Here is a 56845-nt window from a genome sequence, read left to right on the forward strand (position 1 = left end):
GAGGGCGGCCGGGCACAGTACGATGCCGCGTGAAAGATCCCCCGAGGAGGTCCGCCATGGCCGTTCGCCGTTCCGTCCCCCTCGCCGCCGCGTGCGCGCTCGCCCTGGCCGCCCTGCCCCTGCACACAGCGCAGGCCCAGTCGCAGGCTCAGGCGCAGAGCGCCCGGACGCAGGCCGTATCGGCGAGGACGGGCGCCACGACGACCGCGAAGAAGCCCGCCAAGGACGACGAGCCGTTCTGCGCCACGCACCAGTGCATCGCGCTCACCTTCGACGACGGCCCCGCCGACTACACGGGCACGCTGCTCAAGACGCTCAAGAAGTACAAGGCCAAGGCCACATTCTTCATGATCGGCGAGCGCGTGAAGAAGCACCCGAAGCTCACGGCCGAGGTGGCCAAGGACGGCCACGAGATCGGCAACCACACCTGGGATCACAAGTACCTGACCGACCTGACGTACGCCGAGATCAACAAGGAGATCGGCGACACGCAGCGGATCATCAAGAAGACCACGGGCAAGGACCCGGTGGTGTTCCGCGCTCCCGGTGGGCTCCGCAACGGCGGCGTGGAGGAGCTGACGGCCAAGTTCGGCCTGATCCAGATCCCCGGCACCACCGAGACCAAGGACTACATCAAGGACTACCGGCACGTCGACTTCCTCACCCAGAAGGCGCTCGACGTCGCGGGCGAGGGCGAGGTCGTCCTGATGCACGAGACGGTCAAGGAGACGATCCAGTCGATGCCGGCGGTGCTGGAGGAGCTCACCCGGCAGGGCTACAGCTTCGTGACGGTCTCGACCCTGCTGGAGGGTCAGGAGCTCATCCCGGGACAGGTATATCCCGAGGCTGTGCCGACGGCCGACGCCGAGTGATCCGGCGGCCGAGCCGCTGGCCGGGCGCCTCCACGTACCGGTGGGTCAGCCAGCTCAGCGTCAGCAGCACGGCCAGGTAGCCCAGTGTGACCGACGCCTGCGCGGCCGCCGGCAGCGTGCCCAGGTCGCCGGCGAGCACGTTGAGGTAACGCAGCAGCGGGTGGTGCAGCAGGTAGACCGAGTAGCTGATCAGGCCGAGCCAGGTCAGCACGCCCGGGACGCGCCGCCCGCGCAGGGCCATGCCGGCCGCGAAGGTGGCGCCGGCGAGGGCGATCGTGGTGATCCACACGTCGGGCTGCACCCACCACCAGCCGGCCTGGATCGACCAGACGGGGGCGACCGCCACCAGCAGCGCCGCGGCCACGACCGGCGTCAGGCCGCCGGTGCCGCGCTCCCACCGCTGGATGGCCGTCCCGGTGAACATCACCGCGAGGATCGCCGCGCCGAACCACGGCACGAAGCTGCCGAAGACCAGCAGCACCAGCGCCATGGCCCCCAGCGTGTACGCCGCCAGGGTGCGGAGGCGGCCGGTGATGAGGCAGCCGATCCCGGCGACGAAGACGGCGCACGCCGCGATGGCCGGCCAGTGGCCCGGCAGGAGCGGCGCCGACAGCACCAGCCCGGCGCAGACCGCGACGATCCCGAAGGCGATCGCGAGCATCCCGCTGCGCCGGTGCACGCCGCCGACGAACAGCGCGGTCACCAGCAGGTAGAAGACCATCTCGTACGAGAGCGTCCACATGGGGTCGGCCACGCCGCCGACGTGGACGACGTCGAGCAGCATGGACAGGTGGGCGGCCACGGCCGACGCGTGGCGGGGCACAGCCGGGCGCACCGGCACCCAGACGGCCAGCACCAGCACGACGGCGATGACGAGCAGGTAGAGCGGGTACAGCCGGAAGAGCCGGCTGATCCAGAAGGCCCGAACGTCGCCCCTGCCCTCCAGCGACATGGGGATGATGTAGCCGCTGACGAGGAAGAACACGAGCACGCCGTACATGCCGAGGTTGAACCAGTACGGCCGGAGCGACGGCATGAGCCAGGGGAGCATGTGCTCGGCGACCACCGCCATCGCCCCGATGCCGCGCAGCGCGTCCAGCCACGCGAGTCTTGTGGCGGGGGCGGTCGGCGGCGCTGTGACGGGCTGAGTGGCAATCACCGCGCTACCCTATCCAGAGGCGCGAAGATCACACCGTTTGATCCCCGATCATTCCCATTCGATCGTGCCGGGCGGCTTGCTCGTCACGTCGACGACGACCCGGTTGACCTCCCGCACCTCGTTGGTGATCCGGGTGGAGATGCGCGACAGCACGTCGTACGGCACCCGGGCCCAGTCGGCGGTCATGGCGTCCTCGGAGGTGACGGGCCGCAGGACGACGGGGTGGCCGTACGTGCGGCCGTCGCCCTGGACGCCCACCGAGCGGACGTCGGCCAGCAGCACGACCGGACACTGCCAGATGTCGCGGTCGAGGCCGGCACGCGTCAGCTCCTCGCGGGCGATGGCGTCGGCCTCCCGCAGCAGGTCGAGGCGCTCGCGGGTGACCTCGCCGATGATCCGGATGCCGAGCCCGGGGCCGGGGAACGGCTGGCGCCACACCATGGCCGGGGGCAGGCCCAGCTCCTCGCCGGCCCGGCGCACCTCGTCCTTGAACAGCGTGCGCAGCGGCTCGACGAGCTGGAACTGCAGGTCTTCCGGCAGGCCGCCGACGTTGTGGTGCGACTTGATGTTGGCGGTGCCGGTGCCGCCGCCCGACTCGACCACGTCGGGGTAGAGCGTGCCCTGGACGAGGAAGTCCACCGGCCCGTCGGCGAGGATGGCCCGCTGCTCGTCCTCGAAGACCCGGATGAACTCCCGGCCGATGATCTTGCGCTTCTCCTCGGGGTCGGTCACGCCCGCCAGCGCCTTGAGGAAGCGCTCGGAGGCGTCGACGACGCGCAGCTTCACGCCCGTAGCGTCGACGAAGTCGCGCTCGACCTGCTCGGCCTCGCCCTTGCGCAGCAGGCCGTGGTCGACGAAGACGCAGGTGAGCCGGTCGCCGATGGCCCGCTGGACGACGGCGGCGGCCACCGCCGAGTCGACGCCGCCGGACAGGGCGCAGATGGCCCGGCCCTCGCCGATCTGGTCGCGGACGGCCGCGACGGCGTCCTCGACGATGTTGAGCATGGTCCACGACGGGCGGCAGCCGGCCGCGTCGAGGAAGTGCTTGAGCACCGCCTGCCCGTGCTCGGAGTGGAGCACCTCGGGGTGGAACTGCACGCCGTAGAGGCCGCGGGCGGGGTCCTCCATCGCCGCGACCGGCGTGGTGCCGGTGGAGGCGGTGACCGCGAACCCGTCGGGCGCGCCCACCACGGAGTCGCCGTGGGACATCCAGACCGTCTGCAGGGACGGCAGGCCGGCGAACAGCGCGCCCTCGCGGAGAACGGTGAGGGGCGTGCCGCCGAACTCGGCGGCGTCGGTCCTGGCCACGTGGCCGCCGAGCGCCTGGGCCATGGCCTGGAAGCCGTAGCAGATGCCGAAGGTCGGCACGCCGGTCTCGAACAGGCCGTGGGGCACGGCCGGGGCGCCCTCGGCGTACACGGACGACGGGCCGCCGGACAGGATGATCGCCTTGGGCTTCCTGGCCAGCATCTCCGGCACCGGCATCGTCGAGGGCACGATCTCGGAGTAGACGTGGCATTCACGCACCCGGCGGGCGATCAGCTGCGCGTACTGCGCGCCGAAGTCGACCACCAGGACCGTGTCGAACTCAGACACCGGAAGATACCCCCAAAGGCAGCGAGCGGTACGGCCAGTCTATCGGCGCGGTCACACCCGCCCGCCCACCTGCGCCTCAGGCCGAGGGCGGCGGTTTGATCTCCACGATCGGCAGGCGGAGCGCCCCGGGGGCCGCCGCGGGCACGACCGGCCGGGCCGGCGGGACCGGCGCGAGCCGCGCGTACGGCGAGCCGAGCGGCGGACGGGGGTCGGGGTCGCCCTTGTTGGGCCAGAACGCCATGGCCCGCTCGGCCTGGGCCGTGATCGTGAGGGAGGGGTTCACGCCGAGGTTGGCCGAGACCGCCGACCCGTCCACGATGTGCAGCCCCTCGTGGCCGTACACCCGGTGATAGGGGTCGATGACGCCGGTGTCCGGGGAGTCGCCGATGGCGCAGCCGCCGAGGAAGTGGGCGGTCGCCGGGACGTCGAAAAGGTCGAGCCACGACCCTCCCGGCATGCCGCCGATCTCCTCGGCGGCCAGCCGGACGGCCTGGTGGCCGGCGGGGATCCAGGTGGGATTGGGCTCGCCGTGGCCCGGCCCCGCCCGCAGCCCGCGGCCCCGGAGCGACACGGTGACCGAGTTGTCCTTCGCCTGCATGACGAGGGCGATGATCGAGCGCTCGGACCACCGCCGGTGGTTGAACAGTCGCGGCACGAGGTGGGGCCGGCGCAGGGCCGCCCCGAGGAACCTCAGCCAGCGCGGGGCCCGGCCGCCGCCGTCGACCAGCAGCGTGCGGAGCATGCCCATCGCATTAGATCCGTCGCCGTACCTCACCGGCTCGATGTGCGTCTCCGCGTCCGGGTGGATGGACGAGGTGATCGCCACACCGCGGTTGAGTTTGGTCCCCTTCGCGGCCAGGCGCTCGAACCCGAGCAGGGCCTCGGAGTTGGTCCGCGTGAGGACGCCCAGGCGGGGCGACAGCCGCGGGAGCGTGGTCGCCCTCATCCGGTGGAGCAGGGCCTGCGTGCCGTACGTGCCGGCCGCGACGACCACCTCCCGGGCGCGGAACGTGCGGGCCCGTCCGAACGGGCCGGTCCGCTTCGCGGCGACCTCGTAGCCGCCCTCGATCGGCCGCACCCCGGTGACCGTCGTCTCCGGGTGCACGGTCGCCCCCGCCTTCTCGGCGAGGTAGAGGTAGTTCTTGATCAGCATGTTCTTGGCGCCGTGGCGGCACCCCGTCATGCACTCGCCGCACTCGACGCAGCCGCGGCGGCGCGGTCCGGCCCCGCCGAAGTACGGATCGTCGACCTCGACGCCGGGCTCGCCGAAGAACACCCCGACCGGGGCGAGGTGGAAGGTGTCGCCCACGCCCATCCGCTCGGCCACCTTCCGTATCACCTCGTCGGCGGCCGTCACCGTGGGGTTGAGCGTCACGCCGAGCATGCGCTTCGCCTGGTCGTAGTACGGCGCGAGCTCGGCCTTCCAGTCGGTGATGTGACCCCACTGGGGGTCGGCGAAGAACGGGTCGAGGGGCTCGTAGAGCGTGTTGGCGTAGACCAGCGAGCCGCCGCCCACACCGGCCCCGGCGAGCACCATGACGCCGTTCCGGCCGCGCAGCACGTGGATGCGCTGGATGCCCTTGAGACCGAGGGCGGGCGCCCACAGGAAGTCGCGGGCCCGCCAGGAGGTCTTCGGCAGCGTGCGCTCGTCGAAGCGGCGGCCCGCCTCCAGGACGCCCACCGCGTAGCCCTTCTCCGTGAGCCGCAGCGCCGCCACGCTGCCGCCGAAGCCCGACCCGATCACCAGCACGTCGTAGTCCATGGGCGCGCCGCTCACTTGAGGTGCAGCCGCTTCATCGTCTTGAGAAGGCCGGCGAGGGTGTCGGCGTACCGGTCGTAGCTCATCCCGAGGATCGGCTCGAAGCCCATCCAGGGCGCCTGGCTGGCCACGGTCTGGACCTCCGTGTACTTGAGCAGGCCCTCCACCCCGTGGCGGCGGCCGAGCCCGGACGACTTCATGCCGCCCATCGGGGCGTCGTACGAGCCGTAGGCCGAGCCGTACCCCTCGTTGACGTTGACCGTGCCCGCCTTGATCCGGGCGGCCACCCGGCTGCCGCGCGCCGCGTCGCGCGTCCAGATCGAGGCGTTCAGGCCGTAGATCGTGTCGTTGGCCTGCTCGACCGCCTCGTCCTCGGTGCCGAAGCGATAGATCGAGACCAGCGGGCCGAACGTCTCGTCCCGGCACACGTCCATGTCGCCGGTCACGCCCTCAAGGACGGTCGGCTCGTAGAACAGCGGCCCGAGGTCGGGCCTCGCCCGGCCTCCGGTCAGGACGGTGGCGCCCTTGGCCACGGCGTCGGCCACGTGCGCGGCCACCCCGTCCACCTGCCGCTGGAAGGTCAGCGAGCCCATCTGGACGTCCCAGCCGAGGCCGGGGCCGACCGTCATGTTCTCGACGGCGCGGACGAACTTGTCACGGAACGCGTCGGCCACCGACTCCTGCACGTAGAGCCGCTCGATCGAGATGCACAGCTGGCCGGCGTTGGTGAAGCAGGCCCTGATCGCCCCCTGCGCGGCCAGGTCGAGGTCGGCGTCGTCGAGCACGATCATCGGGTTCTTGCCGCCGAGCTCCAGGGAGCAGCCGATGAGCCGCTTGGCCGCCTCCTCGGCGATCTTCCTGCCGCCCCGGGTCGAGCCGGTGAACGCCACGTAGTCGGCCCCGTCGATCAGCGCGTCACCGATGTCGGCCGGGTCGCCGATCACGACCTGCCAGATGTCCCGCGGCATGCCCAGCTCGGCGAGGAGGTCGATCGTCCACAGCGTGGACAGCGGGGTCTGGGTGTCGGGCTTGTGGACGACCGCGTTGCCCGCGATCAGCGCGGGGACGACGTCGGTCACGCCCAGCGCGAGCGGGTAGTTCCACGGGGTGATCACCGCCACCGCGCCCTTGGGGTGGCGCAGCTCGGTCACCCGCGTCGCGACCGGGAAGATGCCCTGCCGCCGCTTCGGCTCCAGCAGCCGGGCGGCCCGCCGGGCGAAGTAGAGCGTGCAGCCCACCACGTCGAGGAGCTCCTCGTTCGCGTGGCGCCGGGCCTTGCCGGTCTCCCACTGGACGATGTCGAGCAGCTCGCTGCGACGGTCGATCATCGCGTCGTGCAGGCGGAGGAACGGCGCGACCCGCTCGCGGACCGGCAGCGCGGCCCAGGCCTCCTGCGCCGCGCGGGCCGCGGCGTAGGCCCGGCGGACGTCCTCGGCGGTGGAGACCGGGACCTCCGCCAGGACCTCGCCCGTGAAGGGCGCGCGGATCTCCTGGGTCTTGCCCTCCGAGGAGACGTGCGTGACGAGCCGGTCCACAACGCCCGCGTCGAGCGTCCGATACATGGCACTCATGGCGGAAGAATATTCCGGAGCGTGGCCGATGGCTACCGGCTGGTAATGCAACCATCAGGACACGACGCTTCCGGGCTCCCGGAGGACACGCCAGAATCCAGATATGCCAGAAATGGATCGCCGGTTCGCGCGCCCTCATGCCGCCTGCTGAGGTCGCCCCCCTGCGCGCGGGAGAGCCGGGCCGGCTGGGCGCCTACCGCCTCGCGGGGCGGCTGGGCGAGGGCGGCCAGGGCGTCGTCTACCTGGGCGAGGGGCCGTCGGGCGAGCAGGTCGCGATCAAGTGGCTGCGGCCTGACCTGGCGGCCGACCCGGACATGGTGGAGCGGTTCCTGCGCGAGGTCGCGGCGGCCAAGCGGGTCGCCCCCTTCTGCACGGCCCAGGTCGTCGAGACCGGCGTGGAGGCCGAGCGGCCGTACATCGTGAGCGAGTACATCGAGGGCCCCTCGCTGCAGAAGCGCGTGCTCACCGGCGGTCCGCTCGCCGGTCCGGCGCTGCACCGCCTCGCCGTCGGGACGGCCACCGCGCTCGCGGCCATCCACCGCGCCGGCATCGTGCACCGCGACCTCAAACCGGCCAACGTCATCATGGGACCGGACGGCCCGCGCGTCATCGACTTCGGCATCGCCCGCGCCCTCGACGCGTCCTCGACGCTGACCTCGCGGCCCGTCGGCACCCCGTCGTACATGTCGCCCGAGCAGATCATGGGCCACGCGGCCGGGCCTGCCGCCGACCTGTTCGCGTGGGGCTGCACGATCGTCCACGCCGCGACCGGGGAGAGCCCGTTCGGCATCGACTCGCTGCCCGCCGTCATCAACCGGATCCTGAACGGCGAGCCGAAGCTGGGGAATCTCCAGCCGCCGCTGCGGGACACGGTCGTCGCCTGCCTGTCCAAGGACCCGAACGCCCGTCCCACGGCGGAGCAGGTGCTGCTCGGGCTGCTCCAGCACACCGCGCCCACCCCGGCGATCCTGGAGGAGGCCGCGGCCGCCGCCGCGGCTCCCCCGGTGCCCGGCCCGGGTTCGGGTGCGGGCTTCGGAGCCGGCCCGGGCGCGGGATCGGGCTTCGGGGCCGGCGCGGGTGCGGGATCGGGCTTCGGGGCCAGCGCGGGTGCGGGCATGGGTCACGGGGCCGGCGCGAGCGCGGGCTCCGCGGCCGGCGACGGGGTGGGCTCGGCGCCGGGTCCGGGACCCGCGGCGGGCGAGGGCCGTCCGGCCGGGCAGCCGCAGGCGTTCTCCCCTGGGCGGTCCGCCGACGCGGGCCCCCGGCCGTTCTCCTCCGGGCCGTCCGCCCCGCCCCCCTCCTCCCGCGTGGCCGGGCCGCCGCCTTCCTCCTCCCCCGCGGCCGGACCGCCGGGCCCGGCGTCCTCCGCCGCCGGGCCGCCGCGTCCGGCGTTCTCGCAGGGACAACCGCCCCCGCCCCCGCCGCCCGGCGGCGTGGGGCCCCGGCCGTTCTCCCCCGGGCCGTCGCCCGGCGCGCAGCCGTCCGCTCCCGACTCCGGCCGCGCCTACCCGGTGCCACCGCCCCACTCGGTGCCGCCCCTCTCTGTGCCGCCGTACCCGGCGGCGGCCTCCCGGGCCGCGGCCGACACCCGTCCGGGAGGCGGGGACGGCCGGCCGCCGCGGCGGTACGGCCCCGCCCTGGTGAGCGGGATCGTCGCGGTGGCGATCGTGGCGGTCGTCGGCGTCGTGCTCGTGTCCCGGCACGGCGGCACGGTCCGGGCCGACGCGTCCGCCTCGCCCTCGCCGAGCGCCACGACTCCCTCGCCGCTGCCGAGCCCCCTCACCCGGACGCGACTGCCCGGCGTGGACGCCACGATCTACGAGAACCCGGCCGACCCCGTGAAGCTCACCTACTACGAGGTGCAGGACACGGCCAAGGACGAGTGGATCGACTACCCGCGGTCGACCGCCACGGGGACGTTCACGAAGGACGTCACCTACTGGCAGCAGTCGCTGTCCCCCGACCTCACGATCTCGGCCGGCCGCACGCGCAAGTACACGAGCGACAACTACCACGGCGTGGACCTCGTCGACCGGGCCACCGGCGCCGTGCGGACCGTCAAGACCGTGAAGTACCCCCTGACGTACGAGTACGCCGACTGGACGGCCGACAGCCGGCACCTGCTGCTGAGCGTCCGCAACCCGGGCGGCTCGACCTGGACCACCAAGGGCTTCGTCCTCGTGGACGCGGCGGCCGGGACCGCGACCGTGCGGCGGGTCAACGACCCGGCGATCAAGTACGGCCGGTTCTACTTCACCGGCGACGGCTCGGCGGTCGCCACCTGGTTCGACGACGGCGCGTCGAGCGGCATCCGCTACTACGACCTCAAGGGGAACCTCCTGAAGACGCTCGCCGGCGTCGGCACGCCGTACAACACGCTGGCCGGGCTGTTCTCGCCGTCCGGGGCGTCGATGGTGACGATGTGCGCCCACGACGAGGGCACGGCCTGCCTGTGGGACGCCTCCACAGGCGCCCCTACCGGCCGGATCTCCTCCGGCTGCAGCAAGGTCCTCGGCTGGTGGGACGAGCGGCACCTGTTCTGCTGGACCCCGGTGGTGTCCAACGCGTCGAAGGTGGTCGTGATCGACCTGCGGGGGCACGTGCTGCGGACGCTGCTGGAGACGAGCGAGTCCGACCGGCTGGGCCCGTTCTACTCCCATGTCCGGCCCGCGGGCGCCAACTGAGCGTGACGCCCGGCACACTTCGGACGGCGGACCGAACCAGCCCCCGCCGCGATCCGTGGTAGGGGCATGAGGACAACCATTCGTACGGCGGTAGCCGTCGCGCTGGCCGGGCTGCTGGCCACGGCGTGCGCCGGGAGCCGTACGGCACCCGGCCCGGCGGCGGTCGACCTGACCGGGAAGGTCCGGCTCGTCTCCTACACGAGCTGCGACGATATGGCCGCCGGGCTGCGCGAGACAGCGGCGGGCAACGTGACGCCCTGGGGCTTCGGCGACAACCTGATGATGCTCGCGCGCAGCGACGTCGCCCCCACCGCCAAGCAGGCCGTCCCCGCCGGCACGTACTCGACGACGAACGTCCAGGAGGCCGGCGTCGACGAGCCCGACCTGGTCAAGACCGACGGCCACCGCATCGTCACCGTGACCAAGGGCGTGTTGCGGGTGGTCGACGCGGACAGCCACGCGGTGACCGGGACGCTGCGGCTCCTCCCCGAGGACCAGTCGTGGGCCCCGGCCGACCTGCTGGTCTCGGGCGACCGGGCGCTGGTGCTGTTCCAGGGCGGCGGCATCCTGCCCTTCGGCGCCATGGCCAAGGTGCGGCCCGGGCTGACCGGCCCCCGCTACGTGCTGGTGGACCTGTCCGGCGGCCGGCCGGCGGTGCTCGGCTCGATGACCGTGAACGGCGCCCACGTGGACGCCCGGCAGGTCGGCTCGACCGTGCGGATCGTCGTCCGCTCCCAGCCGCAGATCACGTTCCCGACGCCGAAGGAGAACGCGTCCGAGAGCGAGATGACCGAGGCCAACCGGCAGGCCGTGCTGCGGGCCCCCGCCGACGCGTGGCTGCCCACGTACGACGTGGAGACGGGCGGCGCCACCCGCACCGAGCGGGTCGGCTGCGACCAGGTCAGCCACCCCGACGCCTTCACGGGCACGTCGATGCTGACCATCCACACGATCGACCTGTCGGCCGGGGCGGCGCCGTTCGCGTCGGACACCCCCGTCGCCGTGGCCGCCGACGGCGACACCGTCTACGCCACCCCGACGAGCCTCTACGTCACCAGCAACCCCCGTTGGTGGTTCCCCCGGCCCGTCGAGGACGTGGCGCCCGTCCCCGGCGCGACCACGCCCGCGCCGACGCCGACGCCGACGCCGACCGCGCCGCCCGAGCTGACCGAGGTGCACCGGTTCGACATCGACGGCTCGGGCGCCCCGCGCTACGTCACCTCGGGGGCGGTCCCGGGCCGGCTGCTCAACCAGTACTCGCTCTCCGAGTACGAGGGCCACCTGAGGGTCGCCACGACCAGCGGCGCCGAGGTGTTCGGCGCGAGCCCGGGCACCGCGGAGAGCGGCGTCTACGTGCTCGACTCCGGCAGCCTCGCCCGCACCGGCGCGGTCATCGGCCTGGGCAGGGGCGAGCGGATCTACTCGGTCCGCTTCATGGGCGACATCGGCTACGTGGTCACCTTCCGCCAGACCGACCCCCTGTACGCGCTGGACCTGCGGGACCCGGCCGCGCCGAAGGTGTCGGGCGAGCTGCAGATCACCGGCTACTCGGCCTACCTCCACCCCGGCGGCCCGGGGCGGCTGCTCGGCATCGGCCAGGAGGCGAACGGCAAGGGCCGGGCCCTCGGCACGCAGATCTCGCTGTTCGACGTCAGCGACCCGGCCGCGCCGAAGATCCTCTCGCGGTTCCACCAGCCCGACTCCGGCTCCGAGGCCGAGTGGGACCCGCACGCCTTCCTCTACTGGCCGCAGTCGGGGCTGGCCATGGTCCCACTGACCAACTGGTCGAAGGCCGGCGAGGAGGGCAGCGCGGCGCTCGTGCTCAAGGTGGGCGACGGCGGCATCGACCAGGAGGGCCTCATCCGCCACCCCCGCCCGGCGGCGCACGGCGACGCGGCGCCGGTGGACGAGGGCATCCGCCGCTGCCTGATCATCGGCGACCACGTCTGGACCCTGTCCGACGCCGGCCTCAAGGTCAGCGACGCGGCCACGCTCGCCGACCAGGCCTGGATCCCCTTCGCCTGACGGGCCCGAGTCCCGGCCCGTCCGCGGGCCGGGCTCAGGCCGTACGGCCCTCGGGGAGGGCGACGGGGACGATCTCGGGGGCGCCGAGGCGGATGGCGTCCGCGTCCTGGTCGGTGTCCTGCTCCTGCGAGGCGCGCTCGGCCTCCACGCGCTTGGTGTAGTACTCCACCTCGCGCTTGACCTGCTCGTCGTCCCAGCCCAGCGGGCCGGCCATCAGCTCGGCAGCCTCCTGGGCCACGGCCGTGCCCCGGTGGAACGTCTCGATCGAGATGCGCGTGCGGCGGGTCAGCGCGTCGTTCAGGTGCCGGGCGCCCTCGTGGGTGGCCGCGTAGACGACCTCGGCCCGCAGGTAGTCGTCGGCGCCGTTCAGCGGGCGCCCGAGGGAGGGGTCGTCCTCGATCAGCACGAGGACCTCGTCGATCATCGAGCCGTACCGCTCCAGCAGGTGCTCGATGCGGGCGACGTGCAGGCCGGAGGCGCGGGCGAGCCGGTGGCGGGAGTTCCACAGCGCCTGGTAGCCCTCCGCGCCCGCCAGCGGCACCTGGTCGGTGCAGGACACCGGGACCCTCTGGTCGAGCCCGTGCGCGACCGCGTCCACCGCGTCGGCGGCCATCACCCGGTAGGTCGTGAACTTGCCGCCCGCGACCATCACGAGCCCCGGCACGGGGTGGGTGACGACGTGCTCGCGCGACAGCTTCGAGGTCTCCTCGGACTCCCCGGCCAGCAGCGGCCGCAGCCCGGCGTAAACGCCCTCGACGTCGTCCCTCGTCAGCGGCACCGACAGCACCGAGTTCACGTGGTCGAGCAGGTAGTCGATGTCGTTGCGGGAGGCCGCCGGATGGGCCTTGTCGAGCGTCCAGTCGGTGTCGGTGGTCCCGATGATCCAGTGCCGGCCCCACGGGATGACGAACAGCACGGACTTCTCGGTCCGCATGATGATCCCGCTCACCGAGTGGATCCGGTCGCGCGGCACGACGAGGTGGATGCCCTTGGACGCCCGCACGTGGATGCGGCCCCGGCCGCCCACGAGCTGCTGGATGTCGTCGGTCCACACGCCGGTCGCGTTGACCACCTGACGGGCCCTGATGTCCATCTCGGCGCCCGTCTCCAGGTCGCGCACCCGCACGCCGGTGACCCGCTCGCCCTCCCGCAGGAAGCCGACCGCCTGGGCGCGCGAGGCCACCTGCGCGCCGTACGTCGCGGCCGTGCGGAGCATGGTCATCACGAACCGGGCGTCGTCGACCTGGGCGTCCCAGTACTGCACGGCACCCGTGAACGCCGCTCTACGCAGGGAGGGGGCCACCTTCAGGGCGCTGCGCCGCGACAGGTGCCGGTGCCCGGGGACCCCCCGGCGGAAGCCGAAGGAGAAGCCCAGCGTGTCGTAGAGCGCCAGGCCCGCCCCGATGTACGGCCGTTCCCAGCCCGTGTGGGTCAGCGGATAGAGGAACGGCACCGGCCTCACCAGGTGGGGGGCGATCCGCTGGAGCAGCATCGAGCGCTCCCGCAGCGCCTCGCGGACGAGGTCGAAGTTGAGCTGCTCCAGATAGCGGAGCCCACCGTGGATCAGCTTCGACGACCGGGACGAGGTGCCCGAGGCGAAGTCCCGGGCCTCCACCAGCCCGACGGACAGGCCCCGGGTCACGGCGTCCAGCGCGACGCCCGCCCCCACCACGCCTCCGCCGATCACCACGACGTCGAGTTCCTGCGCCTCCATCCGCGCGAGCGCCGCCGCGCGTTCTGCCGGGCCGAGACGTGCCGGGCCCATCCTCGCCGTCATGGGGCTCCCTCTGTGCGGCTTTACCTGCGTCACCTAAAGCTACCCGTGGGTAGCCAGACGCCAATCGCGCCTGCCCTTCTCTTTCCCATCGATCTTCCCAAATATCGGTTGACGTGGGCGAATTCACACCAAAGCGGGTAAGGCGCCCGCCGGGAGGGCGTACGGCCCCCTGCCCGAGCCACCACGGCCGCCCTGGGCGAACCCCCACGTGCGAGCCCGGGCACGGCCCCGCCAAGATGGGCCCCATGAGCGTGACTCTCTCGGACGCCCGCGTCGTGACCCCGGACGGGGTCCACGACGGCTGGCTCACCATCGAGGACGGCAGGATCACCCACGTCGGCAGCGGCAGGGCGCCCGGCGCCGGGCTGAGCCTGGGCGGCCGCACGATCGTCCCGGGGTTCGTCGACATCCACACCCACGGCGGCGCCGGCGGCTCCTACCCGGACGGCGATCCGGAGAGCGCGGCCGCGGTCGCCGCCTTCCACCTGGGCCGCGGCTCGACGACCGCGATGGCGAGCCTGGTCACCGCCGCCCCCGAGACGCTGGCCCGGGCGGCCTCGGCGCTGGCCGACCTCTGCGAGCAGGGCCTGGTCGCCGGCATCCACTTCGAGGGGCCGTACATCTCGAAGGCCCGGTGCGGCGCGCACAACCCGGCGCTGCTGCGCGACCCGGACCGGGGCGAGTTCCGGGAGCTGGTGCGGGCCGGCCGCGGGCACGTCCGCATGATCACGATCGCGGCGGAGCTGCCCAACGCGATCGACGTGATCAGGGACGCCGCCGCCGAGGGCGTCATCGCCGCCGTCGGCCACAGCGACGCGACGTACGAGCAGACGCTGGCGGGCGTCGAGGCGGGCGCCACCGTGGCGACCCACCTCTACAACGCGATGCCGGCGCTCAACCACCGGGAGCCGGGCCCGATCGCCGCCCTCCTGCAGGACGAACGGGTGACCGTCGAGCTCATCAACGACGGCGTCCACGTGCACCCGGCCATGCTGCGCCTGGCCATGCACGCCGCGGGCGCGAGCCGTACGGCCCTGATCACGGACGCGATGGCGGCGGCCGGCATGGGCGACGGCCGCTACCCGCTGGGCCCGATGACCGTGAACGTCGAGAACGGCGTGGCGCGGCTGGCCGAGGGCGGCGCGATCGCGGGCAGCACGCTCACGATGGACGTCGCGTTCCGGCGCACGGTGCGGGAGGTCGGGCTCTCGCTGGTCGACGCCGCCCGGATGGCCTCGCTGACGCCGGCCCGCGTGCTCGGCCTGGACGGCGAGATCGGCTCGATCACCGTGGGCAAGCACGCCGACCTGGTGGTGCTCGACGGCGACCTGAACGTGGACGGCGTCATGAAGCGGGGCGCCTGGGTGCGCCGGCCCGCCGGCGCCTGACGCGCCTGCGTCCGGGGCCCGCGGCAAACGGGCCCCGGACGGGTCAATCCTGCGGCGGCCCCGGACGGGGTCAGGGCTGCGGCGGGGCGACGACGACCTCGACGCGCTGGAACTCCTTGAGGTCGGAGTAGCCCGCGGTGGCCATCGTGCGGCGCAGCGCGCCCATGAGGTTCATCGAGCCGTCGGCCAGCGACGACGGGCCGTGCAGGATCTGCTCCAGCGTGCCGATCGTGCCGAACTCGACGCGCTTGCCGCGCGGAAGCTCGGGGTGGTGGGCCTCCGAGCCCCAGTGGAAGCCGCGGCCGGGCGCCTCGGACGCCCGCGCGAGCGGGGAGCCCACCATGACGGCGTCGGCGCCGCAGGCGATCGCCTTGGCGATGTCGCCCGACCCGCCCATGCCGCCGTCCGCGATGACGTGGACGTACCGGCCGCCCGACTCGTCCATGTAGTCGCGGCGGGCGGCGGCGACGTCGGAGATCGCGGTGGCCATCGGCACGACGACGCCGAGGACGTTGCGGGTCGTGTGGGAGGCGCCGCCGCCGAAGCCGACCAGCACGCCGGCCGCGCCGGTCCGCATGAGGTGCAGGGCGGCCGTGTACGTGGCGCAGCCGCCGACGACGACCGGGACGTCGAGCTCGTAGATGAACTGCTTCAGGTTGAGGGGCTCGGCCCGGCCGGACACGTGCTCGGCGGAGACCGTCGTGCCGCGGATGACGAAGATGTCGACGCCCGCGTCGATCACGGCCTTGTGGTGCTGGACGGTCCGCTGCGGCGACAGGCGCACGGCCGTCGTCGCGCCCCCGGCCCGGATCTCCTCGATCCGCCGCCCGATGAGCTCGTCCCTGATCGGGGCGGTGTAGATCTCCTGCAGCCGGCGGGTCGCGGCCGCCGGGTCCATCGTGGCGACCTCCTCCAGCAGCGGGGCCGGGTCGTCGTACCGCGTCCACAGGCCCTCGAGGTCGAGCACGCCGAGCCCACCCAGCCGGCCGATCTCGATGGCCGTCGCCGGGGACACCACGCTGTCCATCGGGCTCGCCACGAGGGGCGAGTCGAACCGGTAGGCGTCGATCTGCCAGGAGATCGAGACCTCCTCCGGGTCACGGGTGCGCCGGGAGGGCACGATGCCGATCTCGTCCAGGGCGTACGCCCGCCGCCCGCTCTTGCCGCGCCCGATCTCCACCTGAGTCATTCCCCTGTTCTTTCCCCTTCATGGAGCACGGCCCCCGTGGCCGCCGCCCGCGGGAGCCGTGCCGTCGCCCGCTACCGTCCGTGGTAGTTGGGGGCCTCTACCGTCATCTGGATGTCGTGCGGGTGGCTCTCCTTGAGCCCCGCCGCGGTGATCGGCATGAGCTGCGCCTTCTCGTGCAGCTCCTCGACCGTCCGGGAGCCGGTGTACCACATGCCCTGGCGCAGGCCGCCGACCAGCTGGTGGGCGACGGCGGCCACCGGGCCGCGGTAGGGGACCTGGCCCTCGATCCCCTCGGGGATGTACTTGTCCTCGCCGGACACCTCGGACTGCGCGTAGCGGTCCTTGCTGAACGACAGGCCGCCGCGCTCGCGGTTGCGCACCGCGCCCAGCGAGCCCATGCCCCGGTACGACTTGAACTGCTTGCCGTTGATGAAGATCAGTTCGCCGGGCGACTCCTCGCAGCCCGCGAGCAGCGAGCCCAGCATGACCGTGTCCGCGCCCGCGGCGAGGGCCTTGGCGATGTCGCCCGAGTACTGCAGGCCGCCGTCGCCGATGACGGGGATCCCGGCCGGGCCGCAGGCGAGGGCCGCCTCGTAGATGGCGGTGAGCTGCGGGGCGCCCACCCCGGCGACGACCCGGGTGGTGCAGATGGAGCCCGGCCCGACGCCGACCTTGACCGCGTCGGCCCCGGCCTCGACGAGGGCCTGGGCGCCCGCCCGGGTGGCGACGTTGCCGCCGATCACGTCCACGTGGCCGTTGGCCTTGATCTTGGCGATCATCTCGCAGACGCCGCGGGAGTGCCCGTGCGCCGTGTCGACGATGATCACGTCGGCCCCGGCCTCGATCAGGGCCATCGCGCGCTCCTCGGCGTCGCCGGCCACGCCGACCGCCGCGCCGACCATGAGCCGCCCGCGGGCGTCCTTCGTGGCCAGCGGGTACTGCTCGCTCTTGGTGAAGTCCTTGACCGTGATCAGGCCCTGCAGGCGGCCGGCCTCGTCGACGAGGGGCAGCTTCTCCACCTTGTTCTGCCGCAGCAGGCGGAAGGCCTCGTCGCGGGAGACGCCCACGGGCGCCGTCACCAGCGGCATCGGGGTCATGACGTCGCGGACCGGCGTGGAGTGGTCGGTCTCGAACCGCATGTCGCGGTTGGTCACGATGCCGACGAGCACGCCCTCGGCGTCGGCGACGGGCACCCCGGAGATACGGTAGGTGGCGCACAGCCGCTCCACGTCGGCCAGGGTGTCGTCGGGCGCGCAGGTCACCGGGTTGGTCACCATGCCGGCCTCGGAGCGCTTGACCAGGTCGACCTGCTGGGCCTGCTCCTCCACCGACAGGTTGCGGTGCAGGATGCCGATGCCGCCCTGGCGGGCCATGGCGACCGCCATGCGGGCCTCGGTCACCGTGTCCATCGCCGCGGACACCAGCGGGATCCGCAGGGTGACATTCCGGGACAGTCGGGTGGTCGTGTCCGCCTCGCCCGGCTGCAGATCCGAGTACGCGGGAACGAGGAGCACGTCGTCGAACGTGAGCCCCGGCTCGGTGAACTTGCCCATCTCCACCCCTCCTGCCCTGCGGGTCTCTCGCCAGACCCGTGGTCAGTCTAGTGGCCCCTCCCAAACCGGGTCCGGCGGACCTGTCAAGCCCCCGGAGGCGTACGGGACAGCGACAAAGTGGGGGGACCGGCGGACCGGTCCCCCCACTGCGCGTCGTGCCGGCCACGCCGTCGAGCCCCCCTCCGCGCCCGAGCGACGCGGCGTATCGGCTGACGCTGAGTCAAGGATGCGTCACTCAACGTCCGTACGCAATGTCTGAACGTGCAACTGCAGAAAGTTGCATTTCACCGCGTTTCGAAAGTGCGAACGAAACAAAAGCAGCCGCTCCAATCCACACAAAAGCCACCATGTCCAGTCGCCAGAATGTGCGAACACCCCTACCGCGAGCAAAAGCCGAGCTATTCTCGCGACCCGTATCTCGAGGCGAGGGATCAGTCTCCGGGAGTTCCGCGCGCGGGGCGCCCGGAGCGTTTCGGCAAGCGGAACCACCAACGGAGCGACCCATGCGTACGACGCGGAACGCGGACCCTCTGCGTGGCCTCGGACTCACCCCCGGCCAGACGGTCCTCTACACGGCGGTGCTGAAACTCCACCGCGCCTCACTGTCGGAGATCGCGCACGCGGTGGACCAGCCCGCCGACGACGTGCTCGACACCCTCACCCGGCTCGTACGGCTCGGGGCCGTCGAGGCACGGCACGGCGAGTACGTGGCCCGGCACCCCGCGGCCGCCATCGGGCGTCTGGTGGCCGAGCGCCTGGACCAGATGGCCCGGCAGACCCGGCAGATCGACGACGCGCTCGCGACGGTCGGGCTGCTCACCCACCACTACGACGCGGGGCACGACTGCCGCACGGGACGGTTCTCCGTCGAGGTCGTGAACGGCGCCGACGACCTGTACGAGAGCGTGGTCGGCCTCGCGATGGACGCGCCGCCCGCCGACCTCGTGTGCGCGATCCCCGACCCGCGCACGATGGAGCGGTTCGCCGAGCGGTACACCGGGCCGTGGATCCGGGCCATCGAGGACGGCCTGATGCGCTCGCGCCTGATCGTGCCGATCTCCGTCCTGGCCGAGCCGCGCTCGCGGGAGGTGTGCGAGCGCCTGGCCGCCGCCGGGGCGGGGGTGCGGGCGCTCGACGGCGTGCCGAGCTGGTTCTACACGCTGGGCGACGACACGGCCGGGCTCCCGGCCGCCTGGGACTCCGCCCCGCCCGAGCACGCGTACGCCTGCTACCTGGTCAGGGCGCCTGTCGTGGTGTCCGCGCTGCGCTCGCTGTTCGAGGAGTTGTGGGCGCGCGCCGTCCCGGTCCACCCCGGGGCCGGCACGGGAGTGCAGCAGGTGGTGCGGCTGGCCGCGCAGGGGCTGAGCGACGACGCCATCTCCCGGCACCTCGGCCTGTCGGTGCGCACGGTGCGCGCCCGGTTCGCCGAGGCGATGACCGAGCTGGGGGCGCAGACGCGCTTCCAGGCCGGCGTCGAGGCGGCCCGCCGCGGCTGGCTCTGACGAAGCCCCCGGGCCCCTCGGAGGTGCGGCGAGGAGGGGCCGGTGGGAGGACGCCGGAGGACACGGGAGACGCCCGGACGAGCAGATGGAGCGCACTTTCACTCGTCCGGGGGACGGTGGTCATAAGGTGGGATGCGTGCTGGAAGACGTCCCCCGCGATCCGTTCGCGGACGACCCCGAGGATCCCGCGGCGGAGCTGGGAGCGCCCGACGACGTGGAGCCGCTGACGCCGGACGAGCGCGACGAGGCGCTGACCGATCTCGCCGATGTCGAGGTCTTCCGTTCGCTGCTCGAACCGCAGGGGGTGCTCGGGCTGGTGCTCGACTGCCCGGAATGCGGAGACCAGCACTACTTCGACTGGGACCTGCTGCGCGGCAACCTGCGCCAGATGATCGACAACGGCCGGCCGCAGGTCCACGAGCCGGCCTTCCAGCCCGACCCGGCCGACTACGTCAGCTGGGAGTACGCCAGGGGCTACGTGGACGGCGTTATCGACACCGAGGAGAGCCGCTGACTGTCGACGTCGGCGACGAGCGCGCCGAGGAGCCGGACGGCGGGGTCGCCCCCGGCGACCGGCTCACGGCGGGCCAGCGCGTCGAGGACGGCGTCCGTCCGCATCACGTCGCCTTCCACGTCGGCATCGCCGTACGACCCGAGGTGGCGAGGCGTACGACGACGTTTCGTGGTCACGCAATCGACTCCAACTCGGCGAGCTGCCGGAGCCTGGCCAGAGCACGATGCTGGGCGACCCGGACGGCACCAGGGGACATGCCGAGTACATTACCCGTCTCCTCGGCGGAAAGCCCTGAGACAACCCTGAGGATGAGAAGCTCCCGCTGCGTGTGCGGGAGGCGGGACAGCAGATCCCGCGCGTGCTGCGCCTCGATGTAGCGGACGACCGTCTCCTCCGGCCCCGGACCCTCGTCCGGCCCGTCCGGGAGATCCTGGGTCGGCACGGCCGAGCGCACGGAGCTGCGCAGGGCGTCGGCGACCTTGTGGGAGGCGATGCCGAACACGAACGACGCGAACGGCCGTCCCATGTCCCGGTAGCGCGGCAGCGCCGACAGCACCGCGATGCACACTTCCTGCGCCACGTCGTCGGCGATGTGGTAGTGACCGGACACCCGTCCGAGCCTGGCCCTGCAGTAGCGCACCACCATCGGGCGCAGATGTCCCAGTAGCGACTCGATCGCGTGGCGATCTCCCTGAACGGCAAGGCTGGTCAGTTCCCTGAGGTCGGACTCGTCCGATCTCGTCGCAAGCCTTACCCCAACTGCGGCGTCGGCGACGCATCCCTCGGTCACGTTACGCATGATGCCCGCCGCGATCGTTCATGTCGTCATGGTTAAAGGCTACGGATTGGTCACATTGACGACGCGATAACAACGGGTAATCGGCCGAGCACAGCAGCGTTGGAACATTCCAACCAAATGCCCTAATCAAGCGATATTTGTCAGGTGTTCTGACTGTGAAAAAGACGAACGGCCCCCGCCTGGCGGCGGGAGCCGTTTTCACGTGCGGCGGCCTCACAGGGGCCGGCCGGGATTGGTGCGGGGCCGGCGGGCCGTCCCGGCGGCCGTGCGGCCTGCGGACGGCCCGTGGCCTCGCACCTCTCCGTTCGGAGCCTCGTCAGTGGCCGTGACCGTGGCCGTGACCGTGGCCCCCAGCCGCGGGGGCCTCCTCCTCGGGCTTGTCCACGACGAGGGCCTCGGTCGTCAGCAGCATGCCGGCGATCGACGCGGCGTTCTGGACGGCCGAGCGGGTCACCTTCACCGGGTCGATGACGCCCTGGGCAACCAGGTCGCCGTACTCGCCGGTGGCGGCGTTGAGGCCCTCACCGGGGTTCAGCGCGGCGATCTTGGTGGTGACGACGTAGCCCTCGAGGCCGGCGTTCTCGGCGATCCAGCGGGCGGGCTCGATCAGCGACTTGCGCACGATCGAGACGCCGGTGGCCTCGTCGCCCACCAGGCTGAGGTCGTCGAGGGCCTTGGACACGTGGACGAGCGCGGAACCGCCGCCCGACACGATGCCCTCCTCGATCGCGGCGCGGGTCGCCGAGATCGCGTCCTCCAGGCGGTGCTTCTTCTCCTTGAGCTCCACCTCGGTGGCCGCGCCGACGCGCAGCACGCAGACGCCGCCCGAGAGCTTCGCGAGGCGCTCCTGGAGCTTCTCGCGGTCCCAGTCGGAGTCGGACTGCTCGATCGCCAGCTTGATCTCGCGGACGCGGTCCTCGATCGCCTGGGCGTCGCCGGCGCCGTCCACGATGGTGGTGGTGTCCTTGTTGACCACGACGCGGCGGGCCGTGCCGAGGACGTCGAGGCCGACGTGCTCCAGCTTGAGGCCGACCTCCTCGCTCACCAGCTGGCCGCCGGTGAGGATCGCGATGTCCTGCAGCATCGCCTTGCGGCGGTCGCCGAACCCGGGGGCCTTGACGGCGACGGAGTTGAAGGTGCCGCGGATCTTGTTGGTCACCAGGACGGCCAGGGCCTCGCCCTCGACGTCCTCGGCGATGACCAGCAGCTGCCGCTTGGTCTGGGCGACCTTCTCCAGCAGGGGGAGGAAGTCCGCGATGGAGGAGATCTTGCCCTGGTGGATCAGGACGTACGGCTCCTCCAGCACCGACTCCATGCGCTCGGGGTCCGTCACCATGTAGTGGGACAGGTAGCCCTTGTCGAACTGGAGTCCCTCGGTGAACTCCAGCTCGAGGCCCATGGCGTTGGACTCCTCGACGGTGATGACGCCGTCCTTGCCCACCTTGTCGAACGCCTCGGCGATCAGGCCGCCGATCTTGGCGTCCTGGGCGGAGATCGTCGCGACGTGCGCGATCTCCTTCTTGTCCTCGACCGGGCGGGCGACCTCGAGCAGGCGGTCGCTCACGGCCTTGGCGGCGCGGTCGATGCCGCGCTTGAGCGACAGCGGCTGGGCGCCCGCGGCGACGTTGCGCAGACCCTCCCGGACCATGGCCTGGGCCAGGACCGTCGCGGTGGTGGTGCCGTCGCCCGCGATGTCGTTGGTCTTGGTGGCGACCTCCTTGGCGAGCTGGGCGCCGAGGTTCTCGTACGGCTTGTCCAGCTCGACCTCACGGGCGATGGTCACGCCGTCGTTCGTGATGGTCGGCGCGCCGAACTTCTTGTCGATGACGACGTTGCGGCCACGCGGGCCGAGGGTCACCTTGACGGCGTCGGCGAGGGCGTTCACGCCGCGCTCGAGAGCGCGCCGCGCGTCCTCCTCGAACTCCAGGATCTTCGGCATTCAAGTCTCCTTTTGAGAGCACGGAGCCCCGGGCGCACACGTCCCGGGGCTCCTCACGCTGTGCGCGGCCTACTTCTCGATGATGGCGAGCACGTCGCGCGCCGAGAGCACCAGGTACTCCTCGCCGCCGTACTTGACCTCGGTGCCGCCGTACTTGCTGTAGAGGACGACGTCGCCCTCCTTGACGTCGAGCGGGATGCGCTTCTCGCCGTCCTCGTCCCAGTTGCCCGGGCCCACGGCGAGCACGCGGCCCTCCTGGGGCTTCTCCTTGGCGGTGTCCGGGATGACCAGGCCGGAGGCGGTGGTCTGCTCGGCCTCAAGCGGCTGGACCACGATGCGGTCGCCGAGCGGCTTAACGGGAACCTTAGTGGCGGTCGTCACGATCGGACCTCCCCTTCAGATTGCGATGAATGAGCTGAAGAGGCGACCAGCGGCCTGCCGTCGCGGGTGTCAGACCTGTCTCGTCGCTGTTGGCACTCTCAGCGGGAGAGTGCCAACACGAAACAGTATGCAAGTGGCGCGTGACAGTCAACACGAACCGGCGGCGCAGGTCAGGTGCATCCGGAGGTCGACGGCGCGCCGCCCGCGGGGAGGCGGTAGCGTCGGGGGCCGTGGACCTGGAGGCGTTTCGCGCACTGCTCGAACCCGAGGGGCGCGCGGCGCTGGCCGAGGCCGTGGAGATCCTGGCGACCGGCGCCGACCCCGTGGCGGCGGCGACCGCCCTGCGCCGGTCGTATCCGCTCGCGCTGACCTCGGCCGCCCTCACCCAGGCCGGGCTGCGGCGGCGGGCCGAGGTCAAGTTCGGCCGGGACGCCGAGGTCATGTACTTCACGCCGCACGGGCTCGAACAGGCCACCCGGGCCGAGGTCGCCGCGCACCGCGCCGCCGGGGTCCGGCGCCGGTTCGGCACTCCCTCGGTGCTGGACGTCTGCTGCGGGGTCGGCGGCGACCTCGTCGCGCTCGCCCGGGCCGGCTGCCCGGTCGACGCGGTCGACCTCGACCCGCTGACGGCGGAGGTCGCGCGCGCCAACGCCGCCGCCCTCGGCCTGTCGGAGCGGGTCCGCGTCCGGACGGCCGACGCCGCGGCGACCGACCCCTCGGCGTACGGGCTGCTGTTCGCCGACCCGGCCAGGCGCGGAGCGCGGGGGCGCACGTTCGACCCGATGGCCTACTCCCCCAGCTGGCCGGAGGTCCTCGGCCTGGTGGGCAGGGCGCCCGCGGCCTGCCTGAAGGTCGCCCCCGGCATCCCGTACGAGCTGATCCCCGAAGGCGCGGAGGCCGAGTGGGTGTCGTACCGGGGGGAGGTCAAGGAGGCGGCGATCTGGGTCGGCGGGGGCGCGGCCGGACGGCGGGCCACCCTGCTCCCCTCGGGGGACACGCTCACGGCGTCCGGGGCGGAGGCCGCGGCCGGTCCGGTCGGCCGGTACCTGTACGAGCCCGACGGCGCCGCCGTGCGCGCCCATCTGGTGGCGGAGGTGGCCGAGATCGTGGGCGGGCACCTGCTCGACCCCCGCATCGCGTACGTGACCGGAGACCGGCTCGTGCCCACCGCGTGGGCCTCCTGTCACGAGGTGGAGGAGGTCATGCCGTTCTCGCTCAAACGCCTGCGGGCGGCGCTCAGGGAGCGGAGGGTCGGCACGCTGACCATCAAGAAGAGGGGCTCGGCCGTGGACGTCGAGCGGCTGCGCAGGGACCTGCGCCTGTCGGGCGACGAGGCGGCCGTCGTCGTCCTCACCCGCATCGAGGAGCGGCCGTACGCGCTCCTCTGCCGGGACGTCGATCAGGCTGCTGACCTGCGCGGACACGCGTAATCCCGGACAATCCACCGGCAATTACGATCTTTTCCAGTCCCCGCGAACGCGGCCCTGCTCAGGGCCTACAGTTGGCCCGCGGGCCGTGCCCGCCTGTTCGTTCATCTCAGCGAGATCGGGCCGAACGCGTCGTGTCGGCGAGTGAAGGAGCTCTTAGGTGGAGCATTCGGGCCACAACCTCCTCCAGGCGGGCAGCCAGACCGCCATCTCCGACCGGATGCGCGAGCTGCTGGCCCGGGCCGCCCAGGACCACGTCTACGAGCAGCGGACCCAGGGGGCCGTCCTCGACGAGATCCGGCAGCGGCTCGAAGGCATGGAGTGGCTGCTCCGCGAGGTGCGCGAGCGAGAGCTCGGCGGACTGAGCGGCGCCCTGGAGGCCCTCAACGGCCGGCTCGACGAGATGGCGGTCAAGCCGCCGGCCTGGGCGGAAGGGCTCGCCCAGCACATGGAGCTGCTGCGCGACCACGTGGACGCGGTCGGCGGCCACACCCAGGGGCTGGCCGAGCGGATGACGGAGTTCGCGCAGCGCCTGGCGCAGTTCCAGACGAGCATGGAGGCCGCCGCCGGCCGCTTCACCCGGCTGGACAAGGCCATGGCCGCGCTGGGCGAGCGCACCGAGCGCCTGGAGAGCGCGCTGCTCGACCGGCTCGACGCCGTGGACGAGCGGATCGAGGTGGTGGGCGAGCGCGTGGGCCGCCTGCCGTCCGAGCTGCGGATCGGGGAGCTGAACGCCACCGTGGGCGAGGTGAACGCCGAGGTCATGACCGTCACCAGCGCGCTGGCCCCGCTGGTGGAGGCCGTGCGGAACCGGCCCGACCGCGAGCAGATGGCCGAGACGGTGGCGGGCGCCGTGACCCGCATCGTGGAGCCGGCCCACGGCGACGTCACCCGGCGGCTCGCGGCGCTGGAGGAGACCATGCTCGCCCTCGCCGAGGCCCTCCTGCGCCCCACCCGCTCCCCCGGCGACTGACCAGGCCCGCCGTCAGACGTGGACGGCGGTGATCGGCATCGACGAGTCGGCCGGGATCTCCAGCGAGGACGGCGCCACCCCGGCCGCGACCAGGTCGGAGCCGAGCGCCGCGACCATCGCGCCGTTGTCGGTGCACAGTCCCGGCCGCGGCACCCGCAGCCGTACCCCGGCCGCGTCGCACCGCTCCTGGGCCAGCGCCCGCAGCCGCGAGTTGGCCGCGACGCCGCCGCCGATCAGCAGGTCCCCGACGCCGTAACGCTCGCACGCCTGCAGCGCCTTGCGCGTCAGCACGTCGACGACGGCCTCCTGGAACGACGCGGCGACGTCGGCGACCGGCACCGGCTCGCCCGCGGCCTCCCTGGCCTCGATCCAGCGGGCGACGGCCGTCTTCAGCCCCGAGAAGGAGAAGTCGAGCGTCCCGTCGTCGTACTTGCCCCGCGGGAACGTCACGAAGGAGCCGGAGCCCTCACGGGCCGCCCGGTCGATGTGCGGGCCGCCCGGGAACGGCAGGCCCAGCACGCGCGCCACCTTGTCGAACGCCTCGCCCGCCGCGTCGTCCACGGTCGAGCCCAGCGAGATCACGTCCTGCGCCACGTCGGGCACCAGCAGCAGCGACGAGTGGCCGCCGCTCACCAGCAGCGCGACGGCCGGCTTCGGCAGCGGGCCGTGTTCGAGCTGGTCGACGGCGACGTGCGCGGCCAGGTGGTTCACGCCGTAGAGCGGCACGCCGAGGCCGAGCGCGTACGCCTTCGCGGCGGCCACCCCGACCAGCAGGGCCCCCGCCAGGCCGGGGCCGGCCGTGACGGCGACGGCGTCAACATCCGACAGCCGCAGCCCGGCCGCGGCGAGCGCGCCCTCCACCGTCGGGGCCATGGCCTCCAGGTGCGCCCGTGAGGCCACCTCGGGGACGACGCCGCCGAACCGGGCGTGCTCGTCCATGCTGGAGGCGATCGTGTTGGCGAGCAGCGTGTGCCCCCGCACGATGCCGACACCGGTCTCGTCGCAGGACGTCTCGATGCCCAGGACGACCGGCTCGCCGGTCCTACTCATGCGGCCTCCCTGCCGGCCCGGCTCACGGGCGCTCCAGTTCCTTCACCATCGTGATGGCGTCCATGCCGTCGTCGTAGTAACGCCGCCGGAGGCCGAGCCGTTCGAACCCGAACCGCTCGTACATCGTCTGCGCGGGCGCGTTGTCGGCCCGCACCTCCAGGAACACCTGCCGCGCACCGCGCCGTACGGCCTCGGCGAGCAGGGCGTCCATCAGCGCCGCTCCGATGCCCGACCTGCGGTGCCCCTCGAGGACGGCGATCGTCTGGACGTCCGCCTGGTCGGCCGCCGCGGCCAGCCCGGCGTACCCCACGATCCGGCCGCCCACCTCGGCGACCACGTAGTGGCGGGTGCGCGGCTGGTCGCGCAGCTCGCCGCGCATCATCGCCTCGCTCCACGCGTCGGCCGGGAACGTGGTGCGCTCGATCTCCATGACGGCGGGCAGGTCCTCCCGCGTCATCTGGCGCAGCACCGCTGCCGCCTGCTTCATCGCGGCACCCCTTGACGGGTCACACCGTCACCTTCTTGGGCGTCCCAGGCACCTGGGCGTCGGGCCGGCGCAGGTAGATGGGCCGCGCCGGGCCGAGGACGCCCAGCTCGGACGCCTTCTCCACCGAATCGACCCGGCCCTCGGGAACCCGGGCGATCTCGGCGGCCTCCTCAGGCGACAGGCCGCGCAGGTGCTCCACGGCGAGCGCGGCCAGCGCCCCCGCCGAGGGGTGCTCGGGACCGGAGAGGCGGGCGGCGCCGACGATCTCGGCGTACATGCGGCCGCCGGCGCCGACGACGGGCAGGTCGGCGGGCAGGTCGTGCGGCCGGTCCACCCTCGGTCCGTCGAGGCGGGTGCGCGGGTCGCCGTACCGGGCCCAGAAGACCTCCTTGCGGCGCGCGTCGGTCGCCACGAGGAACGGGCCCTCCACCTGCGCGGCGTACGCGAGCGCGTCGAGGGTGCAGATCCCGAACGCGGGCACGCCGACCGTGGTGGCGAGCGCGGTCGCCGTCATCAGACCGACCCGCAGCCCTGTGTACGGCCCGGGGCCGGTGCCCGCGACGATCGCGGTCACGTCCCTCGCAGCGGCGCCGGAGTCGCGCAGGACCTTCTCGACGGCGGGGGCGAGGAGCTCGCCGTGCCGCCGCGCGTCGACGGTCGTGGACTCGGCCACCACGCGCCCGCCGTCGTGCAGGGCCGCGGTGACGGCCGGGGTCGCGGTGTCGAAGGCCAAGACAAGCACGGACGTCAAGCGTAGTCGCTGAGCGGGAGCTCCGATCCCACGCAGGGCCGGAGGCGACGGCCTCTCCCGGTCACGCCGGGCGGACTCAGGTCTGTTCGAGCGACGCGTAGACGATGATGTTGTCCCGGTACTCGTGGTGGGACCAGTCGAAGTCGCCCCCGCAGGTGATGAGGCGCAGCCCGTCCTCGGCGTAGACCCGCTCGGCCGGGAACCGGTCCTTGGGGACGCGTTCGACCGAGTCGACCTCGTACTCCGCGGTCTTGCCGTCGCTGCGCTCGACCTTCACGACCGCGCCCCTGCGCAGGTCGCGCAGGCGGTAGAAGACGGCGGGGGCCGTCTTGGTGTCGACGTGGCCGATGATGACCGACGCGCCCGGGTCGCCGGGGACGGCGCTGCCCGTGTACCAGCCCGCGGTGGTCGGCCGGTCGAACGGCGGGAGCTCCACGTCGCCGGCGTCGTCGAGCCCGAGCTTCATCAACGGCGCCTTGAGCCGCAGCGAGGGGATGTCGATCCGTTTGGGGACGACGGTGGAGGACGGGGTGTCCGCCTTCCGGTCGTCCCCGCCGCCGTTGGCCGCGAACAGCGCCAGCCCGGTGACGACCCCGGCCACGATCACCCACCGGGAGGAGACCGCCAAGGTCAGGCCCCTGAGCGCCTGCGGACCACGCCGACGCCGACGGCCAGGGCGGCCAGGATCACCAGGAACGTCGCGCCCGTCGGGAGGCTGGAGTCGTCGGCGGGGCCGCCCGCGGCCGTGCCGCCGCCGCCCGCGTGGGGCGCCCGGGTCGGGATCCGCGTGTGGGTGGCGGAGGGGGCGACGATCCGGAACGAGGCGCCGCCGATGTCGTTGGTGGCCTCGCAGCGGACCTGGACCCGGTAGCCGCCCGGCTTGGCGTCCGCCTTGATCGTCGCGCTGCCGCGGACCTCGGGGACGGTGGCGGCGGGCGTCGGCGTCGTCGTGGACGACGTCTGCGGCGGCACGAGCGTGACGAGGCCCGTGAACGCGTCGGAGCGGGCGGTCGCCCGGTACTCCGGCCCGCCCTGGGGGAGTGGGCATCCGGCCGTGATGTGGATGCTCTTGGTCGACCCGCCGGTGATCCTCGCCGGGTCGACCGTGACGCGGATGTCCTGCCGCGAGATCGTGACCGCCGGCGAGGGCAGGGCGGGCGTCAGGGTGATCGTGGGGCTGGCGGCGACCGAGGAGTCGGCCCGGGCCGAGCACCCCACGGCCCCGAGCAGCATCAATCCCGCGACGGCGACCTGCGTGACCCTGCTCATCGGCCCACCCTCTCCCACGCCGGTCATCTACCCAGAAAATCTATGCCAACCCATGGCTAAGGATCTTCTCTTCGCGATGATCCATAGAGGAAAGGACGGCCGTCAAGGACGGCGCGCGTACCGGCCTAGATCGAACCGCCTGCCGGACGCGCCGCGAGGGCCGCCGCCGCATGAGCGCCGAGCAGCCGTCAGGCGGCGGACCGGCCGCCGCCGAGGGTGCTTCGGTCCGCGGAGCGGCCGCGGCCGTCCAGCGCCGACAGGAGCGGTCAGGCGGCGGACCAGCGGGGGCCGACGCCGGTGACCCGGATGACGCGGTCCTCGCCCGAGGCGCCGCGCTTGATGAGGATCTCCAGGCGGTCGTCCGACAGGCCCTCGACCAGTCCCTCGCCCCACTCGACCACCGTGACCGAGTCCTGCAGGGAGGCGTCGAGGTCGAGGTCGTCGACCTCGAGGGCGCCGCCGAGCCGGTAGGCGTCCGCGTGCACGAGGGCGGGCCCCCCGGACAGGGACGGGTGGACCCGCGCGATGACGAACGTGGGCGAGGTGATGGGGCCGCGGACCTTGAGTCCCTCGGCGACGCCCTGCACGAGGGTGGTCTTGCCCGCCCCCAGGGGGCCGGTCAGCACGACGAGGTCGCCGGGACGCAGCAGGGCCGCCAGGCGGGCGCCCAGCGCCCGGGTCTCCTCGGCGGTGGCCGCCGGGTGCTCCTTCCCGGTCACGGCCGCGATGTCCCCGCTCGGCGTCCCGGTCACAGGTTCTCCCGCTCCGCCCGCTTCAGCAGGTCGCGCAGGGCCTCGTTCACCGTGTCCGGCCGTTCGAGCTGCACCAGGTGGGACGCGTCGGGCACGGCGGTCAGCTGCGCGGTGGGGACGGCGGCGGCGATGGCCCTGCTGTGGTCGAGCGGGGTCAGCCAGTCGCGCTCGCCCACGATGATCGCGGTGGGGACCTTGTTGAGCACGTCGAGGGCGGTCAGCTTGTCGTGCGACATGAGGGCCGGGTAGAAGTCCGCGATCACCTCGGACGGCGTGGCTCGGATCATCGACTCGACGAAGTCGACGAGCGTCGGGCTGACGTTCTTGGAGTCCCCGAAGCCCAGGAGGCGCAGGGCGAGGAACGACAGGTCGGTGCCCGCCTCGCGTCCCCGGTCGACGAGCGCGCCGCTGCGCCGCATGACCGACACGGCCGTCGGGATGGCCACGTTCACGACCTTCGACACCAGCGCCGGCAGGCCCAGCGTGAGCTCGGCCAGCTTGCCCGCCGAGGTGGCGATCAGCGAGATCCCGCGGATCTTGTCGCCGAACAGCTCGGGCCGCTGCTCGGCCAGAGCCATGATCGTCATGCCGCCCATGGAGTGGCCGACCAGCACGCAGGGGCCGGGGACCAGCTCGTCCAGCACGAGCGCGAGGTCCTCCCCCAGCCGCTCGATCGTGCAGTCCTTGCCCTGGGCGCGCGCCGAGGAGCCGTGGCAGCGCTGGTCCCACAGCACCAGGCGGTAGTCCTCGCGGAGGTCGCGCCGCTGGTAGTGCCAGGAGTCAAGGGACAGGCAGTACCCGTGGCAGAGCACGACGGTGAGCGGGGCGTCCTCCACGCCGTCGACCTCGGCGTGGATCGACACGCCGTCGGAGGTCGTCAGCGTCACCGGACGGCCGTGCAGCTCGCCGAACGGCTCGCTCGCCTCCAGGTCGGGACGCAACCGGATGCGGCCCACGGCGTACCTCTTGGCGAGGGTGGCCGCGGCCACGCCCGCCGACGCCGCGCCGACGACCGCACTCGCGATCCCGACCGTGCGACGTGTGCTCATTCCTGCCCTCCTCGCAGCCGCGGCCTAGCGTCCGTCCGTGTGGACGCGCGGTACGCGGGATCCGATCCTCGTCACGATCTCATGAGTGATCGTGCCCAGGGAATCCGCCCATTCCTGACATGTCGGCTCGCCGTCGTCCCCGGGTCCGAACAGGATCACCTCATCCCCCGCTTCCGCCTGATCGTCACCCAGGTCGATCGTGAACTGGTCCATGCAGACCCGGCCGGCCACGCGCCTCCGCCGCCCGGCCGCCAGCACCTCGGCGAGGTTGGTGGCGTTCCGCAGGATGCCGTCCGCATACCCGAGGGGGACGAGGCCAAGCGTGGTCTCCCGGTCCGTGACGTAGAGGTGACCGTAGGAGACCCCGGTGCCCTCGCGGACCCGCTTGACGCTCGCGAGCCTCGCGGCGAGCGTCATGGCAGGGCGCAGGCCGAAGTCTCCGAGCTCGGGGATCGGGCTCAGGCCGTAGACCGCGATGCCGGGGCGGACCATGTCGTACCGGGCCTGCGGCAGCGTCATGAGGGCGGCCGAGTTGGCGATGTGCCGGATCGCGCCGCTCGACACCCCGGCCTTGTCGGCGATCGACAGCGCCTCGTCGAAGACCGCGAGCTGGCGCTCGATCGAGGGGTGCCCCGGTATGTCGGCGCAGGCGAGGTGGGACCACAGGCCCACGATCTCGATCGCGCCCCCCGCCTGGACGGCGAGGGCGCGCTCGACCAGGGCGGGCCAGGAGTCGATCGTGGCGCCGCCCCGGGAGATGCCGGTGTCGGCCTTCAGGTGCACGCGGACCAGCCGGCCCGCGTTGCGGGCGGCCTCGGCGATCTCGTCCAGCACCCAGGGCGCCCCAGCGGACAGCTCGATCCCGAGCCGGGCGGCCTCCTCCAGGGGCTCGCCGGGCGTGATGATCCACGACAGGATCGGCGCGGCGACGCCGGCCGCCCGCAGCGCCAGCGCCTCGCGGACGTAGGCGGTGCCGAGCCTCGTCGCCCCCGCCTCCAGGCAGGCCCGGGCCGTCGGCACCAGGCCGTGGCCGTACGCGTCGGCCTTGACGGCGACCATCATGTCGGCGCCGGACGCGTGCTCGGCCAGCAGCCGCACGTTGTGCCGGATGGCGGACAGGTCCACACGCGCCTCAGCCGGGGTCGCGGGGCGCGCTGTCGAGAAGCTCATTTTCCCAGTGTGTCAGGTGGCCGTATGTGGATGGGACCAATCGAGCCGCACGTCAGAGCGCACGGACGGCCTCGGGAAGGGCCTGCGCGACGTCCAGGGCGGCGATCGGCGCCTCCGAACGGCCTCCCGCGCCGCCCCTCGCGGCGATCCGGGCCGCCAGCCCGTGCAGGTGCGCCGCGCACGAGGCGGCGTCGTAGCAGGTGAGGCCGCCGGCGAGGAGGGCGCCCGCGATGCCGGACAGGACGTCGCCGGTGCCGCCGGTGGCCAGCCACGGGGTGCCGGTCGTGTTGACCCGGGCCGGGCGGTGCTCCTCGGCGATCACCGTGGTCGAGCCCTTGAGCAGCACGGTCACCCCCAGCTCGGCCGCGGCCCGCCGGGTGTGCTCCAGCCGCCGGGCCTCGATCCGCTCCCTGGGCACGTCGAGGAGCCGGGACAGCTCGCCGGCGTGCGGGGTGACCAATGTGGGCGCGGCCCGGCGCAGCAGCGCGCGGTCGCGGGCGACGATCGACAGCCCGTCGGCGTCCACGATCACGGGGACGTCGGTGGCGAGCACGGCGCGGGCGACGGCGTGCGCGTCCGGGCCGGTCCCGAGGCCGGGGCCGAGCACCCACGCCTGGACGCGGCCCACCTCGTCCAGCGAGCTCTTCAGCACCAGCGACGGGTCGAGGACGGTCGTGACCGCCTCCGGCCAGCGGGCGCGGACGTGCCGCACGGGCTCCTCGGCGCTCGCGAAGCGGACCATGCCCGCACCGGCGCGGACGGCCCCGCCGACCGACAGCACGGCGGCCCCCGTGTACCGGTCGCTGCCCGCGGCGATCCCGACGACCCCCCGGCGGTATTTGTCGCTCTCCGCGCCCGGCCGGGGCAGCAGGTCGGCCACGTCCTCGTCGGTCAGGGCCGCGGCGTCGGGGTCCGGAAGGTGCGGTCCGAGCCCGATGTCCACAAGCTCGACGGCCCCGGCGCGCTCGGCGCCCGGGTCGACGAGCAGCCCGGTCTTGTACGCCCCGAACGTCACCGTCACGTGGGCCCGGACCGCCGGGCCCTCGACCCGCCCGGTGCTCGCGTCCACCCCGCTCGGCACGTCGACCGCGACCACGAGCCCCGGGGTCTCCCCCGCCAGCCCCGCCAGCGTGGCGTACGGCTCGCGCAGCGCGCCTCCACCGCCGATGCCGACGAGCCCGTCGAGGACGAGGTCGGCCCGCCCGATCGTCTCGCGGGCCCGCGCCTCGTCGAAGGCGGCGGCCCGCCCGCCGGCCGCCCGCAGCGCCGCCAGGCCGCCCTCGTGGGCGCGCGACCCGGCGAGGACGGCCTCCACCCGGGCTCCCCTGCGGGCCAGGCGCGCCCCGGCGTACAGGGCGTCCCCGCCGTTGTCGCCGCCGCCGGCCAGCACCGCGACCCGCGATCCGTACACCCTGCCGTGCAGGCCGGTGAGCAGGCCGGCGCAGGTGACGGCGAGCCCTGCGGCGGCCCTGCCCATCAGCGTCCCCTCGGGGAGCGTCGCCATGAGAGCCAGCTCGGCGGCCCTGATCTGGTCGGAGGTGTACGCGGTGCGCATGCGTCCGACGGTAGCCTCCCCGGCCCGCGACCGCGATCACCGGAGGCGGACCTGTGGACGAATCGCCGCGGGCGGGGAGACGGGAGCTCAGGCCTCGGCGATCACGTAGGCCACGGCCACGCCGCCGTCGTGGGACAGCGACAGGTGCCAGCGGCGCACCCCGAGGTCCCTGGCCACCTCGGCCGCCCGGCCGGTCACCCGCAGGACCGGCCTGCCCCCGGGCTCGCGGACGACCTCCGCCTCCAGGTGCCGCAGGCCGGACGGGGCGCCGAGGGCCTTGGCGACGGCCTCCTTGGCGGCGAAGCGGGCGGCCAGCGACGCGGGCGGCAGCCCGCCCTCGGCCTCGGTGAACAGACGGCCGCGCAGCGCGGGCGTGCGCTCGAGCGCGGCGGCGAAGCGCGCCACGTCGACCAGGTCGACCCCGATGCCCACGATCACGTGGCCAGCGTAAGGGGGGAGAAGTGGTCTTTCCCGCTGCGCGCTGTGAGTAATCCACCGATTTTCATCCACAGGCTGTGCACGACCCCCGGGTCGCGGGGCGGGGGCCGGTGAGTACGCTTGGCCGACGTGGCAGACGGAGACGCGTACGTCGAGCTCAGCCGGGAGCAGTGGCGCGACCTGCGCAGGAACACGCCGCTCACGCTGACCGAGGAAGAGCTCGAGGAACTGCGGGGCATCGACGACCCCATCGACCTCACCGAGGTCACCGACGTCTACCTGCCGCTCACCCGGCTGCTGAACCTCCATTTCACGGGGTCGCGGCAGCGCAGCGCCGCCGTGGGCGCCTTCCTGGGCGAGTCCGGCGACCCGCTGCCGTACGTGCTGGGGATCGCGGGCAGCGTCGCCGTCGGCAAGTCGACCACCGCGCGGCTGCTGCACACGCTCCTCGCCCGCTGGCCCGAGCACCCCCGGGTCGACCTGGTCACCACCGACAGCTTCCTCCACCCCAACAAGGTGCTGGAGGAGCGCGGGATCATGCACCGCAAGGGCTTCCCCGAGAGCTACGACCGGAGGGCGCTGGTGCGGTTCGTGGCCGAGGTGAAGGCCGGCCGCCCCTCGGTCGACGCCCCCGTGTACAGCCACCTGGAGTACGACATCGTGCCCGGGGCCGTCCAGACGGTCCGGCGGCCGGACATCCTCATCGTCGAGGGCCTCAACGTGCTCCAGCCCGCGCCCCCCACCGCGCTGGCCGTGTACGACTACTTCGACTTCTCGATCTTCGTGGACGCCCGGGTCGAGGACATCCGCGGCTGGTACGTCGACCGCTTCCACAAGCTGCGCCGTACGGCCTTCTCCGACCCCAAGTCCTACTTCAAGCACATCGCCGACCTGTCCCACGAGGAGGCGACCGCCTTCGCCGAGAACGTGTGGCGGGACATCAACGAGCGCAACCTCGTCGAGAACATCGAGCCCACCCGTGGGCGGGCCGGGCTGATCCTGGGCAAGGGCCCCGACCACTCGGTCCGGCACGTGCGGCTGCGGCGCACCTGAGGAAGCCGTACATAATCGCGCTGTGCTGCATCTGCGGGTGATCTCGCCGTTCGGGCGCACCGACGACGTCCTCGGCGTGCTCGACCGGACGCCTGGTGTCGCGAACGTCGTGCTCATCGGCAAGGCGGCCCGGCGGCCCGAGGGCGACGTCGTCCTGGCCGACGTGGCCAGGGAGGCCGCCGACGACGTGATCGGCGCGCTCAAGTCCCTCGGCATCGGCGCGGACGGCTCCATCACCCTGGAGGAGATCGGGCTGTCCATCTCCCGCGGAGCCGACGAGGCGGAGGCCCTGGCCCCGGGCGAGGGGGACGACGCGGTCATCTGGGACCAGTTCGAGAAGCGGGTGGCCGACGACTCCCGGATCACCTGGGCGTTCCTGGCCTTCCTCGCCATCGCCACGCAGATCGCGGCCATCGGCGTGCTGGTCCCCTCGCAGATCCTGATCGTGGGCGCCATGGTGCTCGGACCGGAGTTCGGCGCGGTGGCGGCCGTCTCCTTCGGCCTCCTGCGGCTGCGGTGGCGGCTCGTGGGCGGCGCCCTCCGCGCGCTGGCGGTCGGGTTCTCGGCCGCCGTCGCCGTCACGTTCGCCTGTGCGCTGGTCTCCCGCGTCCTGGGCTGGATCGGCCCGGAGATGCTCCGGCACAACGACGAGGTGCGGTTCATCGTCGTGCCCGACAAGTGGTCGTTCATTGTGGCGCTGCTCGCCGGGGCGGCCGGCGTGCTGTCCATCACCGCGGGCAAGTCGTCGGCCCTCGTGGGCGTCTTCATCTCGGTCACCACCGTGCCGGCCGCGGGCTACATGGCGGTGGCGCTCGCCCTGGGCCGGTGGCCGGAGGTCGGCGGGTCGCTGCTCCAGCTCGCCGTGAACGTCTCCGGCATGGTCGTCGCCGGGACCGCCACGCTCTTCCTCCAGCGGTTCCTGTGGGGGCGGACCAGGGCCGCGCGGGGATGACGTTCCGGCCCTCCCGATACCGCAGTCGGAGGCCGGGATCCTCCGCCGGGGGGAGGCCCGGCCCGCGCCGCGCCGGGTAGGGTGCGGATCATGACGGCGAGCGTGACCACGTGCTTCGCGACCGAGAGTCTGACGAAGCGGTTCCCCCGCGTCACGGCGCTCGACGATTTGACCGTCGCCGCCGGGACCGGGGTGACCGGTCTCGTCGGGGCCAACGGAGCGGGCAAGTCGACCCTCATCAAGATCCTTCTCGGGCTGCTGTCGCCCACCTCCGGCCGCGCGAGCGTGCTCGGCATGGACGCGGGCACGGACGGCCTGGAGATCCGGCGGGCGGTCGGCTACATGCCCGAGCACGACTGCCTGCCCCCCGACGTGTCGGCCACCGAGTTCGTGGTGCACATGGCGCAGATGTCCGGCCTGCCGCGTACGGCGGCCAGGGAGCGGGCCGCCGACACGCTGCGGCACGTGGGGCTCGACGAGGAGCGCTACCGGCCCATGGGCGGCTACTCGACGGGCATGCGCCAGCGGGTCAAGCTCGCCCAGGCCCTCGTCCACGACCCCCGGCTCGTCTTCCTCGACGAGCCCACCAACGGGCTCGACCCGCAGGGCCGCGACGACATGCTGGCGCTCATCCGCCGCATCGGCACCGAGTTCGGGATCAGCGTGGTGGTCACCTCCCACCTGCTGGGCGAGCTGGAACGGGTCTGCGACCACGTCATCGTGATCGACGGCGGCCGCCTGCTGCGCTCCTCGGCGATCCGGGAGTTCACCCGGGCCGAGCAGACCATCGCGGTGGAGGTCGAGGAAGGGCAGCAGCGGCTCGCCGAGCGTCTGACCGCGGGCGGCGAGACGGTCGCCGCCCAGGGCAGGCTGCTGACGGTCCAGGTGTCCGCCGACGACCCCGGCCGCACCTACGACGCAGTACGCGACGCCGTCTGCGACCTCGGCCTCAGCCTCCTGCGGCTGGAGCAGCGCCGGGGCCGCATCGAGGACGTCTTCAAGGAGCCGGTGGCATGACGACAGAGCCGACCGCGGTCATCCACGACATCGGATACCGCCACTACGACGGCGTACGGCTGGGGCGCGGCCGGGCGACGCTCGCCCTCGGCGTGCAGAGCCTGCGCGGCGTGTTCGGGCTCGGCCGCACGGTCCGCGCCAAGATCATGCCGCTGCTGCTGGCCGCGATCATGCTGATGCCGACGGTCGTGTCGATCGGCGTGATGGCGCTCGCCAAGCAGTTGGTGATGCCCTATCCCAACTACGCGGTCTTCATGCAGGCGGTGATCGCGGTCTTCCTGGCCGCCCAGTCGCCGTACCTGGTCGCGCCGGACCTGCGCTTCCGTGTGCTGCCGCTGTATCTGTCCCGTCCGCTGACCGTGACCGACTACGTCCTGGCGAAGCTGGCCGCGCTGGCGGTCGCGCTGTTCGGGCTGCTGGCCGTGCCACTGACGATCCAGTACGTCGGCGAACTCCTGGTGGACCTGCCCGGGCCGCCGCACACCGCCGACTACCTCGGCGCCCTGGGCGGCGCGGTCCTCCACGCGGTGGTGCTGTCCTCCGTGGGCATCGCCCTGGCGTCGTTCACCCCGCGCCGCGGTCTCGGCGTCGCGTCGGTCATCGCGTTCTACATGTTCACCGCCGCCGTCTCCGGGATCTTCGCCGGGGTGCTGATGTCGTCGGGACGCGACGATCTCGCCGGGTGGGCCCTGCTCCTCAACCCGTTCTTCCTCGTCGACTACGTCCAGTCGGCCCTGTTCGGCACCGCGCCCGTCAACACGGAGTCGGCTCCGCCCGGCATCGCGTCCTGCCTGATCCTGCTGGCCGTGGTCGCCCTGGCCGTGACGGGCGTCCTGCTGCGCTACCGGAAGGCGGCGTCGTGACCACCACAAGCTTCCCCGTGACCACCCGCCAGGGCGTGCTCGAACTCGCCCAGGTCTCCCGCTGGTACGGCAACGTCGTCGCCGTCAACGACGTGACGATGACGATCGGGCCGGGCGTCACCGGTCTGCTCGGCCCCAACGGCGCCGGCAAGTCCACGCTGCTGCACATGATGGCCGGGTTCCTCTCGCCGTCCAGCGGGACGGCCACCCTCGACGGACGGCCCATCTGGCACAACCACGACATCTACCGGCGCGTCGGGCTCGTCCCCGAGAAGGAGGCCGTGTACGGCTTCCTCACCGGGTGGCAGTTCGTGCTGTCGGCCGCCCGGCTGCACGGGCTGCCCGCCCCGGCGGAGGCCGCCACCCGGGCCCTCGACCTCGTGGAGATGTCCGGAGCCCGGGACCGCAGGATCGAGACGTACTCGAAGGGCATGCGGCAGCGGGTCAAGGTGGCCGCCGCGCTCGTCCACGACCCGCAGGTGCTGCTGCTGGACGAGCCGTTCAACGGCATGGACCCGCGCCAGCGGCTCCACCTGATGGACCTCGTCCGACGGATGGGCGAGGAGGGCCGGACGATCCTGTTCAGCTCGCACATCCTGGAGGAGGTCGAGCGGGTCGCCCAGCACATCGAGGTCCTCGTCGCCGGACGGCACGCGGCCTCCGGCGACTACCGCGAGATCCGGCGGCGGATGACCGACCGGCCGCACCTGTTCCGGGTGCGGTCGAGTGACGACCGGCGGCTGGCCGCCGCGCTGATCGGCGACCCGTCCAGCAACGCCGTGTCCCTGACCGAGCAGGGTCTGGAGATCCAGGCCGTCGACTTCGGCCGCTTCACCGCGCTGCTGCCTCGGGTCGCCCGGGACCTCGGCGTCCACCTGTGGCAGGTCTCCCCCACCGACGAGGACCTGGAGAGCGTGTTCTCCTACCTGATCAACCGGAGCTCCCGATGAACACTGTGGTGGCGGACATCACGTACCGGGCGATGCTGGGCCGCAAGCGGATCTGGCTGCTCGTGCTGCTGCCGCTCGCGCTCGTGGTCATCGCCGCGCTGTTCCGGCTGATCGGCGGCCAGGACGAGCACACAGCCGTGACGCTGATGAGGAGCTTCGCCATCGGCACGATGCTGCCGCTGCTCGGGCTCATCGCCGGAACGGGGGTGGTCGCTCCGGAGATCGAGGACGGCACGATCATCCACCTGCTCGCCAAACCGATCTCCCGGCCCGTGATCGCGCTCACCAAGTTCGTCGTCGCGGCCTCGCTGGTCGTGGTGCTCGCCGGGGTGTCCACGTTCGCCGCCGCGTATCTGCTTGCGGGCGGCGACTCGGGCGTGGCGACGGGCTTCACGCTCGGCGCGGTCGTCGGCGGCATCGCGTACGCCGCGGTGTTCCTGCTGCTGGGCGTCCTGACGCGCCACGCCGTCACGGTCGGCGTCATCTACGCCCTCGTGTGGGAGGGCGTGGTCGGCGGCTACGTGCCCGGGGCGCGCAAGTTCTCCATCCAGCAGTGGGCCCAGTCGGTGGCCGACCACGTCTCCTCGTCGCCGTTCTTCAGCACGGACGTCGCCCTCGGCTTCGCCCTTCCGGCCATGGTCATCGTGACGGTCGGCGCGCTGCTGTGGGCCGGCCAGCGGCTGCGTTCCCTCTCCCTCACCGGCGACGACTGACAGCCGCCACCTCACCGCGCACGGCGGGCTCTGCGGCCTCGGCGGGCAGATCAGTCGAACAGCTCGTCCACGGACGTGGCGGTGACGGCCTTCCGGATCCAGAGGTCCAGCAGCCCCAGATCGGTGCACTGGCTGATGCGATCCTCGCTCTCGGAGGAGATCGCGATTCCCCGAGTCCTCAGCACGGCAAGAATCGCCTTGGCCTCTCCCTTGGCTACTCCCTTGGTTTCGCCTTCCGCGAGGCCTCGTACGCGACCCTCAGCCAGGCCGACAGCGAGACCTTCGACGCGTCCCTTGTCCACCCAGTGGGACAAGTACTCGCCGGCGATTCGCTCGTAGTCACGCGTCGTAACCGGCACGACTCCTCCAGGTGCTCGCGCGCTCTCGTGATCGATGCTGGGCACGCGCGTGATATTACCGTGTGTAATCACGAAACCACGAATCGCTCAGGGGACGGTCATGATTGGGGCGTAGCCGCAGGTAGCGTGTGACAGACGGCCCTGCTCGGATTGGAGACCGCCGTGGGGGAGGTTCCGGACATCGGCCGCATCGTCCAGTACACGCTGAGCGAGGCCGACGCGGCCGAGATCAATGTTCGCCGCATCGACGACCGGGCGTCCCGGCGTGAGCAGCCAGGCCCGCACGGATATGGGGACCACGCCGCGAGCGGCGCCGAGGCCGGGCAGGTCTACCCGGCCATCGTCGTCAGGACGTTCGCGTCCTCGTTCAACAGCGTCAACCTGCAGGTGCTGCTCGACGGCCACGACACCTACTGGGCCGTCTCCCGGGCCGAAGGCGACCAGCCGGGGACCTGGACCTGGCCGCCGCCCATTTGACGTCCCAAGCCGATGGACAGGCGCCGCACCGGAACGAGAAGACCCCGCCCGGCGGGGTGCCGGACGGGGTCCTTCCTTCGATCGACGCTAGACGCAGACCCTGCGGACGACCTCCGCGAGCCGTCCCGCGATGGTCTCGGCCCGCTCGTGGGACTCGGCCTCGACCATGACGCGGATCATCGGCTCGGTGCCGCTGGGCCGGATCAGCACGCGGCCGCCGTCGCCGAGGTCGTCCTCGGCGGCCGCGACCGCCGCCCGAAGCTCGGGATCGGACGCCTTGGACTTGGCCACGTCACGCACGTTGACGAGCACCTGCGGCAGCTTCGTCATGACCGAGGCCAGCTCCGCGAGCGGCCGGCGCTGCCTGGCCACCTCGGCCATCAGGTGGAGCGAGGTGAGCAGGCCGTCCCCGGTCGTGGCGTGGTCAAGCATGATCACGTGGCCGGACTGCTCGCCGCCCAGGTTGTAGCCGCCGTCCTGCATCGCCTCCAGGACGTACCGGTCGCCGACGGCGGTCTCGACCACCGTCAGACCGGCGTTCCTCAGGGCGATCTTGAACCCGAGGTTGGACATCACGGTGGCGACGACCGTGTTCTTGACCAGGCGGCCGTCGGCGTGCATGGCGAGCGCCAGGATCGTCATGATCTGGTCGCCGTCCACCTCCCCGCCGTCGCCCGTCACGGCCAGGCACCGGTCGGCGTCGCCGTCGTACGCGATGCCGAGATCGGCGCCGCGCTCGAGGACGGCCTTCCGCAGCCCCGCCAGGTGGGTGGAGCCGACGCCGTCGTTGATGTTGAGGCCGTCCGGAGACGCGCCGATGGTCTCGACCTCGGCGCCCGCGCGAAGCAGCGCCTCGGGCGCGACCATGTGCGCCGCGCCGTGCGCGCAGTCCACGACGACCCGCAGGCCGTCGAGCCGGTGCGGCAGGGTGGTCAGCAGGTGTGAGACGTACCGGTCTGCCTCGCCGTACGCCTCGCGGACCCGCCCCACGGACGGGCCGACCGGGCGGTCCCACTTCTCGCCGAGCCGTTCCTCGATCTCGTTCTCCACCGCGTCGGGCAACTTGAAGCCGCCACGGGTGAAGAACTTGATGCCGTTGTCGGGCGCGGGGTTGTGGGAGGCCGACAGCATGACGCCGAGGTCGGCCCCCAGGGCGGATGTCAGATACGCGACCGCCGGGGTGGGCAGCACGCCGAGCCGGAGCACGTCCACGCCTGACGACGCGAGGCCGGCGACCACAGCGGCCTCCAGGAATTCTCCTGAAGCCCGCGGGTCCCGGCCTACGACGGCGATCGGGCGGCCGCGCCGCCCGACGCTGGCGTGGAACGCCCCGGCATCGCCGAGGACGTGCGCGGCGGCCACGGACAGGTCCATGGCCAGTTCCGCGGTGAGGTCGCGCCCGGCGACCCCACGTACCCCGTCGGTGCCGAAGAGGCGCCCCAACTTAACGCTTGCTGTACTGCGGAGCCTTACGGGCCTTCTTGAGGCCGTACTTCTTCCGCTCCGTGGCGCGGGCGTCACGGGTGAGGAAGCCGGCCTTCTTCAGCGGCGGGCGGTTGACCTCGGCGTCGAGGACGGCCAGCGCGCGGGACAGGCCCATGCGCAGCGCGCCGGCCTGGCCGGTCACGCCGCCGCCGTCGATGCGGGCGATGACGTCGAACTGGTCCTCCGCGCCGAGCACGACGAACGGCTCGTTGACGATCTGCTGGTGGACCTTGTTCGGGAAGTAGCCGTCGAGCGAGCGGCCGTTGATGGTCCACTTGCCGGTGCCCGGAACGATGCGGACACGGGCGACGGCCTCCTTGCGGCGGCCGGTGCCGTACGAGTTGCCCGTGGTGACGGGCTTGCGCACGACGGCGTCGCCGGCGGGAGCGGACTCAGTGGTGTACTCGGAAGGGAACTCCTCGGCGGAGAAGTCTTCCGGCTCGCCCTCGACGAGCGTCTCGATACCGGTGGGCTCGGCCACGGTTCTCCTCTTACTTTCCTGGCTCGCGATTACTGGGCGATCTGGGTGATCTGGAAGGGCACCGGCTGCTGGGCCTGGTGCGGGTGCTCGGTGCCGGCGTAGACCTTGAGCTTCTTCGCCATCTTCCGGCCGAGGGCGTTCTTCGGCAGCATGCCGCGGACGGCCTTCTCGACGGCCCGGTCCGGGCGCTTCTCCATGAGCTCGCCGTACGAGACGGAGCGGAGACCGCCGGGGTAGCCCGAGTGGCGGTACGCCTTCTTCTGCTCGAGCTTGTTGCCGCTCAGAGCGATCTTGTCGGCGTTGACGACGATGACGAAGTCACCCGTGTCGACATGCGGAGCGAAGATCGGCTTGTGCTTGCCACGGAGCAGCGTGGCGACCTGACTGGCCAGCCGGCCGAGCACGACGTCGGTCGCGTCGATGACGTACCACTGACGTTCGACGTCGTTGGGCTTCGGTGAGAACGTGCGCACGGCAGTGCCTTCTGTCGGAATGTGAACTCTCGGTAGGTTGCGCAGGCACGGCGACAACCTCCGTCTCCACATGTACGGGAGAAGACGCCGGACGCGCCGTGCACCGGTCTGCGGACAGACCGATCCACACACAACGAACTAGCAGACTACCGGCCTCCGGACCAGTGGTCAAAACACCGGTGAGGCGACAACGGACATCCGCCTCACTTGAACGTTCATCAAATCTGTACCCGGTGGCCCCTTCTTCACCATGCTTCAGATCCCTATATTTGACTGCGGTATGTGGCAGACCCCTCACACCCGGCATACCCTTCGGGGCCCCAGACGCGGGACGCTGATGGGTCTGCTCGCGTGCGCCACCGCCGTCCTCCTCGTAGGCGTCGTGATCGGGAGGCAGACGGCCTCCGGCAGCCCGGTGGACGAGCTCTACCTTCGCAAATCCAACCCGCAGCCCACTTCGACGGCCAAGGCGGCGTCCGCCGGCGCGAGCCGGGAACGGCCGCCGCTCGAGCACGTCTACCGCGCGCGGACGCCCACCCTCGACGAGGTGCCCGCGAAGATCCAGCACAGGCACAAGCCGTCCGGCACGCTGATCGACGGCTCCGGCGGCGGGCCCACGACGAACACGATCTCCCCGGAGACCACCGGGAACACCTCCGGCGGCGACACCGGCACGGGCCAGTTCGGCGACATGGAGGCCCAGGTCGTCTCGCTCGTCAACGCCGAACGCGCCAAGCACGGCTGCGGGCCGCTGCGGGTGGACTCCCGGCTCGTACGGTCGGCCCGGGTCCATGCCGAGGAGATGGCCGTCACGAACGTCTTCGGCCACGCCTCCCCCGGCGGCGGCTCGGCGTGGGACCGTATGGCGGCCGCGGGCTACGCCAACAGCGGTGCCGAGCTCATCGCCCGGGGTTTCAGCACCCCGTCGGGGGTGGTCCGCGGGTGGATGGCCAACGGCAGCGACCGGTCCACGCTGCTCAACTGCAGGCTGGTGGCGACCGGTGTCGGGGTCGGTATGGGCGTCGGCGGCCTGTGGTGGACCGAGGACTTCGGTTATTCCTGACGCTCCTCTTCTGTCTGAATAGCCGACTACTCTCGGGCGCATGGGTTACCCCGGCGACCAGCAGCCCCCCCGCCAGCCGCAGTTCCCCTCCGATCCGCGCCGCCGCGGCTCCGACGACGTCTCCGGCGGGAGCGAGGGGTACGGCCAGGGGAACGACGCCTCCGGCCGTGGCACCCCGCCTCCGTACGGCTCCCCGGTAGGAGAGCCGTCGCCGTACGCGGGACGCCGCGAGGCTCCGCCGTACGGGCAGGGCGGGTACGACCAGGGCGGCCGAGGCGGCGACGACCGGAACGGCTGGAACGACCCGGCGCAAGGTCACGGCTGGAACGGCCCGGGACCGGGCGCCGGCTGGGACGACGGCGGGCGCGGCGGCGACCAGCGCGGCTGGAACGACCCGCGACGTGGCCCCGACAGCGGCGACCAGCGCGGCTGGAACGACCCGGGGCGCGGCCCGGAGCCCGGTGCCATGGGCGGCGGCGGGACCGGGGAACAGCCACGGGCGTGGAACGACCCGGCCCCCGAGCGCGGCGGCTGGGCGGGCGACGGACCCGGCCGCGACCCGCGCGGGGCGGGCCCCGTCCGGCCGGGCGGCCCCTCCCCCTCGGGGGATCCCGGACGCCCGGGTGACGCGCTGCGCGGACGGGCCGACGCCTTCCGCGGTCAGGGCGCGGCCGACGCCGGCCGGGGCGGCGCGGAGTCCCGGGTGCCACCCCTGCCCGAACCGGTGTGGGACCCGGACGCCCCCGCCCCCTTCTGGCGGCGCCCGCTCGTGCTGGGCGCGGCCCTCATCGCCCTGATCGCCGCGCTCTTCCTCGGGCTGTGGGTGGCCGCCAAGAACGAGACGAAGCCGGTCGCCGCCCCCGTCAAGCCGCCCACCCCGTCGCCGCTGGTCCCCGACGCGCCCGGCGGCAAGTACGGCTACGCGGCCTCCCGCGCGACCGACAAGATCCCGTTGAGCGTGGGCGAGATCTTCGGCAAGAAGAAGGTGACCAACAAGGGCAGGTCGTACACGCGTACGGCCTGGCGCAAGGAGAAGACCTGCGCGGACGGCGTGACCGGCTCGAAGATCGCCAAGGCGCTGAAGGACGGCGGCTGCACCCAGCTCATCCGCGCCAGCTACGTGGACGCCAAGGGCACGATCATCGGCACGGTCGGAGTGGCCAACCTGAAGACCTCGGCGGCCGCCAAGAAGACGGCGTCCGCGGGCGGCGGCGGCGAGCGCACCGACTTCCTCAAGCCGCTCCCCGGCAAGGACGAGGCGTCCAAGCACCTCGGCAGCGGCGAGGCGTACGCCGGAGGGTGGACGCACGGCCACTACGCCGTCCTGCTGTGGTTCCAGTTCAAGGACGGCCATCAGCCCGGGAAGTCGGAGCTCAAGAAGCTCTATCAGACGGCCGTGGACATCACCGACGCGACTGTTTTCCCTGCCCTGGAGACGCGTTCGCTGACGGGCGGCCACGGGTGACAGAGCGCCGGTTTCCTGGCGTTTCGTCATCTGATTCCGTTGCGATGGGCCATGCCGCGGGTCATGCGTAAACGCCCATAGGGGCACGGCGGGCACGGCGGCGCGGATACGCTTCCGGCTATGCGTGGCCAGGATTCCGGTTCCGAGCACGAACACGACACGGCGGTGAATCGCCGCGAGTCGGACGCCGACGGCTCGGCGGCTCCTCCCATGCCCCCGCCGAGCTTCGGGCAGACCCCCGTGGAAGGGCCGGCGTGGACGCCCGACGAGGACGCCTCGGCCTACAGCTGGCTGTCGCCCCTGCCCTCGGCGTCCTCCGAGCCCTCTCCGTACGGTCCGGCCGGCGACGACTCTCCGGAGGACCTGGAGTCGACGCGGCGGTTCCCGGCGCAGCCCGGCCTTCCCCTGCCGCCCTCCCCAGCGGCCCAAGGCTCTGCCGGGCAGCCCGGGTACCCGCCGCCGCCCGCAGCGCCTCCCGGGCCGGCGTCCGGACCGTATTCCGGCCCTCCTGCCGGACCGTATTCCGGGCCCTCTCAGGGGCCGTATCCCGGGCCGCCTGCCGGGTCGCAGGAGGCGGGGGCGCCTGTGCCGCCAGCCGGAGCCACCGTCCCGCCCTCCGCACCCTGGCCGCCCGCCCCGCACCAGGGCACGCCCCCGGAGGGAACGGCATGGCCGCCCCAGCCCGGGGCCGGACCCTCGTCCACGCCTCCGCAGGGCACTTCCTGGCCGCCCGCACCCGGCACGGCCTGGCCCCCCGACCAGCAGGGCGGGCCGTACTGGCAGGGCGGGCCGTACTGGCAGGGCGCGCCGCAGTCCGGCGGCCCGTCAGGGGCCCCTTCCGCGCGTCCTGAGGGGCCCGGGTGGCCGCCCGCGCCGCAGCCCGGCGGTCCCGGGAGCGACGGCGCCTGGCAGCCTCCGGCACAACCCGGCGTGCCTCCCGCGTCCGGCTGGCAGCCGCCGCCCTCGTTCAACGGCGTCCCCGGGAACGACCCCGGAGCCCAGGGGTGGCCCCTGCCGGATCCGGAGCCGTCGGAGCACCTGTCCTGGCCCGCCCCCTCGCCCGATGCCGGCCGCATCCCCTGGCCCGGCCCCGCGCAGGGACCCCACCCCGGCTGGAACCCGCCCATCCCTCCGCCCGCGGCCCCCGTCGATGAGCGCCACCCGCACGACGTCCAGGGCGGCCCGCCCGCCCCCTGGCAGGCGGCCGTCCCGGGGCAGGCGCCGCCCCCGCCGCCCGGCATGCCCGCGTGGCAGGGCACCCCGCAGACCTGGCCGCAGCACCCTTCGGGTGGCGCCGGGGTGGAGGCGCAGGGATGGCACGACGGCGGGCCGCAATCGCAGCCGCCGTACGGCACGTCCTCCTGGCCGAATCCCCACCAGCCGGTGGAGCCCTCCGCTCCTCAGGCGGGGGATCGGGAAGGCCTGCGGCCTGCCCCGCCAGACCCCGGCGCCGGAGCGGGATGGCGGCCCGACTGGCACGTCCCCCCACAGGCAGTCGGCCAGGCGGGGAACCACCCCTCGGCGCCCGGACCCGTGTGGCCCGCACCGGTCCCGGAGGCCGACGCGGCTCCGTCCACTCCCACCTCCGCGCCGACCTCCTCCGCGCCGGAGCAGACCGACCTGCCCGGTCAGGAGGACGCGGCTCCCGCGCGCTTCGTGAACTGGCCGTCTTCGGGCGAGCCCGAGCAGACCGCTCAGACGGAGGAGTCGGCGGCGGCACAGGTCCGACCGGCGGAGCCCGGCGACGTGCCCGTGTGGCCGCCGCGGCTTCCCGGCGAGCCCTACACGTCCGCCGAGGAGGACCAGGAGGGTGGCGGCCGTCCCGGCGGATTCGGCACCTCGTGGCCGCCCGCCACGGCGTACGAGGACGGCGGCGCGACCCGGCAGGACGACGCGACCGGCACGGGCCGCGACTCCACCCGGCAGGGCGACGGGCCGGGGGACGCCTCGCGCGAGGCGGGCACCCCCGCCGCCACGAGCGGCGAGGAGGGCTCGGGCGCGCAGCCGGCCGCCACGTCCGCGAACGGCGCCGCCGCAGAGGGTCTCCCCTCAGCCGAGCAGCGGACGCCCGCGGGCGCGACGACGGCCGCGGACGCGTCCGGCGGTGACGGCGCCGCGAGCGCGGACTCCGCCCACGTCCCCGACATCCCGGCCGGCGCGGCCGGCGCGGCGCACAGCGGAGGCCCCGACCTGCCGGGCAGCGCTGCCGGCGGCAGCGGAACCGATGCCTCGGCGCCCTCCGCCAGCACGGCCGGCGCGGCGCACAGCGCTGACGCATCGGCGCCCTCCGGCACGCACGGCACCACCACGCCCGGCCATTCGGCCTCCACCGGCGGCCATCCCGGCGCCACGACCGACCCCTCGGCCCCCACCATTGCCGCATCCGGCACCACGGACGGCCTCTCGGCCCCCGCCACCGGCCGTGCCGGGTCCGGCACGACCGAGGACGGCCCGGCGGCCTCCGGCGGCGTGGCCGGCGACGCGCTCGACGCGGCGCCGGGCTCCGCGATCCCCGCCACCACGGGGTCCGACTCCGTCGCCCCGGCGGACCAGGTGCCCTCCTCAGGCACACCAGGCACCGGGGTGCCCGCGACGCCACACCCCGGCTCCGCGGTACCTCCCGCCGGCCCGGCCGTCCCCGGCGACGCGCTGGACGGCCCGGGCGGCACGCTCCCCGTGGACGAGACGACGGGATCGGCCACCGTTCCCGCCGGAGGAAACCCGGCCGATGCGGATGGCGTGCCGACCGGGCGGCACGCGGTGCGGCCCGGCGACGGCGGCGTTCCCGGCCAGGAGGGCATCACCGGGGTTCCGTCGCCGTACGCGGCCGCGCCCGGCGCGCCGGCCCAGCCCGGCGACGCCTCCTACCCGCACCCGGGACCACCGGCGGAGCCCGGCGCACCCTGGCCGTACGGCACACCGGCGTACCCCGGCGCCGCCGGCTCGCCGTACCAGCCCGGCATGCCAGGCGACCCAAGCACGACGACGTCGCCGTACGCCGGTGGCGCCCCCGGCCACCAGCCCCCGGGTGTGTACGGGCCCCAGGGCGTGAACGGGTCGCCGGTCGGCGGACACCCGGGCCAGCCGTGGCCGTACGGTCCCGCCTCTCCCGACAGCTCATCCGGCGCCACCCCGGTGGAGGGCTTCGTCCTCCCCCCGAACACGGTCCTCCCCCCGAGCGCTGTGCCCCCGCCGAACGCCGTGCTCCCGCCGAACGCGCCGCCGTGGCAGGGCGACGGCTCGCCCTCCCCGTACGGCGCCCTCGCCTCGTCCCCGCCCCTCTCCCCCGCCTTCCCCGGCGCGCCGGTCAGCGGCGCCCAGCCGGTGGAGTCGCCATCCGCGGATGCGCCGCCCGCCGATGCCACCACGTCGCGGCCGGCCTCGCCCGAGACACCCCCAGGACACATGCCCTCGACTTCCTCCCCCGCCGGGCCGGCCTCGACGACGGCCTCCGGCGACACGCCGTTCGCCTTCACCCCGGTGACGCCCGCCAAGGCCGGGAAGCCGACGCCCCCGCCCGGGTTCGGCTCGACCCCGCCGTCCCCCGGCTCCGCGCTCCCCGTGCCGCTGCGCCGCCCGCCCGCGCCGGGCGGAGGGAGCGGCGGCACGATCAGGAAGGCGCTGCTCGCAGCCGGCGGCGCCGTCGTCGTGGCGGCGATCGGCACGGCGGCCTACTACGCCTACTCGGGAGACACCGGGAACTCGCCCGTGAGCCGCCCGGCGGCCACCGGCGGCGCGACAACCGCGATCCCGCAGGCGAGCACGGCCGCGGCGTCGGTGGTCGACTCGGAGACGACCGACCCGAAGACGATGTCCCCGGGCGAGGCGTTCCCCGACACCAGGGTGACGCTGGCCGGGCGGACCTTCCGCAGGGTCAAGGTCGACGTCACCGACACCTGCCGCCAGGCGGCCGCCGGGGCGTTCGCGCAGGCGCTGGAGCAGCAGCAGTGCCGCCGGGTGCTGCGGGCCACCTACATCGACCGCAAGCGCGACTACGCGGTCACCACGGGCATCGCCGTGATGCCGACCAAGCAGGCCGCACTCACGGTCGACCAGGCGAAGGACCTCGCGGCGAACGTCTGGTTCAAGGGGCTGAACGGCAAGGAGTCCAGCGGCGCCAGCCGGGTGGCCATCTCCGGCGGGTACGCCGCGGGCATGGTCTGGGGGCGGTACATCGTCTTCAGCTACGCCACCTACGCCGACGGGCACACCCCGGACGCCAAGGACAAGAACCTCGTCCCGGTGAGCGGCGAGTTCCGCGACCACACGGCCCAGGTCGTGCAGAAGCGCGTCAGGAAGTGAGCGTGCGGACCCGGCGCGTCGCCTCGGCGCGCCGGGCCAGCTCGTCGCCGGTCGGGTAGCGCACCTCCTCAAGCGTCAGCCCGTGCGCGGGCGCCACGTGCACCCCCGGATCCCGTACGGCTCCCGCCAGCACCTCGCCCGGCCACTCAACGGGCCGCCGGCCCTCGCCCACGGTCAGCAGCGAGCCCACCAGGGCCCTGACCATCGAATGGCAGAACGCGTCGGCCACGACCGTCGCCAGGACGACGCCGTCCGCGCCCCTCGTCCATTCCAGCCGCTGGAGCTCCCGGATCGTGGTGGCGCCCTCGCGCCTGCGGCAGAACGCCGCGAAGTCGTGCTCTCCGAGCAGCCGGGCCGCCGCGGCGTTCAGCAGGCCCACGTCGAGCGGCCGGGCGTACCACAGCACCTCCCGCCGCCGCAGCGGGTCGACGCCGCCCGGGGCGTCGCAGACGCGGTAGCCGTACCGGCGGGACAGCGCCGAGAACCGGGCGTCGAAGCCCTCCGGAGCGACGGAGACGGCGTGAACCCGGACATCCGGGGGCAGGACCCCGGCCAGCCGCCGCGTGACCGTGGAGAGCCACTGGGAGCCGTTCTCCCGCCAGCCCTCCTCGGCGTCGGCGACGGTCTCACGCGCGGGCGACCCCGCGGCCGCCAGCGCGCCGAGGGGCACGTCCACGTGGGCCACCTGGCCGCGCGCGTGGACACCGGCGTCGGTGCGCCCGGCGACGGTCAGCCCGGGCGGCGGGTCGAGGCGCAGGACGCGGCCGAGCGCCTCCTCGAGCACGCCCTGGACCGTACGGCGGTCCGGCTGCCGGGCCCAGCCCGAGAAATCCGTCCCGTCGTACCCCAGGTCCAGCCTCAGCCGGACGTCACGCTCCACGCCGTCCCTCCCCTGCGCCACCGGCCCGCAAAACACGAGCGGGCTCAGGATCCCCCGAAGGGGACCCTGAGCCCGCTCACAAAGCCTGGGATCAGGCCTCGTCCTTCTTCTCGCCGTCCGCGGGCTGCTCAGCCTCGGCGGCCTCCGGAGCCGTCTCCACGGCCTCGGAGGTCTCCGTCGCCGGAGCGGTCTCCTCGGCCGGGGTCTCGGCCGGGGCGGTCTCCTCGGCGACCGGAGCCGCGGCGGCGGCCGGAGCCGTGCGGGAGACGCGGACCGGGTTCAGCTGCTCGGTCACCAGCTCGATGACCGCCATCGGAGCGGCGTCGCCCTTACGCGGGCCGAGCTTGGTGATCCGGGTGTAGCCGCCCGGACGCTCGGCGAACGTGGGGGCGATCTCGGTGAAGAGGTGGTGGACGACGCCCTTGTCGCGGACGACGGTCAGCACCTGGCGACGGTTGTGGATGTCGCCCTTCTTCGCCTTGGTGATCAGCTTCTCCGCGAGCGGGCGGAGACGCTTCGCCTTGGCCTCGGTGGTGCGGATCCGGCCGTTCTGGAACAGCTGGGTGGCGAGGTTCGCCAGGATCAGCCGCTCGTGGGCCGGGCTGCCGCCGAAGCGGGGGCCCTTGGTGGGCTTGGGCATGTGATGCTCCTCATGGATAACCCGCCCCGGCCGTGCCAGGTACCGGGGTCGGGCCGACCGGCGTACCGGTCGTGACTGTCATCGCCGCCCCACGCCGTACGACGCGGGGCGGCCGGTGATGCGGTGGTGCCTACCGGCAGCGATCGGTGACGATCAGTACTGCTCGGTCTCGATGAAGCCGCCGTCCTCGTCGTCGTACCCGCCGCCGGCGACCGCGGACGGGTCGAATCCGGGCGGGGAGTCCTTGAGGGCGAGGCCCATCTCGTGCAGCTTCTGCTTGACCTCTTCGATCGACTTGGCGCCGAAGTTGCGGATGTCCAGCAGGTCCTGCTCGCTGCGGGCGACGAGCTCACCCACGGTGTGGATGCCCTCGCGCTTGAGGCAGTTGTACGAGCGGACGGTGAGGTTGAGCTCCTCGATCGGCAGCGCCAGGTCGGCGGCCAGGGCCGCGTCCGTCGGCGACGGGCCGATGTCGATGCCCTCGGCCTCGACGTTGAGCTCGCGGGCCAGGCCGAAGAGCTCGACGAGGGTCTTGCCGGCCGAGGCCACCGCGTCGCGGGGCTTCATGGACGGCTTGGTCTCGACGTCGAGGATCAGACGGTCGAAGTCCGTGCGCTGCTCGACACGGGTGGCCTCGACCTTGTAGGTGACCTTGAGAACCGGGGAGTAGATCGAGTCGATCGGAATCCGGCCGATCTCCTGGCCCGGCTGCTTGTTCTGCGCCGCGGAGACGTAGCCGCGACCGCGCTCGACGGTCAGCTCCATCTCCAGCTTCGCCTTCCCGTTGAGGGTGGCGATGTGGAGGTCCGGGTTGTGCACCTCGACGCCGGCCGGGGGCGCGATGTCCGCGGCCGTGACCTCGCCCGGGCCCTGCTTGCGCAGGTACATCACCACGGGCTCGTCGTGCTCGGAGGAGACGACCAGCGACTTGAGGTTGAGGATGATGTCGGTGACGTCTTCCTTGACCCCGGGCACGGTCGAGAACTCGTGCAGCACGCCCTCGATGCGGATGCTGGTGACCGCCGCCCCCGGGATGGAGGACAGCAGCGTGCGCCGCACCGAGTTTCCGATGGTGTAGCCGAAGCCCGGCTCGAGAGGCTCGATGATGAACCTGGACCGGTGCTCCTCGAGCTGCTCCTCCTGGAGGCTCGGGCGCTGTGCGATCAGCATGGATCACTCCTGAATCCGGGACGGGCCGCCCTTCCGGGCGAGAGCCGGTCCCTCGGTTACGGCGGCGCCCGCTATTTGACGCCGCTCGCCTACAACCATGATGCCGCACGGCCGGCGAAACCGGCCGTACGGCGTCATGACCTGGTGCCGGAGCCCTACTTACTTGGAGTAGAGCTCGACGATGAGCTGCTCCTGGACCAGCGTGTCGATCTGCTGGCGGACCGGGAGCTGGTGCACGAGGACGCGCATGGCCTCCGGCGAGACGCCCAGCCACGCGGGCACGGTGCGGTCGCCGGCGGTGGCGCGGGCCACCTCGTACGGCATGAGGTTGCGGGACTTCTCCCGGACCTCGACGATGTCGTGCTCGCGCACGCGGTACGACGGGATGTCGACCTTCTTGCCGTTCACCAGGAAGTGGCCGTGGCGCACCTGCTGGCGGGCGGCGTCGCGCGACTCGGCGAAACCGGCGCGGTAGACGACGTTGTCGAGACGGCTCTCCAGGATCTGGAGGAGGTTCTCACCCGTCTTGCCGGTCTTGCGGTTGGCTTCCTCGTAGTAGTTGTGGAACTGCTTCTCGAGGACGCCGTAGATCCGGCGGGTCTTCTGCTTCTCACGAAGCTGAAGCTGGTACTCCGACTCCTTGGGGCGGCCGCGGCCGTGCTCACCCGGCGGGTACGGACGAATCTCGATGGGGCACTTGGCGGACTCGCACTTCTTGCCCTTGAGGAAGAGCTTCGTCTTCTCACGACGGCAGAGCTTGCAGTCCGGACCCGTGTAACGAGCCATTTCCTTCTATCTCCTGAGCTCAGACGCGGCGGCGCTTGGGCGGACGGCAGCCGTTGTGCGGGACCGGGGTCACGTCCTGGATGGACCCGACCTCGAGACCGGTCGCCTGCAGCGAACGGATGGCGGTCTCACGGCCGGAGCCGGGACCCTTGACGAAGACGTCGACCTTGCGCATGCCGTGCTCCATGGCACGCCGGGCGGCGTTCTCGGCAGCCATCTGAGCCGCGAACGGGGTGGACTTGCGGGAGCCCTTGAACCCGACGTGGCCGGCGCTGGCCCAGGAGATCACGTTCCCGTTGGGGTCGGTGATCGAGACGATCGTGTTGTTGAACGTGCTCTTGATGTGGGCGTGCCCGTGAGCGACGTTCTTCTTTTCCTTGCGGCGCACCTTCTTCGGTGCGCCCTGGCGGCTCTTCGGCGGCATTTAAGCGCTATCTCCTGGAATGTGGCTGCGAGGACTACTTCTTGCCCGGCTTCTTCTTGCCGGCGACGGTCTTCTTCTTACCCTTGCGGGTGCGAGCGTTCGTCTGCGTCCGCTGACCGTGGACGGGCAGGCCCTTGCGGTGCCTGATGCCCTGGTAGCAGCCGATCTCGATCTTGCGGCGGATGTCGGCCTGGACCTCGCGGCGGAGGTCACCCTCGATCTTGTAGTTCGCCTCGATGTAGTCGCGCATCGGCACGAGCTCGGCGTCCGTCAGCTGGTGGACGCGCAGGTCGGGGCTGATGCCCGTCGCCTCGAGGATCTCCTGGGCGCGGGTGCGGCCGATTCCGAAAATGTAGGTGAGAGCGATCTCCAGCCGCTTGTCGCGGGGGAGGTCGACGCCAACCAGGCGGGCCATGGTCGGGCATTCTCCTTCTTGTGGCGGAGGTCTCGCGCCTCACTCCCCTCCCCATGCCCGGGGCGAGGGCCCCGGCCTCCGACCGGGGGTCTCCAACGTGGTACGGCCTCCCCGTGGGGACGCCGCCTGCGCCGGTGTGAGACACCGTTTCCGTTGTCCGGCCGGACCCGCGGGCGTCTCCGCCCGGTGTCCGCGCCGGAGGCTCCTCACATGCGTCGAGTCCGCCACTCGGGCGGACCGTGCGGGAGCCTGGCGACTCTAGGGAGTGATCCCTAGCCCTGACGCTGCTTGTGGCGCAGGTTGTCGCAGATCACCATGACGCGACCGTGCCGGCGGATCACCTTGCACTTGTCGCAGATCTTCTTGACGCTCGGCTTGACCTTCATAGTCCTTATTCGTTCCGCATACGACCCTGCCTCGGAGAGGCGGGCCTACTTGTACCGGTAGACGATCCGCCCACGACTGAGGTCGTAGGGGCTCAGTTCCACGACCACCCTGTCGTCGGGAAGGATCCGGATGTAGTGCATCCGCATTCGCCCGCTGATGTGGGCCAGGACCTTATGGCCGTTGTCGAGCTGCACCCGGAACATCGCGTTCGGGAGCGACTCAACCACAGTGCCCTCAATCTCGATGGCGCCGTCTTTCTTGGCCATGACCCTCGCGTTTCACTGATCGATCGTCAGAGGCTTCGGAACACTAAGCAGCCGCGACCTTCGTGGCGCTTCCAGAGAGCGGCGATCTGCCAGACCGCCTACGCGCAAAGGTCATAGTGAACCGACAAAGGAGTGTACGCCAACCCGGCCCGAATTGCGAAACGAGGGCATGGGGTCCCGACACAACCAGATGAAAGGGTACCCGTCCATCCTCGTCCGGGCCACTCCCCGCGCCCTCGGCCGGGCCGCACGCGGGAAGGGGCCCGCCCGGACCGGGCGAGCCCCTCCGCAACCTGGAAGCGTTCCTCTCGGAACCCCCGTGCCGCTCGAAGCGGTCATCTCAGAAGACGTCGTGCCAGCTGCCGCAGTCCTCGGTCGGGCCGCCCTCGCAGACCCGGACGTCGAAGTCGTCGAAGCCGTGGCTGCGGGTGAACCCGCCGAAGTGGCCGATGTGCACGTGGTCGAAGGTCCGGAACGACCGGAAGTGCGAGCCGCCGTCGTCGTGCCAGCGGAACCAGACGTAGCTGTACTCACGGTCGTGGTCCCGGTCGTACAGGTCGCCGAAGAAGTAGTAGCGGCCGTTGTCCCGGTACCAGTAGCCCTTGCTGAAGTACGACCGGTCGTCGCGGTGCTCGCCATGGCTGCCGCCGTAGCTGGAGTAGGTCGTGCCGAAGAAGTGCTTGAAAGGGCTGGCCGTGGTCGCGGCCTGGGCCGGGGCCGACATGAGGCCGGCGGCGAGGGCGCCGGCGGCGGCGGTCCCGGCGAGGACGGTGCGCAGGTTCATTGTTCCTCCAGGGGATTTCTTCGAAGATGCTGCTCATCTCCGGACACCCCTGAAATTACGGACGATCGCCCATCCGTTCTGCGCAGGAATCCACACTCGGCCGGTTCTTCAACCAGGAAAAATACACACAGGGCGCGCCGCCCCGCTCAGCGGCCGCGCTTGCTGTTGTGCGTCGTCCCGAAGATCGTGCCGACGAGCATGATGGCGCCCCAGGGACCCATGACCCACAGCGGCCACGGGTAGACGAGGTGCCCCGACGTGACGCTCACGATGATCCAGATGACCCAGTTGATCGCGCTGGCCGACGCCCAGGCCGCCCAGGACGCCTTGAGCGAGTTCTGGGCCTTGTCGGCGGGCCTGCGACCGTCGCTCCGGACGGGGGCGACGGTGGCGGGCAGGGTGTGCAGGTCGATCTCGGGCAGGTCGGACGTGACCTTCGCCAGCTCGCCGTACGTGCGACTCTGGTAGACCTGCTCCAGGCGCTCGCCGAACTCGTCCACGGTGAGCCTGCCCTGGGCCATGTGCTCGCGCAGTGCCGCGGCGACCCTGTCCCGGTCCCCGTCGGACGCCCGCATCTCCGGCGCTGCCGCCATCACCATCTCCCGCTGTCGAGCGATACGACCATTATGGTTCACCGGCGGGCGAGGAAAGCAGCGGGAATCAGGGCTTTTCCGGCACCACGGTCGCCGCGGCGTCCCCGGCCAGGAGCGTCGCCAGCTTGGCCTCTCCCCCATCGAGGGCGGTCAGGACCAGCGGCCCGTTCTCCGTGACGGCGACGCTGTGCTCGAAGTGCGCCGAGGGCTTGCCGTCGAGCGTGACCACGGTCCAGTCGTCGGCCAGCACCTTGGTGCGGTCGGTGCCCAGGTTGACCATGGGCTCGACGGCGAAGCACATGCCCGCCTCGAAACGGGGGCCGCGGCCGGGCCGGCCGTGGTTGGCCACCCACGGGTCCATGTGCATCTCCGTGCCGATGCCGTGGCCGCCGTACTCCTGCGGGATGCCGTAGCGGCCCTGGGAGCGGACGTACTTCTCGACCTGGTGGCCGATGTCCGACAGGAAGCCGCCGACCCGCAGCGCGGCGATGCCGCGCCACATGGCCTCCTCGGTCACGCGGATCAGCTCGGTGAGCGCCGGGTCGACCTCGCCGACCGGGACCGTGATCGCCGAGTCGCCGTGCCAGCCGTCCAGGATGGCGCCGCAGTCGATCGCGATGACGTCGCCCTCGCGCAGCTTCCTTTGGTCGGTCGGGATGCCGTGGACCACCTCGTGGTTCACCGAGGCGCAGATGGTGGCCGGGAAGCCCTGGTAACCCTTGAACGAGGGGATGGCGCCCTCGCCGCGGATCGCCTCCTCAGCGATGGCGTCGAGGTCGAGGGGGGTGATCCCGGGCCGCACGGACGACCGGAGCAGCTCCAGCGTCCGGCCCACGACCAGGCCCGCGGCGCGCATCTTGTCGATCTGCTCCGCGTTCTTGATCTGGATCCCGTGCTTGCTCTTCTTGAACACTTGTCCACCCCCTCACGTGATTGTCCCATATAAGCCTGAACGCCACCCCAAGGATAGGGATGGCGTCCGTGGCCGTGGTAATGCCTCAGTCGGCGAACCGCCGCAGCGCCGACATCGCCCGCTGGGTGACCTCCTCGACCGGCCCGGTCGCGTCGACCCCCTGCAGGATGCCCTCGTCGGCGTAGAAGGAGATCAGCGGCGCCGTCTGCTCCTGGTAGACCTCCAGGCGGTGCCTGATGGTCTCCTCGCGGTCGTCGTCGCGCTGGAACAGCTCTCCGCCGCACGCGTCGCAGACGCCGGCGACG

At 72.6% G+C, this 56845-nt stretch carries 55 protein-coding genes (1 of these 55 running past the window's edge); 18 read left to right on the top strand and 37 right to left on the bottom strand.

Annotated features, from left to right (window positions below; all coding sequences use genetic code 11):
- Positions 1 to 56: 56 nt before the first annotated feature.
- The gene (locus tag Mco01_RS24790) at positions 57 to 872 is read left to right on the top strand and encodes a polysaccharide deacetylase family protein (protein WP_204059301.1); all 816 of its coding nucleotides are present in this window, start codon (positions 57 to 59) and stop codon (positions 870 to 872) included.
- Here Mco01_RS24790 and Mco01_RS24795 read toward each other — a convergent pair.
- The 4 genes from Mco01_RS24795 to Mco01_RS24810 form a co-directional block, all read right to left on the bottom strand.
- The gene (locus Mco01_RS24795; RefSeq protein WP_239103889.1) at positions 820 to 2031 is read right to left on the bottom strand and encodes an acyltransferase family protein; all 1212 of its coding nucleotides are present in this window, start codon (positions 2029 to 2031) and stop codon (positions 820 to 822) included. The genes Mco01_RS24790 and Mco01_RS24795 overlap by 53 nt on opposite strands.
- A gap of 48 nt (positions 2032 to 2079) precedes the next feature.
- Positions 2080 to 3627 (bottom strand): glutamine-hydrolyzing GMP synthase, encoded by a 1548-nt coding sequence (gene guaA / locus Mco01_RS24800; RefSeq protein ID WP_204059302.1) that lies wholly within the window; start codon positions 3625 to 3627, stop codon positions 2080 to 2082.
- A gap of 76 nt (positions 3628 to 3703) precedes the next feature.
- Positions 3704 to 5389: a GMC oxidoreductase gene (locus Mco01_RS24805; RefSeq protein WP_204059303.1), complete on the bottom strand. Its 1686-nt coding sequence runs from the start codon at positions 5387 to 5389 to the stop codon at positions 3704 to 3706.
- A gap of 11 nt (positions 5390 to 5400) precedes the next feature.
- A complete protein-coding gene (locus Mco01_RS24810; RefSeq protein ID WP_204059304.1) occupies positions 5401 to 6957 on the bottom strand; it encodes a succinic semialdehyde dehydrogenase in 1557 nt (518 codons plus the stop codon).
- Positions 6958 to 7094: 137 nt separating this feature from the next.
- Here Mco01_RS24810 and Mco01_RS39870 point away from each other — a divergent pair, with 137 nt between their 5' ends.
- Positions 7095 to 9641: a serine/threonine protein kinase gene (locus Mco01_RS39870; protein ID WP_204059305.1), complete on the top strand. Its 2547-nt coding sequence runs from the start codon at positions 7095 to 7097 to the stop codon at positions 9639 to 9641.
- 66 nt (positions 9642 to 9707) lie between these two features.
- Positions 9708 to 11666 carry a beta-propeller domain-containing protein gene (locus Mco01_RS24820; protein ID WP_204059306.1) on the top strand — a complete coding sequence of 653 codons (1959 nt, stop codon included), beginning with the start codon at positions 9708 to 9710 and terminating at the stop codon, positions 11664 to 11666.
- A gap of 34 nt (positions 11667 to 11700) precedes the next feature.
- Here the strand turns inward: Mco01_RS24820 and glpD are convergent, their stop codons facing one another.
- On the bottom strand, positions 11701 to 13443 hold the full coding sequence (gene glpD / locus Mco01_RS24825) for a glycerol-3-phosphate dehydrogenase (RefSeq protein ID WP_239103890.1): 1743 nt from the start codon (positions 13441 to 13443) through the stop codon (positions 11701 to 11703).
- A 236-nt stretch (positions 13444 to 13679) separates the two neighbouring features.
- On the opposite strand from glpD, the gene nagA reads away from it, so the two are divergent.
- Positions 13680 to 14831 carry an N-acetylglucosamine-6-phosphate deacetylase gene (nagA, locus tag Mco01_RS24830; protein WP_372444981.1) on the top strand — a complete coding sequence of 384 codons (1152 nt, stop codon included), beginning with the start codon at positions 13680 to 13682 and terminating at the stop codon, positions 14829 to 14831.
- Positions 14832 to 14901: 70 nt separating this feature from the next.
- On the opposite strand, the gene Mco01_RS24835 is transcribed toward nagA, so the two are convergent.
- Positions 14902 to 16020, bottom strand: coding sequence for a GuaB3 family IMP dehydrogenase-related protein (locus Mco01_RS24835; protein WP_204059308.1), 1119 nt, complete (start codon positions 16018 to 16020; stop codon positions 14902 to 14904).
- A 71-nt stretch (positions 16021 to 16091) separates the two neighbouring features.
- Positions 16092 to 17573, bottom strand: coding sequence for an IMP dehydrogenase (guaB, locus tag Mco01_RS24840; RefSeq protein ID WP_036328409.1), 1482 nt, complete (start codon positions 17571 to 17573; stop codon positions 16092 to 16094).
- A gap of 503 nt (positions 17574 to 18076) precedes the next feature.
- On the opposite strand from guaB, the gene Mco01_RS24845 reads away from it, so the two are divergent.
- Positions 18077 to 19075, top strand: a complete 999-nt coding sequence (locus Mco01_RS24845; protein WP_204059310.1) for a helix-turn-helix transcriptional regulator — start codon at positions 18077 to 18079, stop codon at positions 19073 to 19075.
- A gap of 136 nt (positions 19076 to 19211) precedes the next feature.
- Complete coding sequence (locus Mco01_RS24850) at positions 19212 to 19589, top strand: DUF5319 domain-containing protein (protein WP_036328413.1); 378 nt, start codon at positions 19212 to 19214, stop codon at positions 19587 to 19589.
- On the opposite strand, the gene Mco01_RS24855 is transcribed toward Mco01_RS24850, so the two are convergent.
- The 4 genes from Mco01_RS24855 to groES all read right to left on the bottom strand — a co-directional run bounded on the left by Mco01_RS24855 (position 19550) and on the right by groES (position 22708).
- Complete coding sequence (locus Mco01_RS24855; protein WP_157099694.1) at positions 19550 to 19765, bottom strand: anti-sigma-D factor RsdA; 216 nt, start codon at positions 19763 to 19765, stop codon at positions 19550 to 19552. The genes Mco01_RS24850 and Mco01_RS24855 overlap by 40 nt on opposite strands.
- Positions 19762 to 20388 carry a sigma-70 family RNA polymerase sigma factor gene (locus tag Mco01_RS24860; protein ID WP_157099695.1) on the bottom strand — a complete coding sequence of 209 codons (627 nt, stop codon included), beginning with the start codon at positions 20386 to 20388 and terminating at the stop codon, positions 19762 to 19764. Before Mco01_RS24860 ends, Mco01_RS24855 begins: the two co-directional genes overlap by 4 nt.
- A 316-nt stretch (positions 20389 to 20704) precedes the next feature.
- Complete coding sequence (groL, locus tag Mco01_RS24865) at positions 20705 to 22327, bottom strand: chaperonin GroEL (RefSeq protein ID WP_204059311.1); 1623 nt, start codon at positions 22325 to 22327, stop codon at positions 20705 to 20707.
- 69 nt (positions 22328 to 22396) lie between these two features.
- On the bottom strand, positions 22397 to 22708 hold the full coding sequence (gene groES, locus Mco01_RS24870) for a co-chaperone GroES (protein WP_030508383.1): 312 nt from the start codon (positions 22706 to 22708) through the stop codon (positions 22397 to 22399).
- Positions 22709 to 22938: 230 nt separating this feature from the next.
- Here groES and Mco01_RS24875 point away from each other — a divergent pair, with 230 nt between their 5' ends.
- Positions 22939 to 24138: a class I SAM-dependent methyltransferase gene (locus tag Mco01_RS24875; protein ID WP_204059312.1), complete on the top strand. Its 1200-nt coding sequence runs from the start codon at positions 22939 to 22941 to the stop codon at positions 24136 to 24138.
- A gap of 157 nt (positions 24139 to 24295) precedes the next feature.
- Positions 24296 to 25108 carry a hypothetical protein gene (locus tag Mco01_RS24880; protein WP_204059313.1) on the top strand — a complete coding sequence of 271 codons (813 nt, stop codon included), beginning with the start codon at positions 24296 to 24298 and terminating at the stop codon, positions 25106 to 25108.
- 12 nt (positions 25109 to 25120) lie between these two features.
- Here the strand turns inward: Mco01_RS24880 and tsaD are convergent, their stop codons facing one another.
- The 10 genes from tsaD to Mco01_RS24925 all read right to left on the bottom strand — a co-directional run bounded on the left by tsaD (position 25121) and on the right by Mco01_RS24925 (position 33629).
- Complete coding sequence (gene tsaD / locus Mco01_RS24885; protein ID WP_204059314.1) at positions 25121 to 26158, bottom strand: tRNA (adenosine(37)-N6)-threonylcarbamoyltransferase complex transferase subunit TsaD; 1038 nt, start codon at positions 26156 to 26158, stop codon at positions 25121 to 25123.
- 22 nt (positions 26159 to 26180) lie between these two features.
- Positions 26181 to 26645 (bottom strand): ribosomal protein S18-alanine N-acetyltransferase, encoded by a 465-nt coding sequence (gene rimI, locus Mco01_RS24890; RefSeq protein ID WP_239103891.1) that lies wholly within the window; start codon positions 26643 to 26645, stop codon positions 26181 to 26183.
- A gap of 19 nt (positions 26646 to 26664) precedes the next feature.
- Positions 26665 to 27387 carry a tRNA (adenosine(37)-N6)-threonylcarbamoyltransferase complex dimerization subunit type 1 TsaB gene (gene tsaB / locus Mco01_RS24895; RefSeq protein WP_204059315.1) on the bottom strand — a complete coding sequence of 241 codons (723 nt, stop codon included), beginning with the start codon at positions 27385 to 27387 and terminating at the stop codon, positions 26665 to 26667.
- Between the two features lie 85 nt (positions 27388 to 27472).
- Positions 27473 to 28024, bottom strand: coding sequence for a class F sortase (locus tag Mco01_RS39245; protein WP_239103892.1), 552 nt, complete (start codon positions 28022 to 28024; stop codon positions 27473 to 27475).
- Positions 28025 to 28026: 2 nt separating this feature from the next.
- Positions 28027 to 28665, bottom strand: a complete 639-nt coding sequence (locus Mco01_RS39250; protein ID WP_239103893.1) for a hypothetical protein — start codon at positions 28663 to 28665, stop codon at positions 28027 to 28029.
- Between the two features lie 266 nt (positions 28666 to 28931).
- On the bottom strand, positions 28932 to 29417 hold the full coding sequence (tsaE, locus tag Mco01_RS24905; protein WP_372444983.1) for a tRNA (adenosine(37)-N6)-threonylcarbamoyltransferase complex ATPase subunit type 1 TsaE: 486 nt from the start codon (positions 29415 to 29417) through the stop codon (positions 28932 to 28934).
- Complete coding sequence (locus Mco01_RS24910; RefSeq protein WP_204059317.1) at positions 29414 to 30466, bottom strand: alpha/beta fold hydrolase; 1053 nt, start codon at positions 30464 to 30466, stop codon at positions 29414 to 29416. Before Mco01_RS24910 ends, tsaE begins: the two co-directional genes overlap by 4 nt.
- A gap of 24 nt (positions 30467 to 30490) precedes the next feature.
- Positions 30491 to 31636 (bottom strand): alanine racemase, encoded by a 1146-nt coding sequence (gene alr / locus Mco01_RS24915; RefSeq protein WP_204059318.1) that lies wholly within the window; start codon positions 31634 to 31636, stop codon positions 30491 to 30493.
- Between the two features lie 52 nt (positions 31637 to 31688).
- Positions 31689 to 33191, bottom strand: coding sequence for an NAD(P)H-hydrate dehydratase (locus Mco01_RS24920; protein ID WP_204059319.1), 1503 nt, complete (start codon positions 33189 to 33191; stop codon positions 31689 to 31691).
- An 87-nt stretch (positions 33192 to 33278) separates the two neighbouring features.
- Positions 33279 to 33629 carry a holo-ACP synthase gene (locus Mco01_RS24925; protein ID WP_204059320.1) on the bottom strand — a complete coding sequence of 117 codons (351 nt, stop codon included), beginning with the start codon at positions 33627 to 33629 and terminating at the stop codon, positions 33279 to 33281.
- A gap of 129 nt (positions 33630 to 33758) precedes the next feature.
- On the opposite strand from Mco01_RS24925, the gene coaA reads away from it, so the two are divergent.
- From coaA to Mco01_RS24955, 6 genes are all read left to right on the top strand, one after another.
- Positions 33759 to 34682, top strand: a complete 924-nt coding sequence (coaA, locus tag Mco01_RS24930; RefSeq protein ID WP_204059321.1) for a type I pantothenate kinase — start codon at positions 33759 to 33761, stop codon at positions 34680 to 34682.
- 22 nt (positions 34683 to 34704) lie between these two features.
- Positions 34705 to 35634 carry a DUF389 domain-containing protein gene (locus Mco01_RS24935; RefSeq protein WP_204059322.1) on the top strand — a complete coding sequence of 310 codons (930 nt, stop codon included), beginning with the start codon at positions 34705 to 34707 and terminating at the stop codon, positions 35632 to 35634.
- A gap of 90 nt (positions 35635 to 35724) precedes the next feature.
- The gene (locus Mco01_RS24940; RefSeq protein ID WP_204059323.1) at positions 35725 to 36651 is read left to right on the top strand and encodes an ABC transporter ATP-binding protein; all 927 of its coding nucleotides are present in this window, start codon (positions 35725 to 35727) and stop codon (positions 36649 to 36651) included.
- Entirely contained in the window at positions 36648 to 37514 is an 867-nt protein-coding gene (locus tag Mco01_RS24945; protein WP_204059324.1) for an ABC transporter permease, read from the top strand. The genes Mco01_RS24940 and Mco01_RS24945 overlap by 4 nt, the downstream gene beginning before the upstream one ends.
- Positions 37511 to 38464 carry an ABC transporter ATP-binding protein gene (locus Mco01_RS24950; RefSeq protein ID WP_239103894.1) on the top strand — a complete coding sequence of 318 codons (954 nt, stop codon included), beginning with the start codon at positions 37511 to 37513 and terminating at the stop codon, positions 38462 to 38464. The genes Mco01_RS24945 and Mco01_RS24950 overlap by 4 nt, the downstream gene beginning before the upstream one ends.
- Complete coding sequence (locus Mco01_RS24955) at positions 38461 to 39177, top strand: ABC transporter permease (protein WP_204059325.1); 717 nt, start codon at positions 38461 to 38463, stop codon at positions 39175 to 39177. Before Mco01_RS24950 ends, Mco01_RS24955 begins: the two co-directional genes overlap by 4 nt.
- A 50-nt stretch (positions 39178 to 39227) precedes the next feature.
- Here Mco01_RS24955 and Mco01_RS24960 read toward each other — a convergent pair whose 3' ends face one another.
- Positions 39228 to 39581 (bottom strand): hypothetical protein, encoded by a 354-nt coding sequence (locus Mco01_RS24960; protein ID WP_204059326.1) that lies wholly within the window; start codon positions 39579 to 39581, stop codon positions 39228 to 39230.
- A gap of 117 nt (positions 39582 to 39698) precedes the next feature.
- Between Mco01_RS24960 and Mco01_RS24965 the strand changes: the two genes are divergently transcribed.
- Positions 39699 to 40013, top strand: coding sequence for a hypothetical protein (locus tag Mco01_RS24965; protein WP_204059327.1), 315 nt, complete (start codon positions 39699 to 39701; stop codon positions 40011 to 40013).
- Positions 40014 to 40100: 87 nt separating this feature from the next.
- Here Mco01_RS24965 and glmM read toward each other — a convergent pair whose 3' ends face one another.
- Genes glmM through rplM form a run of 3 tightly spaced genes read right to left on the bottom strand, consistent with a single transcriptional unit; the run spans position 40101 to position 42452 of the window.
- Positions 40101 to 41456, bottom strand: a complete 1356-nt coding sequence (glmM, locus tag Mco01_RS24970) for a phosphoglucosamine mutase (protein WP_204059328.1) — start codon at positions 41454 to 41456, stop codon at positions 40101 to 40103.
- 1 nt (position 41457) lies between these two features.
- On the bottom strand, positions 41458 to 41979 hold the full coding sequence (rpsI, locus tag Mco01_RS24975) for a 30S ribosomal protein S9 (RefSeq protein WP_036328448.1): 522 nt from the start codon (positions 41977 to 41979) through the stop codon (positions 41458 to 41460).
- Positions 41980 to 42008: 29 nt separating this feature from the next.
- Positions 42009 to 42452 carry a 50S ribosomal protein L13 gene (gene rplM / locus Mco01_RS24980; protein ID WP_204059329.1) on the bottom strand — a complete coding sequence of 148 codons (444 nt, stop codon included), beginning with the start codon at positions 42450 to 42452 and terminating at the stop codon, positions 42009 to 42011.
- A gap of 337 nt (positions 42453 to 42789) precedes the next feature.
- Here rplM and Mco01_RS24985 point away from each other — a divergent pair, with 337 nt between their 5' ends.
- The 3 genes from Mco01_RS24985 to Mco01_RS24995 all read left to right on the top strand — a co-directional run bounded on the left by Mco01_RS24985 (position 42790) and on the right by Mco01_RS24995 (position 49282).
- A complete protein-coding gene (locus Mco01_RS24985; protein WP_204059330.1) occupies positions 42790 to 43515 on the top strand; it encodes a CAP domain-containing protein in 726 nt (241 codons plus the stop codon).
- A gap of 40 nt (positions 43516 to 43555) precedes the next feature.
- A complete protein-coding gene (locus tag Mco01_RS24990; RefSeq protein ID WP_204059331.1) occupies positions 43556 to 44980 on the top strand; it encodes a hypothetical protein in 1425 nt (474 codons plus the stop codon).
- 930 nt (positions 44981 to 45910) lie between these two features.
- On the top strand, positions 45911 to 49282 hold the full coding sequence (locus Mco01_RS24995) for a hypothetical protein (RefSeq protein ID WP_204059332.1): 3372 nt from the start codon (positions 45911 to 45913) through the stop codon (positions 49280 to 49282).
- On the opposite strand, the gene truA is transcribed toward Mco01_RS24995, so the two are convergent.
- From truA to Mco01_RS25055, 12 genes are all read right to left on the bottom strand, one after another.
- Positions 49272 to 50162: a tRNA pseudouridine(38-40) synthase TruA gene (gene truA, locus Mco01_RS25000; RefSeq protein WP_204059333.1), complete on the bottom strand. Its 891-nt coding sequence runs from the start codon at positions 50160 to 50162 to the stop codon at positions 49272 to 49274. The genes Mco01_RS24995 and truA overlap by 11 nt on opposite strands.
- Before the next feature lie 91 nt (positions 50163 to 50253).
- Entirely contained in the window at positions 50254 to 50802 is a 549-nt protein-coding gene (rplQ, locus tag Mco01_RS25005) for a 50S ribosomal protein L17 (RefSeq protein WP_204059334.1), read from the bottom strand.
- A 153-nt stretch (positions 50803 to 50955) separates the two neighbouring features.
- Positions 50956 to 51972 carry a DNA-directed RNA polymerase subunit alpha gene (locus Mco01_RS25010; RefSeq protein ID WP_036328460.1) on the bottom strand — a complete coding sequence of 339 codons (1017 nt, stop codon included), beginning with the start codon at positions 51970 to 51972 and terminating at the stop codon, positions 50956 to 50958.
- A gap of 159 nt (positions 51973 to 52131) precedes the next feature.
- Positions 52132 to 52758 (bottom strand): 30S ribosomal protein S4, encoded by a 627-nt coding sequence (gene rpsD, locus Mco01_RS25015; protein ID WP_036328464.1) that lies wholly within the window; start codon positions 52756 to 52758, stop codon positions 52132 to 52134.
- Positions 52759 to 52777: 19 nt separating this feature from the next.
- Positions 52778 to 53182, bottom strand: a complete 405-nt coding sequence (gene rpsK, locus Mco01_RS25020) for a 30S ribosomal protein S11 (protein WP_020542285.1) — start codon at positions 53180 to 53182, stop codon at positions 52778 to 52780.
- 34 nt (positions 53183 to 53216) lie between these two features.
- Entirely contained in the window at positions 53217 to 53597 is a 381-nt protein-coding gene (gene rpsM / locus Mco01_RS25025; protein WP_036328469.1) for a 30S ribosomal protein S13, read from the bottom strand.
- Between the two features lie 272 nt (positions 53598 to 53869).
- The gene (gene rpmJ, locus Mco01_RS25030; RefSeq protein WP_003956441.1) at positions 53870 to 53983 is read right to left on the bottom strand and encodes a 50S ribosomal protein L36; all 114 of its coding nucleotides are present in this window, start codon (positions 53981 to 53983) and stop codon (positions 53870 to 53872) included.
- A 45-nt stretch (positions 53984 to 54028) separates the two neighbouring features.
- A complete protein-coding gene (infA, locus tag Mco01_RS25035) occupies positions 54029 to 54250 on the bottom strand; it encodes a translation initiation factor IF-1 (protein ID WP_012887858.1) in 222 nt (73 codons plus the stop codon).
- 340 nt (positions 54251 to 54590) lie between these two features.
- Positions 54591 to 55034, bottom strand: a complete 444-nt coding sequence (locus Mco01_RS25040; RefSeq protein WP_204059335.1) for a hypothetical protein — start codon at positions 55032 to 55034, stop codon at positions 54591 to 54593.
- A 146-nt stretch (positions 55035 to 55180) separates the two neighbouring features.
- Positions 55181 to 55627, bottom strand: a complete 447-nt coding sequence (locus tag Mco01_RS25045) for a DUF1707 SHOCT-like domain-containing protein (protein ID WP_204059336.1) — start codon at positions 55625 to 55627, stop codon at positions 55181 to 55183.
- Between the two features lie 67 nt (positions 55628 to 55694).
- Entirely contained in the window at positions 55695 to 56540 is an 846-nt protein-coding gene (gene map / locus Mco01_RS25050) for a type I methionyl aminopeptidase (protein WP_204059337.1), read from the bottom strand.
- Positions 56541 to 56625: 85 nt separating this feature from the next.
- Positions 56626 to 56845, bottom strand: the 3' portion of a protein-coding gene (locus tag Mco01_RS25055) for an adenylate kinase (protein WP_036328482.1). It continues 434 nt past the right edge of the window; 220 of the gene's 654 nt are visible here — the last part of the coding sequence; its start codon lies off the right edge, out of view — the gene reads right to left on this strand; its stop codon occupies positions 56626 to 56628.

The organism is Microbispora corallina (genome assembly GCF_016863035.1).
Lineage (GTDB): Bacteria > Actinomycetota > Actinomycetes > Streptosporangiales > Streptosporangiaceae > Microbispora > Microbispora corallina.

Excerpts from the sequence above, each read along its gene's own strand:
- Mco01_RS24790 (WP_204059301.1), top strand. The coding sequence starts at position 57 with ATGGCCGTTCGCCGTTCCGTCCCCCTCGCCGCCGCGTGCGCGCTCGCC.
- Mco01_RS24805 (WP_204059303.1), bottom strand. The coding sequence starts at position 5,389 with ATGGACTACGACGTGCTGGTGATCGGGTCGGGCTTCGGCGGCAGCGTG.
- Mco01_RS24810 (WP_204059304.1), bottom strand. The coding sequence starts at position 6,957 with ATGAGTGCCATGTATCGGACGCTCGACGCGGGCGTTGTGGACCGGCTC.
- Mco01_RS39870 (WP_204059305.1), top strand. The coding sequence starts at position 7,095 with ATGCCGCCTGCTGAGGTCGCCCCCCTGCGCGCGGGAGAGCCGGGCCGG.
- Mco01_RS24820 (WP_204059306.1), top strand. The coding sequence starts at position 9,708 with ATGAGGACAACCATTCGTACGGCGGTAGCCGTCGCGCTGGCCGGGCTG.
- glpD (WP_239103890.1), bottom strand. The coding sequence starts at position 13,443 with ATGACGGCGAGGATGGGCCCGGCACGTCTCGGCCCGGCAGAACGCGCG.
- nagA (WP_372444981.1), top strand. The coding sequence starts at position 13,680 with ATGGGCCCCATGAGCGTGACTCTCTCGGACGCCCGCGTCGTGACCCCG.
- Mco01_RS24835 (WP_204059308.1), bottom strand. The coding sequence starts at position 16,020 with ATGACTCAGGTGGAGATCGGGCGCGGCAAGAGCGGGCGGCGGGCGTAC.
- guaB (WP_036328409.1), bottom strand. The coding sequence starts at position 17,573 with ATGGGCAAGTTCACCGAGCCGGGGCTCACGTTCGACGACGTGCTCCTC.
- Mco01_RS24845 (WP_204059310.1), top strand. The coding sequence starts at position 18,077 with ATGCGTACGACGCGGAACGCGGACCCTCTGCGTGGCCTCGGACTCACC.
- Mco01_RS24860 (WP_157099695.1), bottom strand. The coding sequence starts at position 20,388 with ATGCGTAACGTGACCGAGGGATGCGTCGCCGACGCCGCAGTTGGGGTA.
- groL (WP_204059311.1), bottom strand. The coding sequence starts at position 22,327 with ATGCCGAAGATCCTGGAGTTCGAGGAGGACGCGCGGCGCGCTCTCGAG.
- tsaD (WP_204059314.1), bottom strand. The coding sequence starts at position 26,158 with ATGAGTAGGACCGGCGAGCCGGTCGTCCTGGGCATCGAGACGTCCTGC.
- rimI (WP_239103891.1), bottom strand. The coding sequence starts at position 26,645 with ATGAAGCAGGCGGCAGCGGTGCTGCGCCAGATGACGCGGGAGGACCTG.
- Mco01_RS39250 (WP_239103893.1), bottom strand. The coding sequence starts at position 28,665 with ATGAGCAGGGTCACGCAGGTCGCCGTCGCGGGATTGATGCTGCTCGGG.
- Mco01_RS24910 (WP_204059317.1), bottom strand. The coding sequence starts at position 30,466 with ATGAGCACACGTCGCACGGTCGGGATCGCGAGTGCGGTCGTCGGCGCG.
- alr (WP_204059318.1), bottom strand. The coding sequence starts at position 31,636 with ATGAGCTTCTCGACAGCGCGCCCCGCGACCCCGGCTGAGGCGCGTGTG.
- Mco01_RS24920 (WP_204059319.1), bottom strand. The coding sequence starts at position 33,191 with ATGCGCACCGCGTACACCTCCGACCAGATCAGGGCCGCCGAGCTGGCT.
- Mco01_RS24940 (WP_204059323.1), top strand. The coding sequence starts at position 35,725 with ATGACGGCGAGCGTGACCACGTGCTTCGCGACCGAGAGTCTGACGAAG.
- Mco01_RS24945 (WP_204059324.1), top strand. The coding sequence starts at position 36,648 with ATGACGACAGAGCCGACCGCGGTCATCCACGACATCGGATACCGCCAC.
- Mco01_RS24955 (WP_204059325.1), top strand. The coding sequence starts at position 38,461 with ATGAACACTGTGGTGGCGGACATCACGTACCGGGCGATGCTGGGCCGC.
- Mco01_RS24985 (WP_204059330.1), top strand. The coding sequence starts at position 42,790 with ATGGGTCTGCTCGCGTGCGCCACCGCCGTCCTCCTCGTAGGCGTCGTG.
- Mco01_RS24990 (WP_204059331.1), top strand. The coding sequence starts at position 43,556 with ATGGGTTACCCCGGCGACCAGCAGCCCCCCCGCCAGCCGCAGTTCCCC.
- rplQ (WP_204059334.1), bottom strand. The coding sequence starts at position 50,802 with ATGCCCAAGCCCACCAAGGGCCCCCGCTTCGGCGGCAGCCCGGCCCAC.
- Mco01_RS25010 (WP_036328460.1), bottom strand. The coding sequence starts at position 51,972 with ATGCTGATCGCACAGCGCCCGAGCCTCCAGGAGGAGCAGCTCGAGGAG.
- rpsD (WP_036328464.1), bottom strand. The coding sequence starts at position 52,758 with ATGGCTCGTTACACGGGTCCGGACTGCAAGCTCTGCCGTCGTGAGAAG.
- rpsK (WP_020542285.1), bottom strand. The coding sequence starts at position 53,182 with ATGCCGCCGAAGAGCCGCCAGGGCGCACCGAAGAAGGTGCGCCGCAAG.
- rpsM (WP_036328469.1), bottom strand. The coding sequence starts at position 53,597 with ATGGCCCGCCTGGTTGGCGTCGACCTCCCCCGCGACAAGCGGCTGGAG.
- rpmJ (WP_003956441.1), bottom strand. The coding sequence starts at position 53,983 with ATGAAGGTCAAGCCGAGCGTCAAGAAGATCTGCGACAAGTGCAAGGTG.
- infA (WP_012887858.1), bottom strand. The coding sequence starts at position 54,250 with ATGGCCAAGAAAGACGGCGCCATCGAGATTGAGGGCACTGTGGTTGAG.
- Mco01_RS25040 (WP_204059335.1), bottom strand. The coding sequence starts at position 55,034 with ATGAACCTGCGCACCGTCCTCGCCGGGACCGCCGCCGCCGGCGCCCTC.
- Mco01_RS25045 (WP_204059336.1), bottom strand. The coding sequence starts at position 55,627 with ATGGCGGCAGCGCCGGAGATGCGGGCGTCCGACGGGGACCGGGACAGG.